The 56,343-nt window shown below is 67.0% G+C and carries 55 protein-coding genes and 3 tRNA genes (1 of these 58 only partly in view); 18 read left to right on the plus strand and 40 right to left on the minus strand.

Annotated features, from left to right (window positions below):
- The 3 genes from DIE03_RS38595 to DIE03_RS30805 all read left to right on the plus strand — a co-directional run.
- A partial coding sequence (locus DIE03_RS38595) for a hypothetical protein (RefSeq protein WP_221623704.1) occupies positions 1-308 on the plus strand: 308 nt, incomplete at its 5' end.
- A gap of 41 nt (positions 309-349) precedes the next feature.
- Positions 350-2,494: a phosphocholine-specific phospholipase C gene (locus DIE03_RS30800; protein WP_124455987.1), complete on the plus strand. Its 2,145-nt coding sequence runs from the start codon at positions 350-352 to the stop codon at positions 2,492-2,494.
- Between the two features lie 370 nt (positions 2,495-2,864).
- A complete protein-coding gene (locus DIE03_RS30805; protein ID WP_124455988.1) occupies positions 2,865-4,013 on the plus strand; it encodes a branched-chain amino acid ABC transporter substrate-binding protein in 1,149 nt (382 codons plus the stop codon).
- A gap of 137 nt (positions 4,014-4,150) precedes the next feature.
- Here DIE03_RS30805 and DIE03_RS30810 read toward each other — a convergent pair whose 3' ends face one another.
- The gene (locus DIE03_RS30810; protein WP_124455989.1) at positions 4,151-4,900 is read right to left on the minus strand and encodes a FadR/GntR family transcriptional regulator; all 750 of its coding nucleotides are present in this window, start codon (positions 4,898-4,900) and stop codon (positions 4,151-4,153) included.
- 359 nt (positions 4,901-5,259) lie between these two features.
- On the opposite strand from DIE03_RS30810, the gene gudD reads away from it, so the two are divergent.
- Positions 5,260-6,612 (plus strand): glucarate dehydratase, encoded by a 1,353-nt coding sequence (gene gudD / locus DIE03_RS30820; RefSeq protein WP_124455990.1) that lies wholly within the window; start codon positions 5,260-5,262, stop codon positions 6,610-6,612.
- An 84-nt stretch (positions 6,613-6,696) separates the two neighbouring features.
- Here the strand turns inward: gudD and DIE03_RS30825 are convergent, their stop codons facing one another.
- Both DIE03_RS30825 and DIE03_RS30830 read right to left on the minus strand, forming a co-directional pair.
- The gene (locus tag DIE03_RS30825) at positions 6,697-7,506 is read right to left on the minus strand and encodes a hypothetical protein (RefSeq protein ID WP_124455991.1); all 810 of its coding nucleotides are present in this window, start codon (positions 7,504-7,506) and stop codon (positions 6,697-6,699) included.
- Positions 7,507-7,744: 238 nt separating this feature from the next.
- On the minus strand, positions 7,745-8,809 hold the full coding sequence (locus tag DIE03_RS30830; protein ID WP_124455992.1) for a glycosyltransferase family 4 protein: 1,065 nt from the start codon (positions 8,807-8,809) through the stop codon (positions 7,745-7,747).
- 566 nt (positions 8,810-9,375) lie between these two features.
- Between DIE03_RS30830 and DIE03_RS30840 the strand changes: the two genes are divergently transcribed.
- The gene (locus DIE03_RS30840) at positions 9,376-11,208 is read left to right on the plus strand and encodes an ABC transporter ATP-binding protein (protein WP_124455994.1); all 1,833 of its coding nucleotides are present in this window, start codon (positions 9,376-9,378) and stop codon (positions 11,206-11,208) included.
- Between the two features lie 79 nt (positions 11,209-11,287).
- Here the strand turns inward: DIE03_RS30840 and otsA are convergent, their stop codons facing one another.
- Both otsA and otsB read right to left on the minus strand, forming a co-directional pair.
- Positions 11,288-12,676, minus strand: coding sequence for an alpha,alpha-trehalose-phosphate synthase (UDP-forming) (otsA, locus tag DIE03_RS30845; protein ID WP_124455995.1), 1,389 nt, complete (start codon positions 12,674-12,676; stop codon positions 11,288-11,290).
- Complete coding sequence (gene otsB, locus DIE03_RS30850) at positions 12,673-13,425, minus strand: trehalose-phosphatase (RefSeq protein WP_124455996.1); 753 nt, start codon at positions 13,423-13,425, stop codon at positions 12,673-12,675. Before otsB ends, otsA begins: the two co-directional genes overlap by 4 nt.
- 280 nt (positions 13,426-13,705) lie before the next feature.
- Here otsB and DIE03_RS30855 point away from each other — a divergent pair, with 280 nt between their 5' ends.
- The 3 genes from DIE03_RS30855 to DIE03_RS30865 are packed head-to-tail and all read left to right on the plus strand — an operon-like array spanning position 13,706 to position 15,676.
- Complete coding sequence (locus DIE03_RS30855) at positions 13,706-14,341, plus strand: SCO family protein (RefSeq protein WP_124455997.1); 636 nt, start codon at positions 13,706-13,708, stop codon at positions 14,339-14,341.
- Positions 14,342-14,349: 8 nt separating this feature from the next.
- Entirely contained in the window at positions 14,350-14,796 is a 447-nt protein-coding gene (locus tag DIE03_RS30860) for a copper chaperone PCu(A)C (protein WP_124455998.1), read from the plus strand.
- A gap of 10 nt (positions 14,797-14,806) precedes the next feature.
- On the plus strand, positions 14,807-15,676 hold the full coding sequence (locus tag DIE03_RS30865; RefSeq protein ID WP_124455999.1) for a cytochrome c oxidase assembly protein: 870 nt from the start codon (positions 14,807-14,809) through the stop codon (positions 15,674-15,676).
- Between the two features lie 27 nt (positions 15,677-15,703).
- On the opposite strand, the gene DIE03_RS30870 is transcribed toward DIE03_RS30865, so the two are convergent.
- Both DIE03_RS30870 and DIE03_RS30875 read right to left on the minus strand, forming a co-directional pair.
- Positions 15,704-16,189, minus strand: a complete 486-nt coding sequence (locus DIE03_RS30870; RefSeq protein WP_124456000.1) for a GNAT family N-acetyltransferase — start codon at positions 16,187-16,189, stop codon at positions 15,704-15,706.
- Between the two features lie 144 nt (positions 16,190-16,333).
- Complete coding sequence (locus DIE03_RS30875; RefSeq protein ID WP_124456001.1) at positions 16,334-17,200, minus strand: pirin family protein; 867 nt, start codon at positions 17,198-17,200, stop codon at positions 16,334-16,336.
- 110 nt (positions 17,201-17,310) lie between these two features.
- Here DIE03_RS30875 and DIE03_RS30880 point away from each other — a divergent pair, with 110 nt between their 5' ends.
- Both DIE03_RS30880 and DIE03_RS30885 read left to right on the plus strand, forming a co-directional pair.
- Complete coding sequence (locus DIE03_RS30880) at positions 17,311-18,228, plus strand: LysR family transcriptional regulator (protein ID WP_124456002.1); 918 nt, start codon at positions 17,311-17,313, stop codon at positions 18,226-18,228.
- 79 nt (positions 18,229-18,307) lie between these two features.
- Positions 18,308-18,811: a GAF domain-containing protein gene (locus DIE03_RS30885; protein ID WP_124456003.1), complete on the plus strand. Its 504-nt coding sequence runs from the start codon at positions 18,308-18,310 to the stop codon at positions 18,809-18,811.
- Between the two features lie 94 nt (positions 18,812-18,905).
- Here DIE03_RS30885 and map read toward each other — a convergent pair whose 3' ends face one another.
- Together map and DIE03_RS30895 are read right to left on the minus strand one after the other, a co-directional pair.
- Positions 18,906-19,712 carry a type I methionyl aminopeptidase gene (gene map / locus DIE03_RS30890; protein WP_124456004.1) on the minus strand — a complete coding sequence of 269 codons (807 nt, stop codon included), beginning with the start codon at positions 19,710-19,712 and terminating at the stop codon, positions 18,906-18,908.
- Positions 19,712-19,948 carry a ParD-like family protein gene (locus tag DIE03_RS30895; protein WP_027783949.1) on the minus strand — a complete coding sequence of 79 codons (237 nt, stop codon included), beginning with the start codon at positions 19,946-19,948 and terminating at the stop codon, positions 19,712-19,714. Before DIE03_RS30895 ends, map begins: the two co-directional genes overlap by 1 nt.
- A 150-nt stretch (positions 19,949-20,098) precedes the next feature.
- Between DIE03_RS30895 and DIE03_RS30900 the strand changes: the two genes are divergently transcribed.
- The gene (locus DIE03_RS30900; RefSeq protein ID WP_124456005.1) at positions 20,099-20,722 is read left to right on the plus strand and encodes a helix-turn-helix domain-containing protein; all 624 of its coding nucleotides are present in this window, start codon (positions 20,099-20,101) and stop codon (positions 20,720-20,722) included.
- Between the two features lie 46 nt (positions 20,723-20,768).
- Positions 20,769-21,317 (plus strand): GNAT family N-acetyltransferase, encoded by a 549-nt coding sequence (locus DIE03_RS30905; protein ID WP_124456006.1) that lies wholly within the window; start codon positions 20,769-20,771, stop codon positions 21,315-21,317.
- 87 nt (positions 21,318-21,404) lie between these two features.
- On the opposite strand, the gene DIE03_RS30910 is transcribed toward DIE03_RS30905, so the two are convergent.
- The 5 genes from DIE03_RS30910 to uvrC form a co-directional block, all read right to left on the minus strand.
- A tRNA-Cys gene (locus DIE03_RS30910) sits at positions 21,405-21,478 on the minus strand.
- A gap of 99 nt (positions 21,479-21,577) precedes the next feature.
- Positions 21,578-21,653: transfer RNA gene (locus DIE03_RS30915), tRNA-Gly, on the minus strand.
- Positions 21,654-21,705: 52 nt separating this feature from the next.
- Positions 21,706-21,781 (minus strand) — tRNA-Gly (locus DIE03_RS30920).
- Positions 21,782-21,926: 145 nt separating this feature from the next.
- Complete coding sequence (gene pgsA, locus DIE03_RS30925; protein WP_034186518.1) at positions 21,927-22,514, minus strand: CDP-diacylglycerol--glycerol-3-phosphate 3-phosphatidyltransferase; 588 nt, start codon at positions 22,512-22,514, stop codon at positions 21,927-21,929.
- A 108-nt stretch (positions 22,515-22,622) separates the two neighbouring features.
- Complete coding sequence (gene uvrC, locus DIE03_RS30930; RefSeq protein ID WP_124456007.1) at positions 22,623-24,665, minus strand: excinuclease ABC subunit UvrC; 2,043 nt, start codon at positions 24,663-24,665, stop codon at positions 22,623-22,625.
- Positions 24,666-24,741: 76 nt separating this feature from the next.
- On the opposite strand from uvrC, the gene earP reads away from it, so the two are divergent.
- The 3 genes from earP (at position 24,742) to DIE03_RS30945 (ending at position 28,276) form a co-directional block, all read left to right on the plus strand.
- Positions 24,742-25,935, plus strand: a complete 1,194-nt coding sequence (earP, locus tag DIE03_RS30935) for an elongation factor P maturation arginine rhamnosyltransferase EarP (protein WP_124456008.1) — start codon at positions 24,742-24,744, stop codon at positions 25,933-25,935.
- Positions 25,936-26,063: 128 nt separating this feature from the next.
- Positions 26,064-26,621 carry an elongation factor P gene (gene efp, locus DIE03_RS30940; protein ID WP_124456009.1) on the plus strand — a complete coding sequence of 186 codons (558 nt, stop codon included), beginning with the start codon at positions 26,064-26,066 and terminating at the stop codon, positions 26,619-26,621.
- Positions 26,622-26,890: 269 nt separating this feature from the next.
- A complete protein-coding gene (locus DIE03_RS30945; RefSeq protein WP_124456010.1) occupies positions 26,891-28,276 on the plus strand; it encodes a sigma-54 dependent transcriptional regulator in 1,386 nt (461 codons plus the stop codon).
- A gap of 171 nt (positions 28,277-28,447) precedes the next feature.
- On the opposite strand, the gene nagZ is transcribed toward DIE03_RS30945, so the two are convergent.
- The 22 genes from nagZ to DIE03_RS31055 form a co-directional block, all read right to left on the minus strand.
- Complete coding sequence (gene nagZ, locus DIE03_RS30950; protein WP_124456011.1) at positions 28,448-29,476, minus strand: beta-N-acetylhexosaminidase; 1,029 nt, start codon at positions 29,474-29,476, stop codon at positions 28,448-28,450.
- Between the two features lie 16 nt (positions 29,477-29,492).
- A complete protein-coding gene (gene acpS, locus DIE03_RS30955) occupies positions 29,493-29,921 on the minus strand; it encodes a holo-ACP synthase (RefSeq protein ID WP_021159685.1) in 429 nt (142 codons plus the stop codon).
- 10 nt (positions 29,922-29,931) lie between these two features.
- Positions 29,932-30,708: a pyridoxine 5'-phosphate synthase gene (pdxJ, locus tag DIE03_RS30960; RefSeq protein WP_124456012.1), complete on the minus strand. Its 777-nt coding sequence runs from the start codon at positions 30,706-30,708 to the stop codon at positions 29,932-29,934.
- On the minus strand, positions 30,705-31,541 hold the full coding sequence (recO, locus tag DIE03_RS30965; protein ID WP_124456013.1) for a DNA repair protein RecO: 837 nt from the start codon (positions 31,539-31,541) through the stop codon (positions 30,705-30,707). The genes pdxJ and recO overlap by 4 nt, the downstream gene beginning before the upstream one ends.
- Positions 31,528-32,427, minus strand: a complete 900-nt coding sequence (era, locus tag DIE03_RS30970; protein ID WP_124456014.1) for a GTPase Era — start codon at positions 32,425-32,427, stop codon at positions 31,528-31,530. The genes recO and era overlap by 14 nt, the downstream gene beginning before the upstream one ends.
- A gap of 60 nt (positions 32,428-32,487) precedes the next feature.
- A complete protein-coding gene (gene rnc / locus DIE03_RS30975; RefSeq protein ID WP_124456071.1) occupies positions 32,488-33,711 on the minus strand; it encodes a ribonuclease III in 1,224 nt (407 codons plus the stop codon).
- Positions 33,712-33,865: 154 nt separating this feature from the next.
- A complete protein-coding gene (gene lepB / locus DIE03_RS30980) occupies positions 33,866-34,759 on the minus strand; it encodes a signal peptidase I (protein WP_124456015.1) in 894 nt (297 codons plus the stop codon).
- Between the two features lie 16 nt (positions 34,760-34,775).
- Entirely contained in the window at positions 34,776-36,569 is a 1,794-nt protein-coding gene (gene lepA / locus DIE03_RS30985; protein WP_124456016.1) for a translation elongation factor 4, read from the minus strand.
- Between the two features lie 185 nt (positions 36,570-36,754).
- Complete coding sequence (locus tag DIE03_RS30990) at positions 36,755-36,991, minus strand: glutaredoxin family protein (protein ID WP_124456017.1); 237 nt, start codon at positions 36,989-36,991, stop codon at positions 36,755-36,757.
- 7 nt (positions 36,992-36,998) lie between these two features.
- Positions 36,999-38,501 (minus strand): DegQ family serine endoprotease, encoded by a 1,503-nt coding sequence (locus DIE03_RS30995; protein ID WP_124456018.1) that lies wholly within the window; start codon positions 38,499-38,501, stop codon positions 36,999-37,001.
- A gap of 16 nt (positions 38,502-38,517) precedes the next feature.
- On the minus strand, positions 38,518-39,570 hold the full coding sequence (locus tag DIE03_RS31000) for a MucB/RseB C-terminal domain-containing protein (protein WP_124456019.1): 1,053 nt from the start codon (positions 39,568-39,570) through the stop codon (positions 38,518-38,520).
- A gap of 5 nt (positions 39,571-39,575) precedes the next feature.
- Entirely contained in the window at positions 39,576-40,193 is a 618-nt protein-coding gene (locus DIE03_RS31005; protein ID WP_124456020.1) for a sigma-E factor negative regulatory protein, read from the minus strand.
- Between the two features lie 86 nt (positions 40,194-40,279).
- Positions 40,280-40,879 (minus strand): RNA polymerase sigma factor RpoE, encoded by a 600-nt coding sequence (gene rpoE / locus DIE03_RS31010; protein WP_006490873.1) that lies wholly within the window; start codon positions 40,877-40,879, stop codon positions 40,280-40,282.
- Positions 40,880-40,970: 91 nt separating this feature from the next.
- Positions 40,971-41,435 (minus strand): hypothetical protein, encoded by a 465-nt coding sequence (locus tag DIE03_RS31015; protein WP_124456021.1) that lies wholly within the window; start codon positions 41,433-41,435, stop codon positions 40,971-40,973.
- An 11-nt stretch (positions 41,436-41,446) separates the two neighbouring features.
- On the minus strand, positions 41,447-42,679 hold the full coding sequence (gene fabF, locus DIE03_RS31020; RefSeq protein WP_124456022.1) for a beta-ketoacyl-ACP synthase II: 1,233 nt from the start codon (positions 42,677-42,679) through the stop codon (positions 41,447-41,449).
- Between the two features lie 164 nt (positions 42,680-42,843).
- The gene (acpP, locus tag DIE03_RS31025) at positions 42,844-43,083 is read right to left on the minus strand and encodes an acyl carrier protein (RefSeq protein WP_004197638.1); all 240 of its coding nucleotides are present in this window, start codon (positions 43,081-43,083) and stop codon (positions 42,844-42,846) included.
- A 144-nt stretch (positions 43,084-43,227) separates the two neighbouring features.
- The gene (gene fabG, locus DIE03_RS31030) at positions 43,228-43,977 is read right to left on the minus strand and encodes a 3-oxoacyl-ACP reductase FabG (protein ID WP_124456023.1); all 750 of its coding nucleotides are present in this window, start codon (positions 43,975-43,977) and stop codon (positions 43,228-43,230) included.
- A gap of 36 nt (positions 43,978-44,013) precedes the next feature.
- Positions 44,014-44,946: an ACP S-malonyltransferase gene (fabD, locus tag DIE03_RS31035; RefSeq protein ID WP_124456024.1), complete on the minus strand. Its 933-nt coding sequence runs from the start codon at positions 44,944-44,946 to the stop codon at positions 44,014-44,016.
- An 83-nt stretch (positions 44,947-45,029) separates the two neighbouring features.
- A complete protein-coding gene (locus DIE03_RS31040; RefSeq protein ID WP_124456025.1) occupies positions 45,030-46,019 on the minus strand; it encodes a beta-ketoacyl-ACP synthase III in 990 nt (329 codons plus the stop codon).
- Positions 46,020-47,126 (minus strand): phosphate acyltransferase PlsX, encoded by a 1,107-nt coding sequence (plsX, locus tag DIE03_RS31045; RefSeq protein ID WP_124456026.1) that lies wholly within the window; start codon positions 47,124-47,126, stop codon positions 46,020-46,022.
- Between the two features lie 129 nt (positions 47,127-47,255).
- Positions 47,256-47,435 carry a 50S ribosomal protein L32 gene (gene rpmF, locus DIE03_RS31050; RefSeq protein WP_006051932.1) on the minus strand — a complete coding sequence of 60 codons (180 nt, stop codon included), beginning with the start codon at positions 47,433-47,435 and terminating at the stop codon, positions 47,256-47,258.
- 98 nt (positions 47,436-47,533) lie between these two features.
- Positions 47,534-48,169 carry a DUF177 domain-containing protein gene (locus DIE03_RS31055; RefSeq protein ID WP_069620558.1) on the minus strand — a complete coding sequence of 212 codons (636 nt, stop codon included), beginning with the start codon at positions 48,167-48,169 and terminating at the stop codon, positions 47,534-47,536.
- Between the two features lie 230 nt (positions 48,170-48,399).
- On the opposite strand from DIE03_RS31055, the gene DIE03_RS31060 reads away from it, so the two are divergent.
- Positions 48,400-49,032 (plus strand): Maf-like protein, encoded by a 633-nt coding sequence (locus DIE03_RS31060; RefSeq protein ID WP_124456027.1) that lies wholly within the window; start codon positions 48,400-48,402, stop codon positions 49,030-49,032.
- Positions 49,029-49,751, plus strand: coding sequence for an SAM-dependent methyltransferase (locus tag DIE03_RS31065; protein WP_043181959.1), 723 nt, complete (start codon positions 49,029-49,031; stop codon positions 49,749-49,751). The genes DIE03_RS31060 and DIE03_RS31065 overlap by 4 nt, the downstream gene beginning before the upstream one ends.
- A gap of 58 nt (positions 49,752-49,809) precedes the next feature.
- Here DIE03_RS31065 and DIE03_RS31070 read toward each other — a convergent pair whose 3' ends face one another.
- From DIE03_RS31070 to DIE03_RS31085, 4 genes are read right to left on the minus strand one after another with little or no spacing between them, the layout of a single operon-like run.
- Positions 49,810-50,802, minus strand: a complete 993-nt coding sequence (locus DIE03_RS31070; protein WP_124456028.1) for a S49 family peptidase — start codon at positions 50,800-50,802, stop codon at positions 49,810-49,812.
- A 12-nt stretch (positions 50,803-50,814) separates the two neighbouring features.
- Positions 50,815-51,216 (minus strand): Rieske 2Fe-2S domain-containing protein, encoded by a 402-nt coding sequence (locus DIE03_RS31075; protein WP_124456029.1) that lies wholly within the window; start codon positions 51,214-51,216, stop codon positions 50,815-50,817.
- The gene (locus DIE03_RS31080) at positions 51,213-51,872 is read right to left on the minus strand and encodes an HAD-IA family hydrolase (protein ID WP_124456030.1); all 660 of its coding nucleotides are present in this window, start codon (positions 51,870-51,872) and stop codon (positions 51,213-51,215) included. The genes DIE03_RS31075 and DIE03_RS31080 overlap by 4 nt, the downstream gene beginning before the upstream one ends.
- A gap of 5 nt (positions 51,873-51,877) precedes the next feature.
- Entirely contained in the window at positions 51,878-52,882 is a 1,005-nt protein-coding gene (locus DIE03_RS31085) for an RluA family pseudouridine synthase (protein ID WP_124456031.1), read from the minus strand.
- 722 nt (positions 52,883-53,604) lie between these two features.
- Between DIE03_RS31085 and DIE03_RS31095 the strand changes: the two genes are divergently transcribed.
- Positions 53,605-56,343: the 5' portion of an Rne/Rng family ribonuclease gene (locus DIE03_RS31095; protein ID WP_124456032.1), read on the plus strand. Its footprint extends 444 nt past the window's final position; only the first 2,739 of its 3,183 coding nucleotides appear in the window; it begins with the start codon at positions 53,605-53,607; its stop codon lies off the right edge, out of view.

The following is a 56,343-nucleotide window of genomic DNA, read 5'->3' on the forward strand; positions in this document are numbered from 1 at the left end:
TTCTTGCTTGTGTGCTCGCCTGCTGGCTGGTTGTTCTTGTTTTGCTGTTGTCGTTTGTGGTGGCTTGCTGGTTTCCTGCTTTCCTGCTTTCCCTGCTTTCCCTGCTTTCCCTGCTTTCCCTGCTTTCCCTGCTTTCCCTGCTTTCCCTGCTGCTCCATGACCGCAGGCGCCCTGCGTCCCGCTGCCGCTTCGCCGCACATGCAAACGTTTCCGGACTTCACATGAATGACACCGATTCCTCGCTATGCTCGCGGCGGCACGAACCGGCGCAGCCGCATCCTGCGACCCGGAGCGCGCCCTTCCCGTAGGTCCCGCCAATCGGCTCCCCCCTTACCGCACGATAACGACCATGACCCGATCGAACCGTCGTGACTTCCTGCGCGTCGCCGCCGGCACTGCCGGCGCCGCCGCGCTGAACCTGTTTCCGCCCGTGATCCGCGATGCGCTTGCGATTCCCGCGAACCGCCGCACCGGCACGATCCGTGACATCGAACACATCGTGATCCTGATGCAGGAAAACCGTTCGTTCGACCACTACTTCGGCACGATGCGCGGTGTCCGCGGTTTCGGTGACCCGCGCCCGCTGCGCCTCGCGAACGGCAAGTCGGTGTTCCACCAGCCGGTCGGCCCGGCCGAACTGCTGCCGTTCCATCCCGGCGCCGACAAGCTCGGCCTGCAGTTCCTGCAGGACCTGCCGCACGGCTGGCAGGACATGCACGCCGCGTGGAACAAGGGCCGCTACGACCAGTGGGTGCCGAACAAGGGCACCACGACGATGGCGTACCTGAAGCGCGACGACATCCCGTTCCACTACCAGCTCGCCGATGCGTTCACGATCTGCGACGCGTATCACTGCTCGATCCCGAGCTCGACCGACCCGAACCGCTACTACATGTGGACGGGCTATGTCGGCAACGACGGCACGGGCGGCGGCCCGGTGCTCGGCAACGAGGAAAAGGGCTACGGCTGGACGACCTATCCGGAAGTGCTCGAACAGGCCGGCGTGTCGTGGAAGATCTACCAGGACGTCGGCACGGGGCTCGACGCGAACGGCTCGTGGGGCTGGACGCAGAACCCGTACATCGGCAACTACGGCGACAACGCGCTGCTCTACTTCAACCAGTACCGCACCGCGCTGCCCGGCACGCCGCTGTACGACAAGGCGCGCACCGGCACCAACATCAGCACCGGCGGCACGCTGTTCGACGTGCTGCAGCAGGACGTGAAGAACGGCACGCTGCCGCAGGTGTCGTGGATCTGCGCGCCGGAAGCGTATTCCGAGCACCCGAACTGGCCCGCGAACTACGGCGCGTGGTACATCGAGCAGGTGCTGAAGGCGCTCGTGTCGAATCCGGAGGTCTGGAGCAAGACCGCGCTGTTCATCACGTACGACGAAAACGACGGCTTCTTCGATCACGTGCAGCCGCCGTTCGCGCCGCAGTCGCGCGACAACGGGCTGTCGACGGTCGCGACGACCAACGAGGTGTTCGCCGGCGACGCATCCCACATGGCCGGCCCGTACGGGCTCGGGCCGCGCGTGCCGATGCTCGTCGTGTCGCCATGGACCAAGGGCGGGTGGGTCTGCTCGCAGACCTTCGATCACACGTCGCTGCTGCAATTCATCGAGGCGCGGTTCGGCGCGCAATATCCGGTCGCGGCCGCCAACGTGTCGCCGTGGCGTCGCGCGGTGTGCGGCGACCTGACCGCCGCATTCGACTTCGCGACGTCCGATGCCGCGTGGCCGACGCTGCCCGACACGAGCAGCTACGCGCCGCCCGACCGCAACCGGCATCCCGACTACATCCCGGTGCCGCCGGCCCTGCAGAAGCTGCCGAAACAGGAAGCCGGGCTGCGTCCGGCGCGCGCGCTGCCGTACGAGCTGTTCGTGCACGGCCGCGTCGAATCCGTGAACGGCCAGTTCCGGCTGACCTTCGCGAACACGGGCCGCGCGGGCGCCGCGTTCCAGGTCCAGTCGCGCAACCGCCTCGACGGTCCGTGGACGTACACGGTCGAAGCCGGCAAGCGGATCGCCGATACATGGAGCGCGGCGGCATCGCTCGGCCTGTACGACCTCGACGTGTACGGCCCGAACGGCTTCTACTGCCATTTCCGCGGCCCGTTCGCGACCGGCGTCGGCAGCGCGAACGTGAACCCCGAGGTGATCTACGGCTATGACGTCGCGAACGGCAACATCACGCTGCGCCTGATGAACCGCGGCCACAAGGCCGTGCGGCTCAAGGTCACGAACGCGTACGGCCACGGCCGCTCGCGCACGTTCGACCTCGCGCCGGGCGCGCACGTCGACGACTACTGGGACCTGCGCGGCAGCCACGGCTGGTACGACCTGACCGTCAGCGACGGCCGGCTGCTCGGCTTCCTGCGCCGCTTCGCGGGCCACGTCGAAACGGGCCGCCCGAGCACCAGCGACCCGCTGATCCGCACGCACGCGTCGCACGACGACGCCGAAGCCGCATCGGACGCCCTGTCCGACTGACGTCGACCCACGCGCGGCGCGGCCCCTCGCGGGCCGCGCCGCGTTTTTGTCCCGCACCGCCTCCCATCTCTGCGCCCGTTCCGTTCGCGACGGGAAACTCCCGATACCGGCCGGACCCGCCCGCGCGGAAGCTATGCGCAAATCCGCATCGAATGCGCGACAAATTTCCAAGACCCGCGCATATCGGCGACCTATATATCGAAGCAATCGGGGCTCTTCGCGGAGCCTGACGGGAGATGTTTCCGAGGATCACGCTGCCGACCTCCCCGCCCGATTCCGAGAAGCGGTCGAACCGCCCGCCCGTCGCACGCGCCCGGCCCGCCCGGACGCGCGCGGTACCCACTCGCCGGTGTCGAACAAGAGGAACAACATGAAATTCCGTCATCCCCTGCTGTCGGTGTCCATTGCATCCGCGCTTGCCCTCCTCTCGCAACAGGCCGCCCAGGCTGCCGACGCAACCGACGTGAAGGTCGGCTTCGCCGCGCCGCTCACGGGCGTGAACGCCGGCTACGGCAAGGATCTGCAGAACGGCGTGCAGCTCGCGCTCGACGATGCGGCCGCGCAGAAGGTGCAGATCGCCGGCAAGCCGGCCCACTTCAATCTCGTCGTGCAGGACGACCAGGCCGACCCGCGCATCGGCGTGCAGGCCGCGCAGGCGCTGGTCGACCAGAACGTGTCGGTCGTGGTCGGTCACTTCAACTCGGGGACGACGATCCCGGCGTCGGTGGTCTACGACAAGGCCGGCATTCCGGTGATCGACCCGGCCGCGACCAACCCGACGCTCACGTCGCGCGGGCTCGCGAACATGTTCATGGTGATCGCGACCGACGGCCAGAACGCCGGCAACGCCGGCAAGTACGCGGTCGAGGTGACGAAGGCGAAGCGCATCGCGATCATCGACGACCGCACCGCGTTCGGCCAGGGCGAGGCCGACGAATTCGAGAAGGCCGTGAAGGCCGCGGGCGGCACGATCATCGGCCGCGAGTTCACCAACAACCAGGCGGTCGACTTCCGCGCGCAGATCACGAGCCTGAAGGGCAAGAATCCGGACCTGATCTTCTTCGGCGGCCTCGATTCGCTCGCCGCGAACTTCATCAAGCAGATGCGCCAGCTCGGGCTGAACGCGCAGTTCGTCGGCGGCGGCGGCGTGAAGGACAACGAGTTCATCAAGATCGCGGGCCCGGCCGCCGAAGGCGCGATGGCATGGGAATACGGCCAGCCGCTCGACGAGCTGCCGCAGGGGAAGGATTTCGAGGCGCGCTTCAAGAAGCGCTTCGGCGTCGACGTGCTGTCGTATGCGCAGTTCGGCTATGACGCGGCGTGGGCCGCGATCAAGGCGATGCAGGCGGCCGGCTCGACCGACCCGAAGGTCTATCGCCCGGCGCTGAAGAAGATCGACTTCGAAGGCGTGACCGGCCGCATCTCGTTCGCGAACGACGGTTCGCTGAAGAGCGGGATGTCGACGCTGTACCAGGTGAAGAGCGGCGCGTGGAAGACGATCGTGACGAAGGGAGGCTGATCGGCGGGTTCGGCGGCCGGCGGCGGATGCGCCGCCTGGCCGCGCAGATCGATGCGGTGACATCGATCTTGTATGACGACTGATGTTGAAGCGATTCGGCACGGACCCGCGGCAACGCGGGCCGCGCCGCACGGCGGTCAGCTGGCCTCGGCCTCGGCCGCTTCGTGCGCACGACGCAGCCGCTCGCGGCTGTTCGTGAGGTGCGTGCGCATCGCGGCGCGCGCCGCTTCAGGGTCATGGCGTGCGATCGCCTCGTAGATATCCTCGTGCTCGTGGTTCAGCCGGCCCACGTAGCGCTCGAGATCGTCGCCGGCAAAGCGCGCCGAATTCACGCGCGTGCGCGGGATGATCGACGTGCCGAGCTGCGTCATGATGTCGACGAAATAACGGTTGCCAGTCGACTGCGCGATCTGCAGGTGGAACTGGAAGTCGAGCTGCGCGGTGTCGCGGCCGCCGCCCGCCCCCGTCGCGATCGCGTCGAGCGCGCGCCGCAGCGCGGCGAGGTCGGTATCGTTCGCGCGCTGCGCGGCCAGGCTCGCGCACTCGCTCTCGAGGCTGATGCGCAGCTCCAGCACCGCGAGCACGTCGCGCAGCGTCGTGATCGTCGCGGGATCGATGCCGAGCGCCTGGCGGCGCGACGGTTCCAGCACGAAGCTGCCGATGCCGTGGCGCGTCTCGACGAGGCCGCTCGCCTGCATCCGCGAGATCGCCTCGCGCACGACCGTACGGCTGACGCCCTGCGCCGCCATGACTTCGGTTTCGGTCGGCAGCTTGTCGCCGGGACGCAGCGTGCCGTTTTCGATCTGCGCGGTCAGCGCGTCGACGACATCTTGTGCGAGGCTGCGTGCGCGACGGCGCGGCGCTGCGGGAAGCGTGGGCACGGACATGAGGCCGGTTCCTTTTTGAATGATCGTAATGTGAGCCGAGGGTTTACGCGGGGTTTGAGCGAAAGCCGATGATTCATTATACTGCGTCACAAGTCATCCGACGACTGATGATCGATGCACGGATCTCCTGTCGACTCGGGCCGGCATTCCAGCGCCGCCCGGTCCCATGCCTGACGATCAGCCAGCGTTCGCGTTCTGCGCGCTGCTGGTCTCGTTGTCGCGCCCACCCCGTTCCGGGTTGCTGTCGACCTGCGGGCCTTGCGCGCCGCGCACGTCGGTTGTCGAATGATCGCACCTCCCGCCGCGCGCGGCAAAGCTTTTGCCGCACGGCATTGCCCACTCTTCTGCCATCGCCGCCCATGAACGCCGTCACTGCCTCGCCTTCCCACGACACGCCGCGCATCGTCGACCTGCAAGCGATTCCGGTCGCCGGCCACGACAGCATGCTGCTCAACCTGAGCGGTGCGCACGGTCCGTTCTTCACCCGCAACCTCGTGATCCTGAAGGACAGCGCGGGCCGGACAGGCGTCGGCGAGGTGCCGGGCGGCGAAAGCATCCGCCGCACGCTCGACGACGCGCGCGCACTCGTCGTCGGCCAGCCGGTCGGCAACTACCATGCGGTGCTCAACGACGTGCGGCGCACCTTCGCCGACCGCGACGCGAGCGGCCGCGGGCTGCAGACCTTCGACCTGCGCACGACGATCCACGCGGTCACTGCGCTCGAGGCCGCGCTGCTCGACCTGCTTGGCCAGCACCTCGGCGTGCCGGTCGCCGCGCTGCTCGGCGAAGGCCAGCAACGCGACCGCGTCGAAATGCTCGGCTACCTGTTCTACATTGGCGACCGCACGAAAACCGCGCTCGCGTATCGCGACGGCAGCGGCGCGACCGACGACTGGACCCGCGTGCGCGACGAAGCCGCGCTGACGCCCGAGGCCGTCGTGCGGCTCGCCGAGGCGGCGCATGCGCGCTACGGCTTCAACGACTTCAAGCTGAAGGGTGGCGTGTTCGAAGGCGCAAGCGAGATCGAGGCCGTGACGGCGCTCGCCGAACGCTTCCCCGACGCACGCGTGACGCTCGACCCGAACGGCGCATGGTCGCTCGACGAAGCCGTGCGGCTGTGCCGCGATCAGCATCACGTGCTCGCGTATGCGGAAGATCCGTGCGGCGCGGAGAACGGTTACTCGGGCCGCGAGGTGATGGCCGAATTCCGCCGCGCGACGGGGCTGCCGACGGCGACCAACATGATCGCGACCGACTGGCGGCAGATGGGCCACGCGGTGCAATTGCAGGCCGTCGACATCCCGCTCGCCGACCCGCATTTCTGGACGATGCAGGGTTCGGTGCGCGTCGCGCAGATGTGCCGCGATTGGGGTCTCACGTGGGGTTCGCATTCGAACAACCACTTCGACGTATCGCTCGCGATGTTCACGCATGTCGCGGCCGCCGCGCCCGGCCAGGTCACCGCGATCGACACGCACTGGATCTGGCAGGACGGCGAACGGCTGACGCGCGAGCCGTTGACGATCGAGAACGGGCTGGTGGAAGTGCCGAAGCGGCCGGGTCTCGGCGTCGACATCGACATGGATGCGGTCGCGGTCGCGCACGAGCTGTACAAGCAGCACGGCCTCGGCGCCCGCGACGATGCGGCGGCCATGCAGTATCTGATTCCGGGGTGGACGTTCAACAACAAGCGCCCCTGCCTCGTGCGCTGAGCGCGGGACCGACCGGGCGGCCGGCTCGCCCGGTTGCCGGTGACCAGCCGGTCCTTGTCGCCCGCGCCGGGTGCGCGAGCCGTGTCAGACGATCTGCTTGAGCGCCGCGTCGAGCGCGAGCACCGCGACGCGGTCGCCTTCGGTCGCGAGCGGCGCGCGCATCACGATCTGCCGGTTATGGCCGACTGCCGCCGGCGAATCCCACAGCAGCTCGACCTTCGGCCGATTGAACAGGCTGCCGCGACGCGGCGGCACGATTGCCGGCTGCGCGTCCGCCGCACCCTGCTCGCTCGGCGCAGCAGCCTTGCGGCCAGGCCAGCGCACCGACAGCTCACGCGCGTCGTACTGGCCGACCTTGCGGCTTTCCATCCAGACGATCGCGGTGCGCGTCAGCACGTCGAGTGAAATTGCATACCGGCCGACCGCGAAGCGGCGAGCGGCCACGTTGGTGCGCCACAGCGGCCGCGGGCGGCAGATCCAGACGATCGCCGCGTAGAGCGCCGGCGCGGCGACGAGCCAGCCGTTGGTCGCCGTCACCGCATGCAGCGCGTGGCGCCAGCCGGCCACCCACGCGTACATGCCGATCGACCAGACCGCGAACAGGAAGCCGATCAGCGCGAAGACGCGCAGCGCCTGGCGCAGCCACTGCGGCAGCGGATGGAACGGCCGCTCGGCACGCGCGACGGCGCCCGGCAGCGCGAGCAGCAGGAAGATCAGCACGAGGTAGACGAACGCCCACGGCGACGACACCATCGCGGACAGCGACGAGCGATAGCCCATCTGCGACATCGAGAACAGCCAGCGCGCGAGCAGCACGAGACCGATCGCGCGCAACGCGAAGATCACACCGGCGCCGGGGGCCGGCGCTGCGCGCGTGGTTTTCGTTCTCGCCAAGACTGCTCTCCTCTTGATATTCGTACAGGGCCGGATTTCACGGCACGGCCATTATAGGGACATTACCGTCTGGACAGACGGCCGGATGGCGTGCCGGGCCGCTTCGGGGGCCGTTCGCGGCGCCGGGCGCGGCGAGAATACAACACATCCGCGCCGCGGATGTGACAACGCCCCGCCGGAAAACCCGGACGGGGCGTCGATGACGGCCGCGCGCCGCAGCGCGGCAGCGGCCGGCGAATCAGCCTGCGTTGACTTCGCGGAGCACCGTACGGTGCTTCTGGCGCAGCAGTTCCTCGTAGCCCTTCACGTAGTTCTGCGCCATCACCTTCGACGAGAAACGTGCTTCGAACGCGGCGCGGACCTTCTCGCGCGGCAGCGTATCGAGGCGCTTGAGCGCCGCGACGGCCGACAGTTCGTCTTCGACGACGAAGCCCGACACGCCGTTGTCGATCACTTCCGGCACCGAACCGCGCTTGAACGCGATCACCGGCGTGCCGCAGGCCATCGCCTCGATCATCACCAGGCCGAAGGGCTCCGGCCAGTCGATCGGGAACAGCAGCGCGTGCGCGTTGCCGAGGAATTCGGTCTTTTCCGACTCGCTGATTTCGCCGATGTACTCGACGTGCGGCAGCGCGAACAGCGGCTTGATCTTCTCTTCGTAGTACGCGCGGTCAGCCTTGTCGAGCTTCGCGGCGATCTTGATCGGCAGGCCGGCCTGTTCGGCGATGCGGATCGCCGTGTCGACGCGCTTCTCCGGCGAGATGCGGCCCAGGAACGCCAGGTAGCTCGGCTTCACGTTCGGGATCGGCGTCAGCAGGTTTTCCGGCAGGCCGTGGTACACGGTCGACAGCCAGTTCGCCTGCGGCAGCGGGATGCGCTGGTTGTCGGAGATCGACACGACCGGCACGTCGCTGAATGCATTGAAGATCGGCTGCAGTTCCGGCAGGTCGAGACGGCCGTGCATCGTCGTCAGATGCGGGACCGGCTGGCGCGAGAACAGCGAGAACGGGTAGTAGTCGATGTGGCAGTGCAGGACATCGAACTCTTCCGCGCGGCGGCGCACCTGCTCGAGGAGCAGCATGTGCGGGGCCATCACGTCGCGGATCGTCGGGTCGAGGCGCAGCGCCTGCGGCCAGCATGCTTCGAGCTTCGCGGAAGTTTGCGAATCGCCGCTCGCGAAGAGCGTCACGTCATGCCCCATCTCGACAAGCGCTTCGGTGAGATAGGACACCACTCGCTCGGTACCACCGTACAGTTTCGGGGGCACCGCTTCATGCAACGGAGCGATTTGGGCGATTCGCATGCGTAACTCCTAAAAAATCGGCTAAAAACCAGGTATGGGTCGGCAACCTGCCGGCGGTCCGGGCTGGATGCATTTCATCCGAAAATCGGACGAATCAGCCTGCCGGGGGCGTCGAACCCGCGCTGCTCAAGGAGCGTCGGCGACGCGACAGGCATAGAACGTTTGAAACGAAGACCCGTTGACAGGGGTTCGTAAAAAAACCTGGAATCGAACCCGGAGCCGATTATCTAGGGTTAATCCCGATACGGCGCACAACATTTCAAACACTTTACTTTGTTACAAAGGTGCAACACTTTGCAACCCGCGGACTTGGGTGTCCGTTCTAGAGTGGAAGGCCGTTTTGGCGATCCCTGTTAACCCGAGGCTGCCGGCAGCGTGATTCCGGCACACGAGGCAGGACGGGATGCCGGATTTTATCTCAAAATCGATCGCGAGCCCCTGGCCAAGGCAAGATTCGCGCAGCGCGACGCACGGCCTTGTTTACAATGCCGGATTATTCAGTCCGGGCGAACGTCGGCATGCGATCCAGCCGCCACGCTCAATCACCGAATCACCGCACGCATATTTTGGAATCTCTCACCCCTGCCCAGCGCAACGCCCACAACGCGAAGCTGTCGAGCTACGCGCACCGGCCGATCGCGTTCCTGTTCCGCTACATCCGCCTCCATCCCGCCGCGCACCTCATCGTGCTCTGCAGCGTGCTGGCCGCCGTCGGCTGCGCGCTCGGCTCGCAGTACGCGATCAAGCACCTGATCGACGTACTCGCGACCGGGCGCCATCACCCGGGCCCGCTGTGGAGCGCGTTCGCGCTGCTCGTCGGGCTGATCGCGGCCGACAACCTGCTGTGGCGCGTCGGCGGCTGGGTCGCCGCGCACACGTTCGTCGCAGTGACCGGCGACCTGCGGCGCGACCTGTTCCAGTACCTGATCGGCCATTCGCCGACGTATTACTCGGAGAAGCAGCCGGGCACGCTCGCGAGCCGCATCACGGCCACGTCGAACGCGGTCTACACGTCCGAGAACACGATGGCGTGGAACGTGCTGCCGCCGTGCATCGCGGTGATGGGCGCGATCCTGATGATCATCGTCGTCAATCCGCTGATGGCCGCCGGCCTGCTCGGCTGTTCGGCCGTGCTGTCCGTCATCCTGTTCAAGCTCGCCGGGCGCGGCTCGGCCCGTCACCATGCGTTCGCGGCGAAGGCCGCGGCGGTCGACGGCGAGCTCGTCGACGTGATCGGCAACATGGGGCTCGTGCGTGCGTTCGGCATGACGCTGCGCGAGCAGAAGCGCTTCGGCGCGACGGTCAAGGCCGAGATGGACGCGCGCCAGCAAAGCCTGCTCTATCTTGAAAAGCTGCGCCTGCTGCACGCGGTGATCACCGCGATGCTGTCGGCCGGCCTGCTCGGCTGGGCGCTGTGGCTGTGGGACCAGGGCCGCGCGACGTCGGGCGACATCGTGCTCGTCAGCTCGCTCGGCTTCACGATCCTGCACGGCACGCGCGACCTCGCGGTCGCGCTCGTCGACGTCACGCAGCACGTCGCGCGCCTGTCCGAGGCCGTGAAGACGCTGCTCGAGCCGCACGGGATGCCGGACCGCTCCGACGCGCAGCCGCTGACGGCCACCGGCGGCCGCGTCGACTTCGAGCGCGTGACGTTCGCGTACCCGCACCGCCGCGCGATCCTCGACCACTTCGATCTCCATATCGAACCGGGACAGCGCGTCGGCCTGATCGGCAAGTCGGGCGCCGGCAAGTCGACCGTGCTCGCGCTGCTGCAGCGCTTCTACGACACGCAGGACGGCGTCGTGAAGGTCGACGGCCAGGACGTGAAGACGATCACGCAGGACAGCCTGCGCCATGCGATCGCGCTCGTGCCGCAGGACATCTCGCTGCTGCACCGGACGATCTACGACAACATCGCGTACGGCCGCCCCGAGGCGACCCGCGACGAAGTGCTCGCCGCCGCGCGTGACGCACGCTGCGCGGAGTTCATCGAGGCGATGCCGGAAGGCTATGACACGATCGTCGGCGACCGCGGCGTCAAGCTGTCGGGCGGCCAGCGCCAGCGCATCGCGATTGCGCGCGCGATCCTGAAGGATGCGCCGATCCTGCTGCTCGACGAAGCGACGTCGGCACTCGACAGCGCGTCCGAGGAAGCCATCCAGAGCGCGCTCGACCGCCTGATGGTCGGTCGCACGGTGATCGCGATCGCGCACCGCCTGTCGACGCTGCGCAACTTCGACCGGATCATCGTGATGAGCAACGGCAAGGTGATCGACGACGGCCCGCCCGACGTGCTGCGCAACCGCCCCGGCCTGTACCGCGACCTGCTCGCGAAACAGCACGGCCGCCATCACGCGGCCCCCGACGGCAACACGCCGACCGGCGAGCGCGTGGCCTGACGCCGCCCGCATACGGCCGACAAAAAAAGCCGCAGTGCGTCACGCACTGCGGCTTTTTCATTGCGCCGGGAGCAGCCGGTCAGACGTGCTGCAAATCGCGCAGGAAGTTGTCGCGCCACACCGACACGTTGTTCTCGCGCAGTTGCGCGATCATGTCCGCGTAGCGCGCGCGCCGCTCGGCGAGCGGCATCGTCAGCGCCTGCGACAGCGCATCGGCCATCCCGTCGATGTCGATCGGATTGACGATCAGTGCGCCCGTCAGCTCGCGTGCAGCGCCCGCGAAACGCGACAGCACCAGCACGCCCGGATCGTCCGGGTTCTGCGCGGACACGTATTCCTTCGCGACGAGGTTCATCCCGTCGCGCAGCGGCGTCACGAAGCCCACGCGCGCAAGCCGGTACAGCGCGGCCAGCACCTGGCGGTCGTACTGGCGGTGAATGTAGAGGATCGGCGCCCAGTCGAGCTCCGCGTAGCGCCCGTTGATGCGCCCCGACTCCGCCTCCAGCTGCAGCCGGATGTCCTGGTACGCGCGCAGGTCCGCGCGCGTCGACGGTGCGATCTGCAGGAACGACACGCGGTTGCGGATCGACGCCTGGTGCTCGAGCAGCTTCTCGAATGCACGGAAACGCTCGACGAGCCCCTTCGAATAATCGAGCCGGTCGACGCTCATGATCAGCTGCCGCCCGCGCAGCGACGTCGCGAGCGTGCGCACGGCCTTGCCCTGCTCACCGGCCTGCGCGAGCGACGCGATCTCGTCCGGATACACGCCGATCGGATAGGCGGCCGCACGCAGCGTCTGGCCGAATGCGCGCACGCGCACCGTGTTGTACCCGTTGCGCTCGACCTCGCCGCCCGCTTCGAATTCGACGTAGTCGCAGAATGCGCGCAAGTCGGGTTCGGTCTGGAAGCCGAGCAGGTCGAACGCGCACAGCGACTCGACGAGCTCGCGGTGCGGCGGCACGTTGACGAGCACCTGAGCGGCCGGAAACGGGATGTGCAGGAAGAAGCCGATCCGGTTCTTCACGCCGGCATCGCGCAGCGCGCGCGCGAACGGGATCAGGTGATAGTCGTGCACCCAGATCACGTCGTCGTCCTGCAGCAGCGGCACGAGCTGCTGCGCGAGCCACACGTTGACGCGGCGGTAGCCGTCGAATTCGTGGCGGTCGTACTGGATCAGGTCCGCGCGGTAATGGAACGCGGGCCACAGCGTCGCGTTCGAGAAGCCACGGTAGTACTGGTCGTAATCGCGGCGCGCCAGCCCGACGGTCGCGAACGTCACGGGCCCGCGCTCCTCGACGTGGATCTGCGGCTGCGGCGCGCCGGACGCGACGACCTCGCCGCTCCAGCCGAACCACATGCCGCCCGTCTCCTTCAGTGCGTCATAGACGCCGATCGCCAGGCCGCCCGCCGCCGGTTCGCCTTCCGAAATCGGTGCGACGCGGTTTGAAACGATGATGAGCCGGCTCATGCGTGCGGCTGCCCCGCGCCGAGCCAGCGCGCGATCTGCTCATGCAGCGCGTCGACCGAGTCGAGCCGCATGCGGGCCGACGTCTCGCCCGCGCCGACCTTGATCGACAGGCCGCCGCGCGCATTGACCACCGCGAAGCCCTTCTCGTCGGTCAGGTCGTCGCCCGCGAACAACGGCACGCGCCCCGCGAACGGCGGTTCGTCGAGGAACGCGGCCAGTGCGCGCCCCTTGTCGACGCCCTTCGGCTTGATCTCGAACACCATCTTGCCGGGCTGCAGCACGTACGCATCGGCATAGTCGGCCACGAGACGCTCGGCCGCTTCGCGCGCCGCCGCCTCGCGCTCGGGCGCGTTGCGGAAGTGCAGCGCGACGGCCGCGCCCTTGATTTCGAGCAGCATGCCCGGATGGCGGTCGACGACGCCCGCCAGCTCGCGCTCGATGCGCAGCAGGCGTTCGTCGTTGAAGCCGATGCGCTGCGTGTCGCCGTTCGCATCGCGGCGCTCCGCGCCGTGCAGGCCCGCGATCGGCAGGTCGGGCATCTTCAGGAACGTGTCGAGGTTGTCGATGCCGCGCCCCGACACGACCGCGACCGCGCCGTGCGTGCGGCGGCGCAGCTCGTCGAGCAGCGTCAGCAGCGACGGCGGGACGTGAATGCTGTCGGGAGTCGGCGCGAGTTCGACGAGCGTGCCGTCGAAGTCGAAGAAGAACGCGGTATCGGTCAGGGACAGGGAAGCCGGAACGGATTGCATCGATTCGATAGTCTGAGGGCCGGCCGGCAAACGCAGGCCGCCACTGCGCGAATGGGTTTGTGCGCATCTTACCGCGCCTGCGCACCGAGATGGGCGAAACCGGTACGTCGCCGGCCTCGCGCTGCCGCCCGCGTCAACTGCGACATATTGCCCCGCTCGCCCGCCCCGTACGGGTTTCGAAAGGACGCGGGCGCGCGAATTGCGCTACAGTCGCAACCGCCTGCCGCGCGACGCATGGCATCGCGCCGGCCGGTATCTTTCCGACCGATCGAGCCCCAGGATGTCGTCTGCCCGTCCCGCGCCGCACCGGCGCTTCTCCCGCCTCATCCGCACGGCTGCGGCCCTCGCCGCCGCCGTGGCGCTCGCCGCGTGCACGCACGACGAGCCGCGCTGGAACCTGACCAACGTCACCGGCCACCTGCCCGACCTGTCGTTCACGCTCACGGGCGGCGACGGCCGCCCCGTCGGCGCCGATGCGTTCCACGGCCGCGTCGCGCTCGTCTACTTCGGCTACACGCACTGCCCCGATGTCTGCCCCGAAACGATGGCGCGGCTGATGGACGTGCTCGGCAAGCTCGGCCCGCAGGCCAACGACGTGCGCATCCTGTTCGTGTCGGTCGATCCCGCGCGCGACACGCCGCAGCTGATGCAGTCGTACGTCGCCGCGTTCGACGCCGCGCACGCGCGCGGCCTGACCGGCACCGACGGCCAGATCGAATCGCTCGCGAAACGCTATCGCGTCGCGTACCAGATGGAAAAACGCGATCCGTCCGGCGGCTACGAAGTCACGCACAGCTCGGCCGTCTACATCTTCGACGCAACCGGACGCGCGCGCCTGCTCGCGACCGATCGCGATTCGCCCGACGCCATCGCCGCCGATGTGCGCCGGATCATCGACACTGCCTCACCGACCTGAATTCCGACATGAAGACGAAGACGACCCTCAAGACGTTCGCCCTCCTCGCCGCGCTGTGCGCCGGCGCCCAAGCGTATGCCGCCGGTGCGATCACCGCGCAGGGCGCATGGGTGCGCTGGCTGCCGAACAAGCTGCCGGCGGGCGGCTACGTGACGCTCGTGAACACTGGCGACAAGCCCGTCGATCTCGTCGACGTCGACAGTCCCGACTACGGGATGGCGATGCTGCACCAGACCGTGTCGAACGGCTCGACGCAGAAGATGGAAATGGTCGACAAGCTGACGATCCCCGCACGCGGCAAGGTCGACATCGCGCCAGGCAGCTATCACTTCATGCTCGAGGAGCCGAAGCACGCGATCAAGCCGGGCGACACCGTGCACCTGCGCCTGAAATTCTCCGACGGCGAAACCGTCGACGCACCGTTCGCCGTGAAGTCGCCGGCCCAGACGAAGTAAGCCGCGCGCGATGAACCTCCTGTACTGGCTCGATCCGTGGGAACCGTCGCCGACCGTCGTCATCGCGGTACTGGCGGCGGCCGTGCTGTTCGCGCGCGGCGCGAAGAAGGCGAAGGTGACGCCGCTGCGGCAGTTCTCGTTCTGGTTCGGGCTGACGGCGCTCTATATCGCGCTGCATACGCGGCTCGACTATTTCTTCGAGCACGAGTTCTTCCTGCACCGCGCGCAGCACCTCGTGCTGCACCACCTCGGGCCGTTCTTCATCGCGCTGTCGTATCCGGGCGCCGCGATCCGCGCGGGCATCCCGTTCAGCTGGCGGCAGCGCTTCGTGCGCCCCGCGCTCGCGTGGGCGCCCGTGCGCGCGACGCTCGACGTGGTGTTTCATCCGGTCGTCGCGGTCGTGCTGTTCGTCGGGCTGATCTATTTCTGGCTGCTGTCGCCGATCCACTTCATCGCGATGCTCGACTGGCGCCTCTATCGCGTGATGAACTGGAGCATGGTGATCGACGGGCTGCTGTTCTGGTGGCTGGTGGTCGATCCGCGGCCCGCGCCGCCCGCGCGGCTGTCGCCGGGCCGCCGGATCCTGATCGTCGTCGCGGCGATTCCGCCGCAGATCGCGCTCGGCGCGCTGATCTTCTTCACGCCGCACGAGCTGTATCCGATCTACTCGATCTGCGGCCGCGCGTTCACGTGGCTGAGCCCGCTGCGCGATCAGCAGATCGGCGGGCTGCTGCTGTGGATTCCGGGCTCGATGATGAGCGTGATCGGCGCGCTGATCGCGCTGCGGCACTGGCTGCGGCTGTCCGCGCGCGGCCGCCTGATCGGCGAACGCGCGGTGCGGCACGCGGACAAGCCGCCGGTGCCGCGCGCCGCGCACTGACCGTTGCGCGGCGCGGCGCGTCGCGCATCACGCGCGCGCGCTGCTCATCCACACGTGCGGGATGCCGTCCTCGTCGTGCACGTCCGAACTCGGCGTGAAGCCGAACGCCCCGTAGAAACGCTGCAAGTGAGCCTGCGCATGCAGGCTCACCGGCGTATCCGGCCACTGCGCGCGGATATGCTCGAGCGCGCGCGACAGCAGCCCGTTGCCGAGGCCCGCGCCACGAAACGCGGCGGTCGTCAGCACGCGGCCGATCCGCACGTCGGTGTGTTGCGCATCGGGCAGCAGCACGCGCAGATAGCCGGCCAGGCGGCCGGCCGGATCGAATGCGGCGAGGTGCCACGCGACCTGGTCCGCGTCGTCGATGTCGCGATACACGCAGTTCTGCTCGACGACGAACACGGCGCTGCGCGCCTCGAGGATCGAATAGACCTCGCGCGCCGTCAGCGCGTCGAAGGATTTCCAGCGCCAGTCGAGATCGGCGGCGTTCGGGGATGCGGCGGATGCGTTCATGTACGGCCCTGATTCAGGCGCGCCGGCCGGCGCGCGACAATCAACGATTATGCCTCCAAGCGCACATCGTGCGCGACCGCTTGCTCGCGCACGAAAAAAAGGCCCCGCATGGCGCGGGGCCTGTTCGTCATGCCGTCATGACCGTCATGCCGGCATCTGGCCGAAGCGGCCGCCGTTGAAGTCCTCGATCGCGGTACGGATCTCCGCTTGCGAGTTCATCACGAACGGCCCGTAGCCGACGACCGGCTCGTCGATCGGCTCGCCGCTCAGGATCAGCAGCTTCGCGTCGCCGTTTGCCTCGATCTCGACATCGCTGCCGTCGCGACCGAGTTGCACGAACTGCGCTTCGCGAGCGACCGTCTCGCCGTTCACCTGCACGGTGCCGCTCAGCACGACCACCGCGAGCGTGCGCCCTTCGGCGACCGGGAACCGCGCATGACCGCCTGCCACGAGCCGCACGTCCCACACGTCGATCGGCGTGTGCGTGCGGGCCGGGCCGCGTCGCCCGTCGAGTTCACCGGCGATGATCCGCGCACGCCCTGCCCCCTCCGGCAGCTCGACCACGGGGATGTCCGCGTTCAGCAGCGTCTGATAGCCGGGCGCGCCCATCTTGTCGGCGGCGGGCAGGTTCACCCACAGCTGGACCATCTCGAGCGCACCACCGCGCTTCGTAAACGCTTCCGAGTGGAATTCCTCATGGAGGATCCCGCTCGCGGCCGTCATCCATTGCACGTCGCCCGGGCCGATCACGCCGCCTGCGCCGGTCGAGTCGCGGTGTGCGACTTCGCCGTCATAGACGATCGTCACCGTTTCGAACCCGCGGTGCGGATGCTGGCCGACGCCGCGCGGCGCCGTGGCCGGCTCGAACGTCGCGGGGCCTGCGTAGTCGAGCAGCAGGAACGGGCTCAGGTGCGTGCCGTGAGACTGGTAGCTGAACATCGAACGCACCGGGAAACCGTCGCCGACCCAATGGCCGCGCGGCGCACTGTACACACCCTGGATCTTCTTCATTGCCTTCTCCGAATTGCGGCGAAACACGTGTTTCGCATCCATGAGTAGCAATATAGAGGTGGAACGATCGATCCGGTAGACTGCCGAAATCGCACTCAGCGTTCTATTTCATGAACGATAAAGCACGGGATCTGAACGATCTCTACTACTTCGTGCAGGTCGTCGAACACGGCGGCTTCGCGCCGGCGGGGCGTGCGCTGGACATGCCGAAATCGAAGCTCAGCCGCCGCATCGCGCTGCTCGAGGCGCGGCTCGGCATGCGGCTGATCCAGCGTTCGACGCGCCGTTTCACGGTCACCGACGTCGGCCAGACCTACTACGCGCACTGCCGCGCGATGCTCGTCGAGGCCGATGCGGCCGACGAGGCGATCGCGCTGCTGCACGAGGAGCCGCGCGGCATCGTGCGCGTCAGCTGCCCGATCGTGCTGCTCGATTCGCTGGTCGGTGCGATGATTGCCGCGTTCATGGCCGCGTGCCCGCGTGTCGAGATTCATCTGGAAGCGACCAACCGGCGTGTCGACGTGGTCGGCGAAGGCATCGACGTCGCGATCCGCGTGCGCCCGCCGCCGCTCGAAGACAGCGATCTCGCGCTGCGCGTGCTGGCCGAGCGCGGCCAGTGCCTCGTCGCGAGCCCTGCACTGCTGCGCGAGCACGGCGCGCCGGCCGTTCCCGCCGATCTCACGCGCCTGCCGAGCCTCGATCACGGCGTGCCGCAGTCCACCCACGTGTGGCGGCTGCGCGGGCCCGATGGCGCGCACGCGGAAATCCATCACCAGCCGCGCTTCGTGACGGGCGGCATGCTCGCGCTGCGCGCGGCGGCCGTCGCCGGTGTCGGCGTCGTGCAGTTGCCGACGATGATGGTGCGCGACGAGGTCGCGCGCGGCGAACTGGTCACCGTGCTGCCGGACTGGGCGCCGCGCCGCGAGATCGTGCACGCGGTGTTCGCGTCGCGCCGGGGGTTGCTGCCTGCGGTGCGCGCGCTGCTCGACTTCCTCGCGGAACGGTTTGCCGAACTCGAACCCGACTGAGCACTGCAGACCGCGCGCGCGTGCCGTAGACTGCGGTACGCGCCACGCGCATTTTCACAACCCTTATCGCTTTCCCGCCATGTTCACGCTGTCCAACGACCCCAACGCCTCCAAGGCCGATCAATACGCGACGCTCGTCGAGCAGGCGCGCGCGCTCGTCGAGTCGGAACGCGACCTGACGGCAAACGCGGCGAATTTCTCCGCGCTCGTCTATCACTCGCTCGATCGCCTCAACTGGGCCGGTTTCTACTTCTTCGACGGCACCGAGCTCGTCGTCGGCCCGTTCCAGGGCAAGCCCGCCTGCGTGCGCATCGCGCTCGGCAAGGGCGTGTGCGGCACGGCCGCGCGGACGCGCGAGACGCAGGTCGTGCGCGACGTGCATGAATTTCCCGGCCATATCGCGTGCGACGCGGCCTCGGAATCGGAGATCGTCGTCCCGCTGGTGGCCGGCGACGGCACGCTGATCGGCGTGTGGGACGTCGATAGCCCGGTCGCCGCGCGCTTCGACGACGAGGACCGCAAAGGCATGGAAGCGCTGTGCCGCGTATTCGTCGAACACGCGTGGCAGAAGGCGCGCGGCTGAGCCTCCCCGCACCGTTCGCCGCACACGACACGGGCCCCGCGAAGGGGCCCGTTTCATTGCAGCGCTGCGCCGCCGCGTGCGGCGGCTGCCGGCGTCAGGCCGCGTGCGTGCCCGACAGCGCCGCAAACGCCTGCGGCTTCGCGTCCTCGGTCAGCACCTCGAAGCCCGTTTCCGTCACCACGACCATGTGCTCCCATTGCGCGGACAGCGAATGGTCCTTCGTGACGACCGTCCAGCCGTCGGCCAGCACGCGCGTGTCGCGCTTGCCCGCGTTGAGCATCGGCTCGATCGTAAAGATCATCCCCGGCCGCAGCGGCACGCCGGTGCCCGGGCGGCCGTAGTGCAGCACCTGCGGCTCGTCGTGATAGACGTCGCCGATGCCGTGCCCGCAATACTCGCGCACCACGCTGAACCCTTCTCGATGCGCGACCTGCTGGATCGCATAGCCGACGTCGCCGAGCGTCGCACCCGGACGCACCGCGCGGATGCCCGCGTGCATCGCCTCGTAGGTCGCCGCGACGAGGCGCCGCGCGAGTTCGTTCGGTTCGCCGACGAAATACATGCGGCTCGTGTCGCCGAACCAGCCGTCCTTGATCACCGCGATGTCGAGGTTCACGATGTCGCCGTCGCGCATCGGCCGCGACGTCGGAATGCCGTGACAGACCACGTGGTTGACCGACGTGCACAGCGTCTTCGGATAGCCGTGGTAACCGATGTTCGCGGGAATCGCGCCGAGTTCGTCGACGATGTATTCGCGGCAGCGCGCATCCAGCTCGTCGGTGGTCACGCCCGGCTTCACGTGCTCGGTGATCATCGTCAGCACCTGCGACGCGAGCTTCGCGGCTTCGCGCGACTTGGCGATTTCCGCGGCGCCGCGGATCGGGATGTCTCGCCTCGCCATTACGCCACCTGCTCGATATGCTGCGCGACCGGCTCCGCCGGCCCCACGTCACCGCCCCGCGCTTCTGCCTCGATCAACATCTTGCAGATGTCGCCGTAGGACAGCGCCGGGTTGAGTTCCGCCAGCATCCCGACGCGCAGCCAGTGTTCGGCCTGCGCGTTGATCGAACGGCTCAGCGCCGTGCTCGTCGAGCGCAGCCGTTCATGCATGTGCTCGGAAATCTTGATGATACCCATATATCCCCAATTAAACGAAACGTAGCTATTTCGTATATTACGCCGCGTGCGCCGGTCGGGCAAGCCGTCCGCGTCCCGCCTCCCCCCTTCGGCCAGCCGCCTCGAATGCCGTTGACATCGAATTCCAGTTTGCTGGAAAATAAATCCATCATGAAAGAATCAACGATCACCGCGGCCGACGACACCGGTATCAACGAGCGCATCGCGCGGCGCGTGCGCGACCTGCGCACCGTTCGAGGCTACACGCTCGATGCGCTGGCCGCGCGCTCCGGCGTCAGCCGTTCGATGATCTCGCTCATCGAACGTGCATCGGCCAGCCCGACGGCCGTCGTGCTCGACAAGCTCGCGGCCGGCCTTGGCGTGTCGCTGGCCGGACTGTTCGGCGGCGACCAGGCCGACACGCCCGTGCAGCCGCTGTCCCGGCGTGCGCAGCAGGCCGAGTGGCGCGATCCGGCGTCCGGCTATGTGCGGCGCAACCTCTCCCCGGCCGGCTGGCCGTCGCCGATCCAGCTCGTCGAAGTCGATTTCCCGCCCGGCGCGCGCGTCGCGTACGACAGCGGTGGGCGCGAAAGCGCGCTGCATCAGCAGGTGTGGGTCGTCAGCGGCCGCGTCGACGTCACGTTCGGCGATGCGCTTCACGAACTTCACGAAGGCGACTGCCTGGCCATGCGGCTCGACCAGCCGCTGATCTTCAGCAATCCGTCACCGCATCCCGCACGCTATGTCGTCGTGATCTGCGATGCGTCCGCCGCTGCCGGCGTGCGGAGCGCGTAATGCACGCGTCGTGCGCATGCCCCGTTCAACATCACCAGGAACCCGTATGAATTCCCCGAAACAGCACGACGACGTGCGCCTGATCGATTGCAGCGAGGCCGAGCACGCGGCGGCCATCCTCGCGATCCTGAACGACGCGATCGCGAACTCGACCGCGCTGTACGACTACCGGCCGCGTCCGCCGGAAGCGATGGTCACGTGGTTCGCGACGAAGCGCGCGGGCGGGTTTCCGGTCGTCGGCGCCGTCGACGAAGCGGGCACGCTGCTCGGTTTCGCGAGCTGGGGCACGTTCCGCGCGTTCCCCGCGTTCAAGTACACGGTCGAACACAGCGTCTATGTGCGCAGCGACCAGCGCGGTCGCGGGCTCGGCGAGCTGCTGCTGCGCGAAGTCGTCCGGCGTGCGCGCGACGCGCAGGTGCACGTGCTGGTCGGCTGCATCGACGCGACCAATGCCGGGAGCATCGCACTGCATACGAAACTGGGATTCGTGCACGCGGGCACGATCACGGAGGCGGGATTCAAGTTCGGCCGCTGGCTCGATGCGGCGTTCTATCAGTTGAAGCTCGAGACGCCGGCGCAGCCGGTGGATGGCTGATCGACCGGAGGCCGTCGCATGCGCGATGCACGGCGGCCGCAAAGCAACGCTGAAAAAAGAAAAGCCCCGCCGAAGCGGGGCTTTTTCTGGAGGCGCGAGCCGGAGTCGAACCGGCCTAAACGGCTTTGCAGGCCGCTGCATAACCGCTTTGCTATCGCGCCAAAAGCGGACTGTCCGGATGCCGTGAGGCAAGCGACAGATTCTTATTCGAGGACCGGGGGTCCATCAAATAAAAAGGGAAGCTTGGCTTCCCCATTACTTGGAGCGGGAGACGAGTCTCGAACTCGCGACCTCAACCTTGGCAAGGTTGCGCTCTACCAACTGAGCTACTCCCGCATTGTCCTGCATCTGCAGCGCTTCGCCGACCAACACGCTGCCAGAAAAAATCTGGAGCGGGAGACGAGTCTCGAACTCGCGACCTCAACCTTGGCAAGGTTGCGCTCTACCAACTGAGCTACTCCCGCGTATTGCTGCGCTACTGCTTCCCCGTCACACACTTACTTCGTCGTGCAGCGGAGAAGCGAGATTATGTCGAAGGCACATTCGTGTGTCAAGGGCTTTTCCAGCCCTTTTTACAAAAACTGCGTCGACCGATCGCGAGACGCCCCCTCACGCACCACCGCGCTCACGAATCTGCGGCCATGCGAGCTTCATGTAGTACAGCATCGACCAGATCGTCAGCACCGCCGCGAGATACATCAGCCACTCGCCCCACACGCGCGTGTCGATCGTCACGACGCCGAGCGGCAGCGGCCCGTAGAACAGCAACATCGGGATCGCGACCATCTGGCACGCGGTCTTGAACTTGCCGAGCTGGTTCACCGCGACGCTCTTCGACGCGCCGATCTGCGCCATCCACTCACGCAGCGCCGAAATCGCGATCTCGCGACCGACGATCACGAGCGCGATTGCCGCGTCGACCCGCGAAATCTGCACGAGGATCAGCAGCGCGGCCGTCACCATCAGCTTGTCCGCCACCGGATCGAGAAAGGCGCCGAACGACGACGTCTGGTTCCACTTGCGTGCGAGATAGCCGTCGAACCAGTCGGTCAGCGCCGCGAGGATGAAGATCGCCGCCGCCGCGAGATTGCGGTGCGCGCCGCCCATCACCGTGTCCGGCAGATAGAACACGCCGACGACGAGCGGAATCAGCACGATCCGTACCCACGTCAGGAAAATCGGGAAATTGAACGGCATGGCATGCGGGACAGTAAAGGATTCGCAATTGTGCCGTGTCGACCGGCCTGCCACAAGAACGCGACAAAGCGCTCACGGCAGCCGGCCGCACGGCCATGTCAGTGAAGCTCAGTGAAGCTGCCTGTAGATCTGTTCGGCGAGTGCGTGCGAGATGCCTTCGACGCTCGCGAGCTCCTCGACGCTCGCGGCCACCACGCCGCGCAATCCGCCGAACCGCGCGAGCAGCCGCTGCCGGCGCTTCGCGCCGACGCCTTCGAGCTCCTCGAGCCGCGACGTCTGGCGCGCCTTCGCCCGCTTCGCCCGCATGCCGGTGATCGCGAAGCGGTGCGCCTCGTCGCGGATCTGCGCGACGAGCATCAGCGCGGCGCTCTCCTTGCCGAGTTCGAGCGGCGCGCGGCCGTCCGCGAACACGAGCGTCTCGAGGCCGACCTTGCGCCCCTCGCCTTTCGCGACGCCGACCAGCATCGACGTGTCGAGCCCCAGCTCGGTGAAGACCTGGCGCGCGATTTCGACCTGACCCTTGCCGCCGTCGATCAGCACGATGTTCGGCAGCAGGCTCGACGCCTCGGCCTGGCGCGTCGACTCGCCGTCGATACCGGCCGCTTCGTCCACCGCGGCCGCCTGTGCGGCCTGCTCGACCATCTTCTCGTAGCGGCGCGTGAGCACCTGCCGCATCGCCGCGTAGTCGTCGCCCGGCGTGATGCCCGTGATGTTGTAGCGGCGGTACTCGCCCGACTGCATCTTGTGATGGTGGTAGACGACGCACGACGCCTGCGTCGCCTCGCCCATCGTGTGGCTGATGTCGAAGCACTCGATCCGCAGCGTCGCGAGGTCGTCGCAGTCGTAGCCGAGCGTTTCCGCCAGCGCGCGCGTACGCGCCTGCTGCGAGCCCTGTTCGGACAGCAGCCGCATGAGCGCGATCTGCGCATTCTGTTCGGCCATCGACAGCCACGCACGCCGCTGCCCCTGCGGCTGCCGCACCAGCGACACCTTGTGGCCGGCCTGTTCCGACAGCAGTTCGAGCAGGTCGCGGCTCGCGGGCGCATGGCTGACGACGAGCACCGGCGGCACGCGGTTGCCGAGATAGTGCTGCGCGATGAACGCGTCGAGCACCTCGGCCTCGACCGACGCCGCCGCGCCGCCGCGCGCGCTGCCGGCTTCTTCCGCGGGCTGGTCGGGCACCGCCGCGACAGTCGCGCCGGTTGCATCGGCCGCTTCCGACGCTTCGGCCTCGTCGCCCAGACCGCCTTCGGCCAGCGTCAGTGCACTTTCGACGTGCGTCGGGAAATACGCCTTGTCGCCGAGATGCCGGCCGCCGCGCACCATCGCGAGATTCACGCACACGCGCCCGCCCTGCGCGACGACGGCGAGAATGTCGACGTCGCTGTCGCTGCCGACCTCGATCGCCTGCTGGTGCAGCACCGTCGCGAGCGAACTCATCTGGTTGCGCACGGCCGCCGCCTGCTCGAATTTCAGCTCGGCCGCGAACGCGTGCATCTTCTGCTCGAGCTCCTTCATCACTTCGGACTGCCGGCCGAGCAGGAACCGCGCGGCGTTCGACACGTCGACCGCGTAATCCTCGCCGGAGATCGCGCCGACGCACGGCGCCGTGCAGCGCCCGATCTGGTGCAGCAGGCACGGCCGCGTGCGGTTGTTGAAGACCGAATCCTCGCAGGTCCGCAACTGGAACACGCGCTGCAGGATCTGGATGCTCTCGCGCACGGCCCACGCGCTCGGGAACGGCCCGAAATACTGGTTCTGCTTGTCGACCGACCCGCGGTAGTAGGCCATCCGCGGAAAGCGGTGCGCGGTGAGCTTCAGGTACGGGTACGACTTGTCGTCGCGAAACAGGATGTTGTAGCGCGGCGCGAGCGCCTTGATCAGGTTGTTCTCGAGCAGCAGCGCCTCAGCTTCCGAGCGCGTGACGGTCGTCTCGATGCGCGCGATGCGCGTGACCATCATCGCGATGCGCGGCGACAGCTGGGTCTTCGTGAAATAGCTCGATACGCGCTTCTTCAGGTCGCGCGCCTTGCCGACATACAGCACGGCGCCCGCCGCATCGTAATAACGATAGACACCGGGCATGTGCGGCAACTGCGCGAGGATCTTCTTCGGTTCGAACGGGGTATCGGAGGCTTCTGGGGCTGTCATGCGTGATCCGGGCGCCTTGTAACGCGGAACGGGTCCATTAGAATCGCCAGTTTAGAGCATTCACCGGCCCGCTTCGATGCCACGCACCACCGCTGCCCCACTCCCCGCCGCGCCGCTCGCGCCGGGCGAACCGATCGCCTGCGACCTCTTCTGCACCGTCATCGACAATTTCGGCGACATCGGCGTGTGCTGGCGCGTCGCGCGCCAGCTCGCACACGAGCACGGCTGGCAGGTTCGGCTGTTCGTCGACGACCTGCGCACGTTCGCACGCCTGCTGCCGGCGGTCGACCCCGACGCCGGGCGGCAGACGGTCGACACGATCGTGATCGAGCACTGGCATGCGGAAGTCGGCGACGCGCTGGAGATCGCCGATGTCGTGATCGAGGCGTTCGCGTGCGAGCTGCCCGGCGCGTATCTCGCGGCGATGGCGCGCCGCGAGCGCCGCCCCGTGTGGATCAACCTCGAATACCTGAGCGCCGAGGACTGGGTCGCCGATTTCCATCTGCGGCCGTCGCCCCATCCGCGCTACCCGCTGCTGAAGACGTTCTTTTTCCCGGGCCTGTCGGCCGGCACGGGCGGCGTGCCGAAGGAGCACGACCTCGACGCGCGCCGGACGGCCTTCGATACCGACACCGCGGCGCGCGCCGCGTGGTGGCAGCGCGCGACCGGCGGCGCGCCGCCGGCGCCCGGCACGACGGTCGTCAGCCTGTTCGCGTACGAGAACCCGGCCGTCGACGCGCTGCTCGCGCAATGGCGCGACGGCCCGTCGCCGGTCGTCGCGCTCGTGCCGGCCGGCCGCCTGTCGCCGGCCGTCGCGCGCTTTTTCGGGGTCGAGTCGTTCGCGGCGGGCACCCACGCGCGCGCCGGCAATCTGGTCGCCCACGGGCTCGCATTCGTCCCGCAGGCCGACTACGATCCACTGCTGTGGGCGGCCGACATCAATTTCGTGCGCGGCGAGGATTCGTTCGTCCGCGCGCAGTGGGCGCGCAAGCCGTTCGTATGGCACATCTACCCGCAGGCCGACGACGTGCACCTGCCGAAGCTCGACGCCGCGCTCGCACACCTGTCGGCCGGCCTCGCCGACGCGCCGCGCGCCGCGCTCGAGCGGTTCTGGCATGCGTGGAACGGCGCCGGCACGCCCGACTGGGCCGATTTCTGGCAACACCGCGCCGCACTGGACGCGAATGCGGCCCGCTGGGCCGATGCGCTCGCGGCCGTCGGCGATCTCGCCGGAAAGCTGGCGGAATACGCAAAATCTCAGTTAAAATAAGCGGTTATCCGACGGCCGACCACGCAAGCGCTCGCTTTTGGCGCCCAACGGAACGCGTCTGCTTGCGCCGTCAGCCGTTGTGCAACGCTCAGGCACCTATTTATTTGATTTGATCAGGACAGTTTTTTATGAAAACCGCACAGGAACTCCGCGTAGGCAACGTCGTGCAGATCGGCAACGATGCCTGGGTCATCGCCAAGGCCGAATACAACAAGTCGGGCCGTAACTCCGCCGTCGTCAAGATGAAGATGAAGAACCTGCTGACGAACGCAGGTCAGGAATCGGTCTACAAGGCCGACGACAAGTTCGACGTCGTCGTGCTCGACCGCAAGGAAGTGACGTACTCGTACTTCGCCGATCCGATGTACGTGTTCATGGACGCCGACTACAACCAGTTCGAAGTCGAAGCCGAAATGATGGGCGAAGCGCTGAACTACCTCGAAGACGGCATGGCTTGCGAAGTCGTGTTCTACAACGAGAAGGCGATCTCGGTCGAACTGCCGACGGTCCTCGTTCGCGAAATCACCTATACGGAACCGGCCGTCAAGGGCGACACGTCGTCGGGCAAGGTGCTGAAGAACGCCAAGCTCGCAACGGGCTTCGAACTGCAAGTGCCGCTGTTCTGCAACACCGGCGACAAGATCGAAATCGATACGCGTACGAACGAATACCGCAGCCGCGCGTAATCGTCAGCGATACCCGCATCGAACAAAGCGCCCTTCGGGGCGCTTTTTGTTTGTCTGGCGCCAACAGCGGGCTGGGATCGAGCCGCATAAGAAGCACAAAATCCACCGGTAAAGATATTCAATTTGTATCATCGGTAACTGTTTTATAGCGCCAGAGAAATAATGAGCGTTCCGCGTTCGGCGGGGCATAAAATCAGTTTTTAATCTGACATGCGGCTGCGGCTCCGAAGGCCGACAGCCCGCCTCTCTTGACTCGACTCGCGTCCACCATGCCACACGCCCTGATTGTCGAAGACGATCCCAACAGTCTCTCCGGCCTCACCGCGCTGCTTGCCGCAGACGGCTTCTCGGTCGACACGGCCACGTCGCTCGCCGAAGCGCGCACGGCGCTTGGCCGCTCGATTCCCGATGTCGTCCTCGTCGACCTGAACCTGCCGGACGGCAGCGGCTTCGACCTGCTCCAGCACCTGCCGCAGCAACAGCCGAACGGCTCGTTGCCCGTCATCGTGCTGACGGGCAACGCAACGGTCGAGAGCGCCATCGAGGGCCTGCGTCACGGCATCTGGGACTACCTGCTGAAGCCGATCAACATCCCGCGCCTGCGCAGCCTGCTCGCGCGGATCCCGCGCCCGTACGAACTGATCGACGAAGTGCAGTCGCTGCGCGCGTCGCTGCGCCATCTCGGCCGCTTCGGCGCACTGGTCGGCCGCAGCGACGCGATGCAGCACGTGTACGACATGATCGAGCACAACGCGCGCACCGAAACCGCCGTGCTGTTCTCCGGCGAAGCCGGGACCGGCAAGAAGCTGGCTGCGCGCACGCTGCACGACCTGAGCCGGCGCCGCAAGGGGCCGTTCGTGTCGTTCGACTGCCGGACAATCGCGCAGGCCGGCCGGCACGGCGCGTCGCTCGACAGCGTGCTGTTCGGCCACGAGCGCGGCGCATTCGACGGCGCCGAGCGCCGCGAATCGGGCCTGTTCGAACAGGCCGGCGGCGGCACGCTGTTCCTCGACGAGATCACCGCGCTGCCGCTCGTGCTGCAGGAAGCACTGCTGCACGCGCTCGATTCACAGAACTTCATGCGGATCGGCGGCACGAGCTCGATCACGAGCGATTTCCGGCTGATCGCAACGACGCGCCGCCCGGCGCGCGAAGCGGTCGCGAACGGCACGCTGCGCGAGGATCTGTGGTTGCGCCTCGATGCGGCGTCTATCACGATGCCGCCGCTGCGCGAGCGCGACGGCGACGCGCTCGCGATCGCGGACGCGCAGATCGACGAACTGAACCGCGAAGCGCGCGCCACCGGCCGCAGCACGACCGACAAGCGCGCGGCGCCGGGCTTCGTGCGCGAATGCCTGTCCTACGAATGGCCCGGCAACGTGCGCGAACTGCAGGAGCGCGTGCGCTTCGCGTACGACGCGTCCGGCGATTTCATCGAGACGCTGCGCGCAGGCGAGCCGAGCTTCTCCGCCGGCGCTGCGCTGAACGGCAGCAGCGTGCAGATCAAGGTCGGCACGCCGCTGTCCGACGTCGAGGACCTGCTGATCCGTGCAACGCTCGACGCGGTCGGCGGCACGCGTCACCGTGCGGCCACGCTGCTCGGCATCAGCCCGAAGACGCTGTACAACAAGCTGCAGCGGATGAAGGTGAACTGAGCGGGCGCCCGTGAATGCGGGCGTTGGCCGGCTTTGACCGTTAGTTGCGCAATGACCCACCGCGCCGACTGCCCGCTTCGCCCTTGTCGCAACCCATGAAAAAGCCGCGCGATTGCGCGGCTTCTTGTTTTGGTGCGCGGTACGACGCGCACCGCGCCATGCCCTTCCCGCTTATGCCAGTGCGCTTTTCAGCAGCGCCTGCGCCTGCAGATACTCGGGCTGCGCGATCAGCTTGTCCCACTTGAGCGCCTTGCCGCGTGCACGCATCCGCTTGATGCGCCGCGCCGACTCGGCCGACGGCTGCGCCTTCAGCCCGTTCAGCACGACCTCGGCCGCCTCCGGCTGGTTGCAGACGAGCACCATGTCGCAACCGGCGGCGAGTGCCGCATCGGCTGCCTGCGTGAGCGTGCCGCCTTCGCGGGCGGCCTCCATCGACAGGTCATCGCTGAAGATCGCGCCCGCGAAGCCGAGCTTGCCGCGCAGGATGTCCTGCAGCCACACGCGCGAGAATCCGGCCGGCCGCTTGTCGACCTGCGTATAGATCACGTGCGCGGGAATCACCGCGGACAGCGACAGGCCGAGCCAGTCGTACGGCGCGACGTCCTGCTTGAGGATCGCGTCGAGCGTGCGGTCGTCGGTCGGCAGCGCGACGTGCGAATCGGCTTCCGCGAAACCATGCCCCGGGAAATGCTTGCCGCAGTTCGCCATGCCGGCGAGCGACAGCCCGTGGTTCAGGCTCTTCGCGAGCAGCGTGACGACGCGCGCATCGCGATGGAACGCGCGATCGCCGATCACCTTCGAGTGCCCGTAGTCGAGGTCGAGCACGGGCGTGAAGCTCATGTCGATCCCGCAGGCGCGCAATTCGGCCGCCAGGATATAGCCGACGGCGGTCGCGACTTTCGTCGCGAGCAGCACGTCGCGATCCCACAGCTCGCCGAGGCGGCGCATCGCGGGCAGCACCGTGAAGCCGTCCGTGCGGAACCGCTGCACGCGCCCGCCTTCATGATCGACGGCGATCAGGATGTCTTCGCGCACCGCGCGGATCGAGTCGGTCAGCGCGGTCAGCTGCGCGCGATTCTGGAAGTGCCGCGCGAACAGGATCACGCCGCCGGTATTCGGATGCGCAAGGCGCCGCGCATCGTCGCGCGACAGGGCCGTGCCGACGACGTCGAGCATGACCGGGCCGGGGGTCGTTTTCATCGAATCGGAAAATCCGTCAGGAGGAGGTTCGGGAAACAGGTGCAGGTGCGGCGTCCGTCTCGGCGATCACGAACGACACCGCGTAGTCGCGTTCGTCGCTGACCGTCACGCGCGCCGTGATGCCGCGCGCGGCCAGCCAGTCGGCCAGCTCGCCCGACGCGACCACATACGGCTCGCCGCTCGGGTGGTTGAGCGTCTGCAGTGCGCGCCACGTCATCGGCCAGTGCATGCCGAGCCCGATCGCCTTCGAGAACGCTTCCTTCGCGGAAAAGCGCGTCGCGAGAAACGCGATGCCGCGCGCCTCGGAGCGGGCGCGGCGCGCATGGAACACGCGCAGTTCGTCGGGGCCCAGCACTTTCTCGGCAAACCGGCCGCCCGTGCGTTCGAGCACGGCCGCGACGCGGCTCACCTGGGCGATGTCGGTGCCGATGCCGTAGATCGCCATGCCGGTACCTTCAGCGCGCGGCGCCGTGCAGCGCGGCGACGCGGGCGGCGACCATGATCGCCTTCATCTCGCGCACCGCGTTGTCCCAGCCCGCGAAGATCGCGTGCGCGACGATCGCGTGGCCGATGTTCAGCTCGACGATGCCGTCGATCGCGGCGATCTGCTGCACGTTCGTGTAATGCAGCCCGTGCCCCGCATTGACCTTCAGGCCAAGCTGCGCACCGGCCTGCACGCCCGCGACGATGCGCTCGTACTCGCGCTGCTGTTCGGCTTCGTCGTGCGCTTCGGCGTAGCGGCCCGTGTGCAGCTCGATCACCGGCGCGCCTGCTTCGTGCGCGGCGCGGATCTGCGTCTCGTCCGGATCGATGAACAGCGACACGCGCACGCCGACGTCGGCCAGCTGCTTGCACGCCGCACGCACGGACTCGAAGTGGCCGGCGACGTCGAGACCGCCTTCGGTCGTCAGTTCCTCGCGCTTCTCCGGCACGAGGCACGCGTCGTGCGGACGCACCTCGCATGCGATGTCGAGCATCTCGGCCGTCACCGCGCATTCGAGGTTCATGCGCGTCTTCAGCAGCGGGCGCAGCTTGCGCACGTCCGCGTCGACGATGTGGCGACGATCCTCGCGCAGGTGCAGCGTGATCGCATCCGCGCCGGCCTCTTCGGCGGCGAGCGCCGCACGGATCGGATCGGGATAGGTCGTGCCGCGCACATTGCGCAGCGTCGCGACGTGGTCGATGTTCACGCCGAGGTCGATGGCGGTGGGCGTTGTCAGGAAGAAGCTCATAGGTTTTGCAGGTCGATCAGGATCTGACGCGTGGCAAGCGGCGTACCGCCGAGATAGGTGTTCAGCAGGAAGCGCATCAGCGTCTTGCTTTGCGCGACCGTCTGGGCTCGATGGTAATCGTCCTGCTCCATGTCGAGCAACGTCTGTCCGGCGATCACCGGCCAGTGCGACGGCACGTCGTCGTCCGCATTGCGCACGCCGCGCTCGGGATCGAACACGTAGCGGCGGTCGGGCTCGACCGCGCGGCGCGCGACCGTGCGGTTCAGCGCCATCGCATAGCCGGTCTCGCGCAACAGCACGCGCTCGAACGAGCGCAGCACCTGCACCGCCGGTTCGCCGTGCGCGAGGCGCGTGAGCGTCAGCACATAGTGATTGAACAGCGGTGGCTGGGGATCCTCGCGCGCGCAGAATTTCACGAGCAGCTCGTTCGCGTAGAAACCGCACAGCAACCCGTCGCCGCCGAGCGGCAGCATGCCGCCGACCCACTCGGCGCCCGTGAGCGTGCGCACTTCGGATTTGCCGGACCACGACAGCAGCAACGGCTGGAACGTCTGCAGCACGCCGCGCAGCGCGGAGTGCGGGCGCTTCGCACCCTTCGCGACGAGCGCGAGCCGGCCGTGATCGCGCGTCAGCACGTCGACGATCAGGCTCGTTTCGCGATACGGATAGCTGTGCAGCACGAACGCCGGCTGCTCGGCGACGCGGAAATCGGACGTGCGAGACGTCGCGCGCCGCGCCTTGCGCGGCGGTTCGGGCGGCGCCGGCAGCGGCGCGTCGTTCGCGCCGGCCGTCACCGCGTCTTCAGTCGACGTCAGCGCGTCATTCGTACCCATAGGCGCGCAGTCCGGCCTCGTTGTCGGCCCAGCCGCTCCTCACCTTCACGAAGGTCTCGAGGTACACGGGGCCGTCGAACAGCTTCTCCATGTCCATCCGCGCCTCGGTGCTGATCTGCTTGAGCTTCTCGCCCTTCTTGCCGATCACCATCGCCTTGTGCGAATCGCGTTCGACGAGGATCGTCGCGAAGATGCGCTTCAGCCGCCCTTCCTCCTCGAACTTGTCGATCACGACGGTGCTCGTGTACGGCAGCTCGTCGCCGGTCCAGCGGAACACTTTCTCGCGCAGGATTTCAGCCGCGAGGAAGCGCGAGCTGCGGTCGGTCAGCTCGTCCTCGCCGTAGATCGGCGCGCCTTCCGGCAGGTACGGCTTGATCGTCTCGAGCAGGCGCTTGATGTCGTCCGGCTGCTGCGCCGACAGCGGCACGAGCTCGGCGAATTCGCGCAGCGCGTTCATTTTCTGCATGAACGGATACAGCGTGGCCTTGTCGGCCACACGGTCGATCTTGTTCGTGATCAGCAGCGTCGGCATGCCGGGCGGGATCAGGTCGAGCACCTTCTGGTCGTCGGGCCCGAAGCGGCCGGCCTCGATCACGAACAGGATCACGTCGACCGACGTCAGCGTCGACGTGACCGCGCGGTTCAGCGAACGGTTCAGCGCGGTGCTGTGACGGGTCTGGAAGCCCGGCGTGTCGACGAACACGAATTGCGCGTCGTCGAACGTGTTGATGCCAGTGATGCGGTGGCGCGTCGTCTGCGCCTTGCGCGACGTGATGCTGATCTTCTGGCCGACGAGTGCGTTCATCAACGTCGACTTGCCGACGTTCGGGCGGCCCACGATCGCGATCATGCCGCAACGGAAACCGGTAGGAGCGGGAGTGTTCATATCGTTTGGGAGACAGGTTCGGAAACGGCCGCGCGGCGCGCGGCACGATCGCTGGGCAATTCAGTGGTCGGCATCGGCCACGCGCGCCTGCGCGGCAGCGAGGCTCGCGCCGCCCGGCGGCGTCTCGGCGTCCGGTGCCGCGGCGTCGCGCGCCCGCGCGGTCGGGCGCGCAGCGGGGTCGGATCCGGCGGAAGACTTGTCGGCGGACGAGGATGCCGGATCGGCGGCCTGGCCGGCCGGCTTGTCGGTTACACGCGGCGTGGCCTCGACGGGCTTTTCCGCGGCCTTGTCGGACCGCTCGGCCGGCTTGTCAGCCGCCTTGTCGGTCGCCGGCTTCGCCGCCCGTTCGCCCTTGTCGGCAGCCGTCTCGACATGCGCCGCGCGAATCGCGGCCATCGGCGCGACGGCCGGCTCGGCGCCGGTCGCAGCGGTTGCCGCGGGCGCCGCACCGGCGGCCGCCCTGGCCTCGCGTGCAGCCGCGCGTTCCTTCCGCTCGGGCGAGCGCAGATCGAGCGCTTCCTGCACGCCCTTCACGCCCGGCACGATTTCAGGTTCGACATGCTTCGACCCGCGCGCGTTTTTCGATCGTTTCGGCTTCGCGGCCAGCATCGGCGCGGCGGCCATCACCTCGTCGAGCGCCTTCTTCGCGGCGGCCTGCTCGGCCGCGCGCCGGCTCGCGCCGGAACCCGAGACCTTCACGTCCAGCTTCGGCACCGTGCATTCGACCTCGAACTGCTGATTGTGCGCTGCACCATGCGTCGCGACGACCGTGTAGGTCGGCAGGGCGATCTTGTGCCCCTGCAGGTACTCCTGCAGCAGCGTCTTCGCATCCTTGCCGAGCGTGCGCGGATCGATGTGGTCGAGAATCGGGATATAGAGGCGCTTGATGACCCCTTGGGCGGCTTCGAAGCCGCCATCGAGGAACACGGCCCCGATGATGGCTTCGAACGCGTCCGCGAGGATCGACGGGCGACGGAACCCACCGCTACGCAACTCGCCCTCGCCCAGCCGCAGGCCGTCCGAGATATTCAGGGCCTGAGCAATTTCGTACAGCGACTGCTGTTTGACGAGGTTGGCGCGTACACGCGACAGGTCACCTTCGTCCAGCTTGCCGAAACGCTGGAACAAAAGGGCGGCCACCGCGCAATTCAGAACGGAATCGCCGAGAAACTCGAGCCGTTCGTTGTGCGTGGCACTGTGACTGCGATGGGTCAAAGCCTGGCGCAACAATTCCGCATTGCGAAATTCGTAGCGCAGCCGGCTTTCCAACTGGGATGAGGGCATGTGCAGGAGTATAACGCGGGCGCCCGGTCGGGCCGAAACGGCACGGCCGGACACGAAAAGGCGTGACGAGGCGGTGTTACCGCCGGTTCTTAAAGTAGTTCGGCAATACACGACGCGGCCCGTGCGTCGCGTATTGCGTGCGAATCGACTGCGATCAGTTGAAGGAACCGATGCGCTTCAGGTCGCCGAAGTTCATCCAGATGAAGAACGCGCGGCCGACGATGTTCTGGTCCGGCACGAAGCCCCAGTAGCGGCTGTCCGCACTGTTGTCGCGGTTGTCGCCCATCATGAAGTAGTGACCGGGCGGCACCTTGCAGATCACGCCGCGGCTGTTGTACGTGCAATTGTCGCGATACGGATAGTCGTAGGCACCCATCACGAACGGCGGCACGGCCGGGTTGTTGAGGATCGCGTTCTTCTTGTTGCCGATCGTTTCTTCGAACTGCTTCGCGTAATTCTGGCGCTCGTCGTCGAAGAAATCCGGCAGCGGCGTTTCGGGTACCGGCTGGCCGTTGATCGTGAGCTGCTTGTCCTGGTATGCAACCGTGTCGCCCGGCAGGCCGATCACGCGCTTGATGTAGTCGACCGACTCGTCCTTCGGATAACGGAACACGACGACGTCGCCGCGCGACAGCGGGCTGCCCTGCGTGATCTTCGTGTTCGTGACCGGCAGGCGCAGCCCGTATTCGAACTTGTTGACGAGGATGAAGTCGCCGACGAGCAGCGTCGGCACCATCGAGCCCGACGGAATCTTGAACGGCTCGACGACGAACGAGCGCACGACGAACACCGCGAGAATCACCGGGAAGAAGCTCGCGGTGTACTCGAGCCACCACGGCTGGCGCAGCTTTTCGTCACGCAGCTTCGAGCGCGTCTGCACCGCGTTTTCATCCGCGAAACGCTTGTCGATGCGCGACTGCTGGCGATCGAACTCCTCGATCGCCGAGTCGGCCGCCTTGCGTCGCCGCGGCAGGAACACCAGTTTGTCCAGCACCCACGCTACGCCCGTCACGATGACGAGCACAAAAAGAATCAGCGCAAAATTCATGAAAGGAACAGTCCTGTTATTTGTCTTCGACGCGCAAGATCGCAAGGAACGCTTCCTGCGGGATCTCGACCGAACCCACCTGCTTCATCCGTTTCTTGCCTTCTTTCTGCTTCTCGAGCAGTTTCTTCTTCCGCGTGATGTCACCGCCGTAGCACTTCGCGAGCACGTTCTTGCGCAGCGCCTTGATGTTCTCGCGTGCGACGATGTGCGCGCCGATCGCGGCCTGGATCGCCACGTCGTACATCTGGCGCGGGATGATCTCGCGCATCTTCGCGGCCACCTCGCGGCCGCGGTATTGCGACTGCGACCGGTGCACGATGATCGACAGCGCATCGACCTTGTCGCCGTTGATCAGCATGTCGACCTTCACGACGTCCGACGAACGGTATTCCTTGAACTCGTAGTCCATCGACGCATAGCCGCGCGACACCGACTTCAGGCGATCGAAGAAGTCGAGCACGATCTCGGCCATCGGGATCTCGTACGTGAGCTGCACCTGGCGGCCGTGATACTGCATGTTGATCTGCGAGCCGCGCTTCTGCTCGCACAGCGTGATCACCGAGCCGACGTAGTCCTGCGGCATGTACAGGTTCACGGTGACGATCGGCTCGCGGACTTCGCCGATGCGGCCGGGTTCCGGCATCTTCGCCGGGTTCTCGACCATGATCGTCGTGCCGTCGCTCTGCACGACCTCGTAGACGACCGTCGGCGCGGTCGTGATGAGGTCCATGTCGAACTCGCGCTCGAGCCGCTCCTGCACGATTTCCATGTGCAGCAGCCCGAGGAAGCCGCAGCGGAAACCGAAGCCGAGTGCCTGCGACACTTCCGGCTCGTACTGCAGCGACGCGTCGTTCAGCTTCAGCTTCTCGAGCGACTCGCGCAGCGCGTCGTACTGGTTCGCCTCGACCGGATACAGGCCCGCGAACACCTGCGGCTTCACTTCCTTGAAGCCCGGCAGCGGTTCGGCCGCGGCCTTGGTCGCGTGCGTGACGGTGTCGCCGACCTTCGCGGCCGTCAGTTCCTTGATGCCGGCGATGATGAAGCCCACCTGCCCGGCCGACAGCGAGTCGAGATTGCGCGACTTCGGCGTGAACACGCCGACGTGCTCGACCGGATACTGCGCGCCGGTCGCCATCATCTTGATCTTGTCCTTCGGACGCAGCGTGCCGTTGACGATACGCACGAGCATCACGACGCCGACGTAGTTGTCGAACCACGAATCGATGATCAGCGCCTGCAGCGGCGCGGCCGGATCGCCCTTCGGCGGCGGCACCTTCGCGATCAGCGACTCGAGCACGTCTTCGACGCCGAGCCCCGTCTTCGCGCTGCAGCGCGTCGCGTCGGTCGCGTCGATGCCGATCACGTCCTCGATCTCCTCGATCGCGTTCTCGGGGTTCGCGGCCGGCAGGTCGATCTTGTTCAGCACGGGCACGACCTCGACGCCGAGCTCGATCGCCGTGTAGCAGTTCGCGACCGTCTGCGCCTCGACGCCCTGGCTGGCATCGACGACCAGCAGCGCGCCTTCGCACGCGGACAGCGAACGGCTGACTTCGTACGAGAAGTCGACGTGCCCCGGCGTGTCGATCAGGTTCAGGTTGTAGACCTTGCCGTCGCGCGCGCGATAGGACAATGCCGCCGTCTGCGCCTTGATCGTGATGCCGCGCTCGCGCTCGATATCCATCGAGTCGAGCACCTGCGCTTCCATTTCACGGTCGGCGAGGCCGCCGCATACCTGGATGATGCGATCCGCGAGTGTCGACTTGCCGTGGTCGATGTGCGCGATGATCGAGAAATTGCGAATATGATCCATTCAGTGCCGATCAAGCGAAAAAGGCGCGCTCGACGACTGCGGAGCACGCCTTGTGTAAGTCGGTGAAAAAACGGCTTATTTTAGCCGAAAAGGCTTACGACGGGCGGTATTTCGGACGCCGGGCCGCGCCACGGCCCGCCGGGCCGGCCCCGCGCAAGGCGACGCCGGCCGGCAGCTGGCCGGGCTCAGCGCCGCGCCGCCAGCGCGTCGCGCACCCGCGCGTCGTCGAACCGGTGGCGGCACACTTCCGCGCCGTCCAGCATCAGCACGGGCACGTCCTCGTCGTAACGGGCGACCAGCGCCGCATCGGTATCGATGTCGACGTAATCGACCGCGACGCCGAATTCGGCCGCCACCGGCGCCAGTGCGTCGCGCATGTCGTCGCACAGGTGGCACCAGCCGCGGCCGTAGAGCGTGAACATCGGCGCGTTACTTCTGCTGGCGCGGCCGCACGGGCACGAACTGCGTGTTGTCGCCACGCCGCACGAGCACCGCGACCGCCTTCTGCGGATCGAGCTGTGCCGTCACGTCGGCGAACTGCTTCGCGCTCGTGATGTCGGTGTCGCCGACGCGCAGCACGATGTCGCCGCGCTGCAGGCCCGCACGGGCGGCCGGACCGTCGACGCCGTCGACCTGCACGCCGCCCTTCAGCTTCAGCGTCTTCAGCTGGTCGGCCGTCAGGTCGCTGACCGTCAGGCCGAGCGAATTGGTCTGGCGCGGCTTCTGCGGCGTGTTCTTGCGCTGCTCGGCCTTCACCGTCGATTCGGCCGGCGTTTCCGCGATCGTGATCGGCAGATCGCGTGCCTGACCCTTGCGCCACACGCTGACCGTCGCCTTCGTGCCGGGCTTCGTGTCGCCGACCATGCGCGGCAGGTCCGACGCCGCGTCGACCGAACGGCCGTTGAACTTCAGGATAATGTCGCCCGGCTGGATGCCCGCCTTGTCGGCCGGCCCGCCCGGCTCGACACTGCTGACGAGCGCGCCTTCGGCCTTCGGCAGCCCGATCGAATCGGCCACGTCCTTCGTCACCTCGCCGATCGCGACCGCGATCCGGCCGCGCGTGACCTTGCCGGTCGCCTTCAGCTGGTCGGCCACGCGCATCGCCTCGTCGATCGGAATCGCGAACGAGATGCCCATGAAGCCGCCGGTACGGCTGTAGATCTGCGAGTTGATGCCGATCACCTCGCCCTGCATGTTGATCAGCGGGCCGCCCGAGTTGCCGGGGTTCACGGCGACGTCGGTCTGGATGAACGGCAGGTAGTCGCCCGTGTTGCGGCTCTTCGAGCTGACGATGCCGGCCGTCACCGTGTTGTCGAGGCCGAACGGCGAACCGATCGCGACGACCCACTCGCCGACGCGCACCTTGTTCGAATCGCCGACCGCGACGACCGGCAGGTTCGATGCCTGGATCTTGACGACCGCGACGTCCGTGCGATCGTCGACGCCGATCAGCTTCGCCTTGAATTCGCGCTTGTCGGTCAGCGTCACGTAGATGGTGTCCGCATCGTCGACGACGTGCGCATTGGTCATCACGTAGCCGTCGGCCGACACGATGAAGCCCGAGCCCACGCCGCGGTTCTGCTCGGTGTCGGGCGGATTGTCCGGCGCCGGCGCGTTCTTCGGGTTGCTGCCGTTGCCGCCGCCGTTGCCGGGCGCCTGCGGCAGCGGAATGCCGAAGAAGCGCCGGAAGAATTCCGACATGTCGCCGTTGTCGAACCCGGGCGGAAGCATGCCGCGCGGGCCGCTGCTCGTCGGCACGTTGGCGGTGGTCCGGATGTTCACGACGGCCGGTCCGACCTTTTCGACGAGGTCGGCGAAGTCGGGCAGGCTGGCGGCGGGAGCCGTCACTGCGAACGCGGTATGCGGCACGAGCGGCAGGCAGGCAGACAACGCCGCCGCCGCGAGCCATTTGCGCAGCGTGAGTTTCATCATGTCGGAAGCCGTAGCGTTACTTGGAAGCCTTGTATTCTATGGCAGACGCAAACTGCTGCAACGTCGCCGGCGGCACTTCGCCGAGCACGGTGATCCAGTAGTCGCCGCGGCGCTTCACGAGAACGTTCGTTGCACCGGTGCTGCCCGCGCCTTCCTTGCGCGTATTCTTTTCGGCCGGCTCGATGAAAACCGAGATCGTCGCGAGGCCGTCGGTGAAGACGGCCTGATCGACCGCGATCGGCGGCTCGCCCGCGTCGCGCGCAGCCATCGGCCGGCGCACTTCACGAATCTTCTGGAAGCCGGCCACACTCGGTGCGAGCTGCCAGCCCTGCGCTTCCATGTCGACCGTCGCGACCGGCGGGCGCACGACCGTCCAGCCGCTCAGGTTGCGCATGCCGGCCGCGATCGCGGCCTTGTCGCCGCTCGCGCCGCCCGCCTGCAGCTGGGAGAACGCAATCTGCTCGAGCACGTGATCGTTCGCATCGAGCGTCTGCGAACGCAGCAGCAGCCCGGTGCGCGCGTCGGCCCACAGCTTGTACGTGAAGCGGTATGCATCCTTCGGCACGAGCTCGACGACCTGCGCGTCGATCCCGGCCACGCGGTCCTTGCCGAGCGACTTCGCGTCGTAGACGGACATCACGTGCTCGCCGCTCGCACCGAGCAGCGCGGGGAACGAGTCGCGCGTCTGACGGCGCTCGACCACGCACAGCTTGCGCTCGGGCACGAACGTGTACAGCTCGTCGTTGTGCCGCAGCAGCTTGCGCGGCTTGCCGTCGAGCGTCTCGATCCGCTCGAATTCACCGTCGCGGGACGCGACGTGCGCGATGCGCGACGACTGGACATACCCGCCGCGCTGGTAGACGAACGTGCCTTCGTAGCTCTGCTGCTGCGCCGCCTGCTGGACGCGGTCGAGCCAGTCTGCCGCGCCCTTGCGGGTCGCGACGGGATCGTCCGGTTGCTGGGCGCTGGCAGGAAGGGATTGAACGGACAACAGGGCGGCTGCGCAAAGCAGGAGGGCCGGCAGCCGCTTCCATCCGGAGATGGCGTGATTCAACTGCAATGTCCGCATCGGGTTTATTGGCCTGGCGTGGTGGTCACGGCTGCGCGGATCAGCGGCATCGAACCCGTGACGACGGGCTGCTGCGCGAATTGCTGGTGCGCTTCAAGATATTGGTCGAGGCTCGCGTCGCGAATGATGTTGACGTCCTGCAGACCCGGCTGGGCCGATGCCTGCGCCACCGTCACGCGCTGCAGGTTGCCGCCCTGCTGCGCACCGGCCGACGCGACCTGGACGGCGCCCGGGGCACCGGCCGTCTGCATCTGCGGGACGACGATCCACGTCAGCGTGGCCGCCGCGGCCGCGACCGCGAATGCAGGCACGACGCGCCGGCGCAGCGACAGCAGCTTGCGCGCGACCGGCGCGGCCGCTGGCGCGAGCAGGTGCGGCTCGCTTTCGAGCGCAGCCGACATGCGTGCGGTGAACGCGACGCTCAGCGCGGGCGACAGCGCGAGCTCGTCCGAGCGCAGCGCATCGCCGATCAGGTGGTAATGGGCCCACGCAGCGCGATCCGCGCGGTCGAGCTCAGCCAGAAACTGCCCGTGTTCCGGGCCATCGAACATTTCGCCGTCGACCAGCGCGGAAAGGCGCTCGCCGCGCGAGCACGCTTGCGATTGCGTATTGACCGACCCCATGATGCTCCCCATCTTGCACACCCCGTCGTGACTTCACGACTCTAACCGTAACTAGACCCCGACCCGCGTCGTTCCACCCTTGGCGCTTACCAGCGCTTGCCTTCGGGCGTATCGAGCAGCGGACGCAATTTGGCAGCGATTGCTTCGCGCGCACGGAAGATCCGCGACCGGACCGTCCCGATCGGACAGCCCATCATTTCCGCGATCTCTTCGTAGCTCAGGCCCTCGATCTCGCGCAGCGTGATTGCCTGGCGCAGTTCTTCGGGCAGCAGAGCCATTGCAGCGTTGACCGTCTCGGCAATCTGCTTGCTCATCAACATCGACTCAGGCGTGTTGATATCCCTTAGTTGGTCTGCATCGGAGAAAGTTTCCGCTTCCTCCGCATCGGCCTCGGTCGAAGTCGGCGCCCGGCGGCCTTGCGTCGCAAGGTAGTTCTTCGCCGTGTTGACGGCAATTCGGTACAACCACGTATAGAACGCCGATTCGCCGCGAAATTGCGGCAGCGCACGATACGCCTTGATGAACGCGTCCTGGGCCACATCCTCGACCTCGGCGGGATCCCGCACGAGGCGCGAGATCAGCCGAATGATCTTCCGGTGGTATTTGGAGACCAGGAGTTCGAACGCCGCCTTGTCGCCCTTCTGTACGCGCTCGACCAGAGCCTGATCGATTTCTTTTTCACTCACCTGACAAATCCGTTAACTAGGGATGCAACGCGGAGCGTTATTGTAGCGTTCCGGCGCCGGCCGCTGGTTACGGTCGGTAACCATGCCGCCGTCATGCCCGCCCCGCCGCGCCCGCGGTTCTCGCCAGCACGGACAGCGCGCTGAACGATGCCGCGTCGAGCGCATCGGCCGGAATCAGCAGCGGCCGGGCCCGCCGGGCGCCCTGCCCGACCGACAGCACCAGCAGCAGGCTGCTCCAGTGCGCATGGCCCGTCACGCGGCCGCGGGCCAGCAACCGCCCGGTGCGGCCAAACGCCGCAATCTCCCCGAACGCATCGATCCGCAGCTCGGCCGGCAACCGGCGGGCACAAGCCCGCGCCGCGCATACGGCCAGCAGGGCGGCCGTCACGGCCGACACGCCTGCGCCGGCGGCAGCGCCCGCGCGCGGCGCCCAGAACAGGTATGCCGACGCGGCAGCCGACGCGACGAATGCGGCCAGCAGGAGATACGACACGGCCGAGGCCCGCAACGCAAAGCGCTGCGGACGCCCGGCCGGAGCATCGAATGGACTCGTCAAGCGATTCGACGTCAGACGCGCTTGAACACCAGCGTGCCGTTGGTCCCGCCGAAGCCGAAGTTGTTCTTCACGGCGACGTCGATCTTCATGTCACGCGCGGTGTTCGCGCAGTAATCGAGATCGCACTCGGGGTCCTGGTTGAAGATGTTGATGGTCGGCGGCGACACGTTGTTGTGCAGCGCCAGCACCGTGAACACCGATTCGAGGCCGCCCGCGCCACCCAGCAGGTGGCCCGTCATCGACTTCGTGGAGTTGACCACCATCTTGTACGCGTGCTCGCCGAAGGCCGCCTTCACCGCGTCGGACTCGTTCTTGTCGCCCAGCGGCGTCGACGTGCCATGCGCGTTCAGGTACTGGACCTCGTCGGGGTTCACGCCGGCGTCGCGCAGTGCCGCGACCATGCAGCGGCGCGGGCCGTCCATGTTCGGCGCGGTCATGTGGTACGCGTCGCCCGTCATGCCGAAGCCCGAGACTTCCGCGTAGATCTTCGCGCCGCGCGCCTTCGCCGCCTCGTACTCCTCGAGCACCATCACGCCGGAACCCTCGCCCAGCACGAAGCCGTCGCGGTCCTTGTCCCACGGACGCGACGCGGTAGCCGGATCGTCGTTGCGGGTCGACAGCGCGCGTGCTGCCGCGAAACCGCCGATGCCGAGCGGCGACACCGTCGATTCGGCGCCGCCCGCGACCATCACGTCGGCGTCGCCGGCCTGGATCAGGCGCGCGGCGAGGCCGATGCTGTGCAGGCCGGTCGTGCAGGCCGTCACGGCCGCGAGGTTCGGGCCCTTCAGGCCGAACATGATGCTCAGGTGGCCCGAGATCATGTTGATGATCGAACCCGGCACGAAGAACGGCGAAATCCGGCGCGCGCCGCGATCGACGTAGGTCTGGTGCGTATCTTCGATCATCGGCAGGCCGCCGATGCCGGAACCGACCAGCACGCCGATGCGTTCCGCATTGGCTTCAGTCACTTCCAGCCCGCTGTCCCGGAAGGCCTGGACGCCGGCGGCGATGCCGTAATGGATGAACGTATCCATGTTCCGGGCTTCCTTCGCCGGGATGTACTCCTCGGCGCTGAAACCCTTCACTTCGCCCGCGAAATGGCAGGCGAGGTTCGACGCATCGAACTTCGTGACGGTGGCGATGCCGGACTTGCCGGCGACGAGATTGGCCCAGCCGTCGGCAACACTATTGCCAACAGGCGAAATCAGCCCCAGGCCTGTAACGACAACACGACGGCGGCTCACGGTAACCTCTTTTCCATTATTGGATGACAAAAACAAAAGCCACAGTGGCCACAGGAACCAGCCCTGCGAGCCCTGTGGCTGTTAGTCCGTCCGGCGCGAAGCCGGCAGGATGGCGCGTCAATCGCGAAGATCGCGGCGACGTGGCGGACAAGCGCGAAAGGCGCTTACGCCTTGACGTTTGCGCGAGCGTAGTCGATCGCTTGCTGAACGGTCGTGATCTTCTCTGCTTCTTCGTCCGGGATTTCCATGCCGAACTCGTCTTCCAGAGCCATCACCAGCTCGACCGTATCGAGCGAGTCGGCGCCCAGATCGTTCACGAACGAAGCTTCGTTCTTGATCTCGGCTTCCGCGACGCCCAGTTGTTCAGCGACGATCTTCTTGACACGTTGTTCGATGTTGTCCATTACCCCTCCGAGGGAAAGTTCAGATTTACAAGTGCGCGCATTTTATCAGGTTTGCTGACGCCAAAACGCGCGTTGGCTTGATGGTCGATCAAGCGCCGATCCGCCTGAAAATCGGGATACGGCGCGGATGGTAAACGAAAACCGTTACGACATGTACATGCCGCCGTTCACGTGCAGCGTCGTGCCGGTGATATAACCGGCCTGCGGCGATGCGAGGAACGCGACGGCATGGGCGATGTCTTCCGGGCTGCCGAGGCGGCCGAGCGGAATCTGGGTCTTGAGCGCGGCCTGCTGTTCTTCCGGCAGCGTCTTCGTCATGTCGGTATCGATGAAGCCCGGCGCGACGCAGTTCACGGTGATGCCGCGGCTGCCGATCTCGCGCGCGAGCGCACGCGTCATGCCCGCCACGCCGGCCTTCGCGGCCGCGTAGTTGACCTGACCCGGGTTGCCGGCCGAACCGACCACCGACGTGATGTTGATGATACGGCCGCCGCGCGCCTTCATCATCGGGCGCAGCACCGCGCGCGACAGGCGGAACACCGACTTCAGGTTGGTGTCGATCACCGCGTCCCAGTCCTCGTCCTTCATCCGCATCGCGAGCTGGTCCTGCGTGATGCCCGCGTTGTTGACGAGCACGTTCAGCGCGCCGAATTCCTTCACGGTCGCATCGATCAGCGCCTCGGCGGCGGCTGCGTCGTTGACGTTCAGCACCGCGCCGCGGCCCGTGACGCCCGCTTCCGCGAATGCCGCGGTGATCGCGGCGGCGCCCGCTTCGCTCGTCGCCGTGCCGATCACCGTCGCGCCCAGGCGCGCGAGTTCGAGCGCGATCGAACGGCCGATGCCGCGCGACGCGCCGGTCACGATCGCGACCTGTTTATCGAGAGTCTTGTCCATGAATCGAATATCCGTTTCTTGGGAAAAGGCGCCGCGTCAGGCGGTCACCAGCTTGAGCGCTTCGTCGAGCGACGCCGGATCGAACACCGACGCACCCGTCAGGTTGCCGTCGATGCGCTTCGTCAGGCCGGTGAGCACCTTGCCCGGACCGCATTCGATCACGTGCGTGACGCCGGTACCGGCGATGTGCTGCACGCACTCGACCCAGCGCACCGGGCCGGCGGCCTGGCGCACCAGCGCGTCCTTGATCGCGGCCGGATCGCTGATCACGGCCACGTCGATGTTGTTCACGACCGGAATCTGCGGCGCCTTCACGTCGACGTTCGCGAGATAGTCGCGCAGCTGGTCCGACGCCGGCTTGAGCAGCGACGAATGGAACGGCGCCGACACCGGCAGCGGCAGCGCGCGCTTCGCGCCCTTCGCCTTCGCGATCTCGCATGCCTTTTCGACCGCGGCCTTGCTGCCTGCGATCACGACCTGCGCGGGCGCATTGAAGTTCACCGCTTCGACGACGCCCGCTTCCGCAGCCTCGGCGCACACCGCGCGCACCGTATCGTCGTCGAGGCCCAGGATCGCGGCCATGCCGCCCTGGCCGACCGGCACGGCCGTCTGCATCGCCTGCGCACGGAAGCGCACGAGCGGCACGGCGTCCTTGAACGCGAGCGCACCCGCGGCGACGAGCGCCGTATATTCGCCGAGGCTGTGGCCGGCGACGATCGACGGCGCCGGACCGCCTGCCTGCTGCCACGCGCGGTAGCACGCATAGGCGGCCGTCAGCATCACGGGCTGCGTATTGGTGGTCAGGTTCAGCTCTTCGGCCGGGCCTTCGGCGATCAGCTTGCCGAGATCCTGATTGAGTGCATCGGACGCTTCCTGAAGCGTCTCGCGCACGACGGCCAGATCGGCGAATGCGTTGAGCATGCCGATTGCCTGCGAGCCCTGCCCCGGAAAAACGAATGCAAATTTCATATCGTCCCCAATTGAATCGATTCGGACGGCGCGCACGAACGGCGCGCCGATGGGATCCGCGCGCAGCGGTCGCGCGCCGCGGATCAGAAGCGGAAGACCGACGCGCCCCAGGTGAAGCCGCCGCCGACGCCTTCGATCAGCACGTGCTGGCCACGCTGGATGCGACCGTCGCGCACCGCGGTATCGAGCGCCAGCGGGATCGACGCGGCCGACGTGTTGCCGTGCTGGTCGACCGTCACGACCATGCGCTCCTGCGGCAGGCCGAGCTTGCGGCAGGTACTGGTCATGATGCGGATGTTGGCCTGGTGCGGAATCAGCCAGTCGATCTGCTCGGGCGCGAGATTCGCCTTCGCGAGCGCCTCGATCGCGACCTTTTCGAGCACGTTGACCGCGAGCTTGAACACGGCCTGCCCGTCCATGTACAGGAACGCGCTGCCCTCGATCACGCCGCGGTTGACGTTACCCGGCGTGCAGAGGATGTGCGAATAGCTGCCGTCCGCATGCAGCGCGCTGCCGAGCACGCCCGGCTCTTCCGATGCGGACAGGATCACCGCGCCCGCGCCGTCGCCGAACAGCACGCAGGTCGTGCGGTCCTTGAAGTCGAGAATGCGCGAGAACGTCTCCGCACCGACCACGAGCGCCGTACGGTGCTGGCCGCTGCGGATGAAGCTGTCGGCCGTCGCCATGGCATATGCGAAGCCCGAACACACGGCCTGCACGTCGAATGCCGCGCCGCCGTTCTTGATGCCGAGCTTGTTCTGCAGCAGGCACGCGGTGCTCGGGAACACGAAATCGGGGGTCGAAGTCGCGACGATGATCAGGTCGATCGACTGCGGATCGACACCGGCCGCCTCGATCGCACGACGCGACGCCTCGAGCGCGAGATCGCTCGTCGTGACGTCCGGTGCGGCGAAATGGCGCGCATGGATGCCCGTGCGCGCAACGATCCACTCATCGCTCGTCTCGATGCCTTCCTTCGCAAGACGATCGGCCAGCTGCTGGTTCGTGACGCGGTCGGGCGGCAGGTAGCTGCCCGTGCCGAGCACGCGGGAATAGAGAGTCGATTGGGCCATTTATGCTTTAGAGGATTGCGCAGCGGAAGGTTCGGCGTGATGGCCTGCGGCCGGGCTTGCCTGGCCCGCGCCGCCCGCGTCGTGTTCGCCGTCGCCGAGCGACACCGAATTATCCGCCATCGCGCGCGCGAGGCGCTCCAGCACGCCGTTTTTGACGGCATCATACCCGCGTTTGATCGCCCACTCAAACGCGTAGGCGTCGGCCGAACCGTGGCTCTTGATCACGAGGCTCTTCAGCCCCAGCAGCGCCGCGCCGTTGTACTGGCGATGGTCGACGCGCTTCTTGAAACGCATCAGCACCGGCAGCGCGAGCAGCGCCATCAGCTTCGACATCAGCGAACGGCCGAACTCCTCGCGGATGATGTCGGACAGCATCTGCGCGAGCCCTTCCGACGTCTTCAGCGCGACGTTGCCGACGAAGCCGTCGCACACGATCACGTCGACGGTGCCCTTGTAGATGTCGTTGCCTTCCACGTTGCCGCGGAAATTGAGCGTACTGGCGCGCAGCAGTTCGCCTGCGCGCTTGATCGTCTCGTTGCCCTTGATGACCTCTTCGCCGATGTTCAGCAGGCCGATCGTCGGGCGATCCTTGCCTTCGAGCGCGGCCACCAGCGCGTGCCCCATCTCCGCGAACTGCAGCAGGTGCTGCGGCTCGCAGTCGACGTTCGCGCCGAGGTCCAGCATCATCGTATAGCCGGTCGGGTTCGGCAGCGCGAACGCGATCGCAGGCCGCTCGATGCCGGGCAGCGTCTTGAGTACGTAACGGGAAACCGCCATCAGCGCGCCGGTATTGCCGGCGGAGATACAGGCCTGCGCCGCGCCATCCTTGACGTGGTTGAGCGCGACACGCATCGAAGAATCCTTCTTCTTGCGCAGCGCCACTTCGACAGGGTCGTCCATCGCCACGACTTCGGTGGCGGGAACGATGGTCAGCGCGGGATCGTCGAGGGCTTTCAGCTTCTTCAACTGAGCGCGGATCGCGCTTTCGATGCCGACGAGCATCAGGTGCGCATCGGGATGCGCGCGGACGAACTTGACTGCCGCGGGAACGGTCACGGACGGGCCGTGGTCGCCTCCCATGCAATCGATAGTGAGCTTTACGGTCATGGAATGCGACGAATTTCAGGCACAAAAAAGCGGCAGTTGAATGCCGCCTTTTTGTTGCGCCAGGAAAGTGTCAAGCGAACCAGTTGTCACGCGAACGGCGAGCGTAGCGCGCAACGCGTGACTTGACGCTTAGTCGTTCTTCGTCTTGACGACTTTCTTGCCGCGATAGTAGCCGTTCGGGCTGACGTGGTGACGCAGATGCACTTCACCCGTGCTCGGCTCGACTGCCAGCGGCGCTGCCGTCAGGAAATCGTGCGAACGATGCATGCCGCGCTTCGACGGCGACTTCTTGTTTTGCTGGACTGCCATGACTAACTCCTAAATAATTTTCCGGATTCTAACACAGCCCGATCCGGCGCTTAACTACCCTGGCCCAAAGCCCTTACGCCTTCCCGCGCCACAACTGCTTAGTGTTTCTTGGTGCCGTCACCGTCCTTCTTCAACGCTTGCAGCGCTGCGAACGGATTCGGCCGTTTGCCTTCGTCCCCGGCTTCGTCGGACTCCTCGTCCGTCTCTTCCGCGGGACCGCTCGCACCCGACACGAGGCTTTCGTGGACTGCCGGGCAAACCTCGTGCTTGGGCACGAGCGGCAACGAAAGCAGCAATTCCTCTTCGATCAAGTCGACGAGATCGAACTGGCGTGAGCCCACGATCACATCGGCTTCATCGTCGTCGAGCGGAAATTCTTCAGCTTCTTCTTCGGTCGCGACGACCCGGTACGTCATGTCGACGTCGAACGTCTGGTCGTACGGGGTCATGCAGCGCTGGCACGTGAGCCAAGCATGGCCATGCACCGCGAGGCGCAGGTACGGCTGCTGCCCATCGGCGCCGTCGTCCTGCAATTCCTTCTGCGTGAACCCTTCCGCCTGCCAGGTGAAGACCGTGTCGCGATCTGGCGCGTCCGCCGGCACTTCGTTTAACATGCGCGGCAGTTGCGAGAGGCGCACCGCTCCTGCTGCCTGCCGCCCGCTGCGGGCGAACTCGAACAGGTCGACCGCGTGCGGGTCAAGCGCCGCCGCAGGTTTGCCAGAAGAAGTGTTCATGTGCGCTCCTGCCTACAGGCTGACTTGCGAATCCGGCTTGCTACCGCTCGCGTACGGCTCATCCGCGGATGACGTACTTTACTTCCGAAGACCCGGCAGGCGCCATCACAACGAAAGCCTGCCGACGAAAAGCGGGAAAGCATACCTGTTTTACCTTTTGCGGTCAATCACTTAAGCTTGCGTCCGCGCAACGCCGCGCCACACCTGAAGACTCACCGATCCAACCGACCATGCCGGATACCGTTTGCCGCCCGCCGCGGCTGATTCTCGCCTCCAGTTCCCGTTACCGCCGCGCGCTCCTCGAGCGCCTCGGCGTGCCGTTCGACGTCGTGTCGCCCGATCTCGACGAAACCCCGCTCGACGGCGAAACGCCGGCCGCGACCGCGCTACGCCTCGCCGGCGCGAAAGCGCGCGCCGTCGCCGCGACGATCGACGCGCCGGACGGCGTGCTCGTGATCGGGTCAGACCAGGTCGCGACTTTCGACGGCCTGCAGATCGGCAAGCCCGGCACGCACGAGCGCGCCCTCGCGCAACTCGTGTCGATGCAGGGTCGCGCCGTCGAATTCCACAGCGCGCTTTGCCTGTACGACAGCCGCACGGGCGAAGCGCAGGTCGAGGACGTCGTCACGCACGTGCGCTTCCGTTCGCTGCCCGAAGCCGAACTCGACGCGTACCTGCGCGCGGAAACGCCGTACGACGTCGCCGGCAGCGCGAAATCCGAAGGGCTCGGCATCGCGCTGCTCGACGCGATCGACTCCGACGACCCGACCGCGCTTGTCGGCCTGCCGCTGATCGCGCTCACGCGGATGCTGCGCGCCGCCGAATACCCGCTGTTTGCAACCACCCGTGGAGACCGCGCATGACCGCCGGCACGCTTTACCTCGTCCCGAACACGCTCGGCGAAGGCGACGAATCGATGCTCGCCGCCGTGCTGCCCGCTGCCGTCCAGGCACGCGCCGGCACGCTCGGCTATTACATCGGCGAGAACGCGAAAACGACGCGCGCGTTCCTGAAGAAGATCGGCACGACGCGCCCGATCCAGGAAATCGAGATCAGCGAACTGAACGTCAATACGCCGGCCGGCGCCATCGACCGGCTGCTCGCGCCCATCCTGGCCGGCGCGGACGCCGGCCTCGTGTCGGAGGCCGGCTGCCCCGCCGTCGCCGATCCCGGTGCGCTGCTGGTGCGCCGCGCGCACGAGCGCGGCGTGAAGGTCGTGCCGCTCGTCGGGCCGAGTTCGATCCTGCTCGCATTGATGGCGTCGGGCCTGAACGGCCAGAGCTTCGCGTTCAACGGCTACCTGCCGGTCGATGCGGCCGCGCGTGCGAAGCGCCTGCGCGAACTTGAACAACTGTCACGCAAAGCGCGCCAGACGCAGATCTTCATCGAAACGCCGTACCGGAATCACGCGATGCTCGACACGCTGGTCGCGACCTGCGCGCCGTCGACGCAGATCTGCGTCGCGGCCGACCTGACCCTCGCGACCGAGACGATCGCGAGCCGCACCGTGGCCGACTGGAAAAAGGCGCCTGCGCCGAATCTGCACAAGCGCCCGGCGATCTTCCTGCTGCTCGCCAACTGACGCCGCGCCCGGCGATCGGTCAACTGGAAGGCGGGCCATCGCGGCCCGCCGCCAGCGGTCAGCGCAGGCTGACCGATGCACCGCCGGCCGTCAGCGCCTTCATCGCGGCACCACCGACGGCCGCGCCGAACTTGCGCGCGACACGGTTCGTCAGGCTTTCCTTCACCGTGTAATCGACGAGATCAGGTGCCTTCAGCACGTCGCGCGCGACCGTGTCGGTCGTGCCGTAGCCGTCGGCGAGCCCGAGCTCGACGCTCTTCTCGCCCGTCCAGAACAGGCCCGAGAACATGTCGGGGGTTTCGTGCAGCCGCTTGCCGCGGCCGTCCTTCACGGCCTTGATGAACTGCGCGTGCACCTGGTCGAGCAGCGCCTGCGCGTGCGTGTCCATCTTCGGCGTCTCCGGCGAGAACGGATCGTAGAAGCCCTTGTTTTCACCTGACGTATGCAGGCGGCGCTCGACGCCGAGCTTGCCCATCAGCCCGGTGAAACCGAAACCGTCCATCAGCACGCCGATCGACCCGACGATGCTCGCCTTGTCGACGAAGATCTTGTCGGCCGCGGCCGCGATGTAATAGCCGCCCGAGGCACACATGTCGGTCACGACGACGTACAGCGGCTTGTCCGGATGCTTCGCGCGCAGCCGCCGGATCTCGTCGTAAACCATGCCGGCCTGCACGGGGCTGCCGCCCGGGCTGTTGATCCGCAGCACGACGCCGACCGTGCCGTCGTCGTCGAACGCGGCGTCGAGCGCCGTGTTGATGTCGTCGGCGTTCGCGTTGACGCCGGCCGCGATCTCGCCGTCGATCGTCACGAGCGCCGTATGCCGCCCGCTCGACGAAAACTTCGAATCGCTCGAGAAATCGATCAGCGCGAACGCGAACAGCACGAACACGCCGAGGAACGCGAAGCGGAAGAAGATTTTCCAGCGCCGCGCCGCACGCTGCTCCTTGACGGCCGCGAGCGCGATCCGCTCGAGCGCCGCGCGCTCCCAGCTCGGTTCACGGTTGTCGGGACGGGAGGAGGAATCCGGGGAATTCGGTTGGTCGGCCATGCAGTAGTGTCGTCAGTCGGTCGTGGCGGGAGTGGCCGGATACAGGTCGGCATCCGGTACCCAGAATACCGCACGGCCGTCGGGCGTGTCGCGTTCGTCGACCTCGACCGGCCGCAGGCGGCCGCCGCGGCACGGCCCGCCGACGCACTTGCCGGTGTCCGGCGCGTAGATCGCGCCGTGCGTCGCGCACATCAGGTAAAGGCCCGACGACTCGAAGAACTGCCCTTCGGCCCAGTCGAGCTCCATCGGCACGTGCGCGCAGCGGTTCAGGTAGCCGTAGGCGCGCCCTTCGTAGCGCACGAAGAACACGACGGCCTGCTCGCCGCGCAGCGTCGCGTCGACGCGCACGCCGGCACCGCCGTCGCTCAGCGCGTCCGATGCGCATACGCGCACGGCGTCCGGTGCCGTGCTCATGCGTACTCCCTCAGCCATTCGGCCAGCGCGCTGACATCAGGCGCCACGAAGCGCGGCGCCAGCGCCGCCAGCGCATCGGCCGGGTGCGCGCCGTACGCGACACCGACGCCGGCCGCACCGGCGCTCGCGGCCATCTGCAGGTCGTGCGTCGTGTCGCCGATCATCACGGTGCGTGCGAGGTCCTGCCCCAATTCCCGCGACAACTCGTGCAGCATCGCCGGGTGCGGCTTCGAGAACGTCTCGTCCGCGCAGCGCGTCGCGTCGAACACGCTCGTCAGCTTCGACTGGTCGAGGACGCGATTCAGCCCCACCCGACCCTTGCCGGTCGCCACCGCGAGCAGGTAGCCCGTGTCGCGCAGTTCGGCGAGCAGCTCGCGCACGCCGGCGAACAGCTCGATGCGCTGGTCGTCGAGCAGATAGTGATAGCGGTAGCGCTCGGCCAGCCGCGCATAGTCGGACGGATCGAGGGTCGGAGCGGTAATCTGCAGCGCATCGCGCAGGCCGAGGCCGATCACGTAGCGCGACGCCTCGTCGGACGGCGTGGGCAGGCCGAGATCACGGCATGCGGCCTGGATGCTGTGCGCGATGTGCGCAGTCGAATCCATCAGCGTGCCGTCCCAGTCGAAGACGATCAGGTCAAATTGCTGTCGAGCCATGCGGTTCAGGCGGTATCGCGCAATGCGCTGAGTTGATCGAGGAAACGCCGGCAGTCGTCCGGCAGCGGCGCGTCGAACTGCAGCGCCTCGCCGGTGATCGGATGGGCAAGCCGCAGCCGGTGTGCATGCAGGAACATCCGCTTCAGCGACGGTTGCGCGTTCGCGCGCGCCAGCGCCTTGTTCAGTGCGAAATCGCCATACTTGGCGTCGCCGGCGATCGGCAGGCCGAGATGCGCGAGGTGCACGCGGATCTGATGGGTCCGACCCGTTTTGAGTTCCGCTTCGACAAGCACATAGTCGGACCAGCGGTCGACGAGGTTGAACACCGTATGCGACGGCAGCCCGTCGTCCTGCACGCGCACGCGGCGCTCGCCTTCCGGGGTCGAATACTTGAACAGCGGCGCCTTCACCGCGCGGCGACGGCCCCAATCGGGCTGCCATTCGCCGTGCGCGCACGCGAAGTAGCGCTTGTCCATCCGGTTCTCGCGGATCTGTTCGTGCAGGCCGACCAGCGCCGTGCGCTTCTTCGCGAGCATCAGGATCCCGGACGTCTCGCGGTCGAGCCGGTGTACGAGCTCGAGGAATTTCGCGCGCGGGCGCGCCTGGCGCATCTGCTCGATCACGCCGAACGCGACGCCGCTGCCGCCGTGGACCGCGACGCCGGCCGGCTTGTCGATGACGAGCATCGCGTCGTCCTCGTACAGCACGGGGAAATTGGCGGGCGGCACGACCGGCGTGTCGGCGCGCGCGAGGTCTGCGGCCGCCACGCGCACCGGCGGCACGCGGACGAGGTCGCCAAGCTCGAGGCGGTACTGCGCGTCGATCCGGCCCTTGTTGACGCGCACTTCGCCGCTGCGGAGGATCCGGTAGATATGGCTTTTCGGCACGCCTTTACAGACGCGCAACAGGAAGTTGTCGATCCGCTGACCGGCCGAGTTTTCGTCGATCTCGATCATCGATACCTGGCCGCTTGCGACCGAATTCTGGGATATTTTGCCTAACTCATTCATACTGAATATAATTTTGCCCAGCCTGACGTTGAGGGTGGCCTGACCGGCCGGCCCCGGCTGAATCGGGCAAGGCGCAAGCGCAAACCGCTATTTTACTTGCGCCGGGGGTCCGCTGCTCACCCCTAATCAAAGAGATGCAGCAAGTTGCACGCACGGCGCCGCCCGTCGGCAAGGATCGCGCCCACAGGCGGATTCGGTCGGCAAGGCGCCGCGGTAACGGAAAGTTGGTTGAAAAGAATTTGATCGGCAGCCCGACGGCGCGAGGTGCGTCCGCAGGCTGCCGGTTGCGAAAATTACGGCGTTGCGCCCGATTTGGTCCCGCGAAGCGTGCGGGGCTTGGCGACGTCAAACCAGGGAAGTACACCCCAAGCGGGAAAGTCGGGCTGGATTCGATACTCCCCGCTGCGGCCCAAGCCGCAGCATCTGCCGCCCGTCGGCGCGCGCGACGCATTGCGCGCGCCCGTGGCAATGCCCGGACTCAGGCTTAGCGCGCTTTTGCAGCGTGCGGTGTGTGAACGCCGTGCTTTGAAGCCGTATTCGCAGGTGCCCTATGGCCGCCGGCCCCGTCTTTCGGGCCCAAGCGCCTCTTCAGGCAATTCTCCCCGCCATCGTTCCCGCTCCAGCGTGCTCGTGACAACACAACAAGGTGCGGCCTGCCGTCGTTCCCGCTCTCGCGACTGACAACCGCGAGGCGCCGGTAGCGGAGCCGCCTGGAGTCGTTCATGAAACGCATGCTGTTCAATGCGACGCAGCAGGAGGAGCTGCGCGTCGCCATCGTCGATGGGCAAAAGCTCATCGACATCGACATCGAAACCGCCGGGCGCGAACAGCGCAAGGGCAATATCTACAAAGGTGTCATCACCCGCATCGAGCCGTCGCTCGAAGCGTGCTTCGTCAACTACGGCGAAGACCGCCACGGCTTCCTGCCGTTCAAGGAAGTCGCCCGCCAGTACTTCAAGGAAGGCATCGACATGCGCTCCGCGCGCATCCAGGATGCCCTGCGCGAAGGCCAGGAGCTGATCGTTCAGGTCGAGAAGGAAGAGCGTGGCAACAAGGGCGCCGCCCTCACCACCTTCATCTCGCTCGCCGGCCGTTACCTCGTGCTGATGCCGAACAACCCGCGCGGCGGCGGCGTGTCGCGCCGGATCGAAGGCGACGAGCGCCAGGAACTGCGCGAAACGATGGCGCAGCTGCAGATTCCGGACGGCATGAGCATGATCGCCCGTACCGCGGGCATCGGCCGCAGCGCCGAGGAACTGCAGTGGGACCTGAACTACCTGCTGCAACTGTGGCGCGCGATCGAGGCTGCCTCGCAAAGCGGCAACGCGGGCCAGCCGATGCTGATCTATCTGGAATCGAGCCTCGTGATTCGCGCGATCCGGGACTATTTCCAGCCCGATATCGGCGAAATCCTGATCGACACGAACGAAATCCACGATCAGGCCCGTGCGTTCATGGACATCGTGATGCCGGACAACGTCGCGAAGGTGAAGCGCTACCACGACGACGTGCCGCTGTTCTCGCGGTTCCAGATCGAGCACCAGATCGAAACCGCATACTCGCGCACGGTGCCGCTGCCGTCGGGCGGTGCGATCGTGATCGACCACACCGAAGCGCTCGTCGCGATCGACGTGAACTCGGCGCGCGCGACCAAGGGCGCGGACATCGAGGAAACGGCGACCCGCACGAACCTCGAAGCGGCCGACGAAGTCGCCCGCCAGCTGCGCCTGCGCGACCTCGGCGGCCTGATCGTGATCGATTTCATCGACATGGAATCGGCCAAGAGCCAGCGTGAAGTCGAGCAGCGCCTGAAGGACGCGCTCAAGCACGACCGTGCGCGCGTGCAGATGGGCAAGATCTCCCGCTTCGGCCTGATGGAGCTGTCGCGCCAGCGCCTGCGTCCGGCCCTGTCGGAAGGCAGCCACGTGACGTGCCCGCGCTGTAACGGCACCGGCCACATCCGCGACACCGAATCGTCCGCGCTGCAGGTCCTGCGGATCATTCAGGAAGAAGCGATGAAGGAAAACACCGCGGCGATCCACTGCCAGGTGCCGGTCGAGGTGACCGCCTTCCTGCTGAACGAGAAGCGTCAGGAAATCAACAAGATCGAGTCGCGCTTCAAGGTCGGCATTGTGCTGATCCCGAACAAGCACCTCGATACGCCGCACTACAAGCTCGAGCGCCTGCGTCACGACGATGCGCGCCTCGACGATCCGCGCGCGTCGTGGAAGATGGCCGAGGAAGCGGCCCGCGAACTCGAGTCGGAAACCGGCTACAGCAAGCGCGCGGCAGAAGTGAAGCCGAAGCAGGAAGCCGCAGTCAAGGGCATCACGCCCGAGCGTCCGGCCCCGAGCCCGGCACCGCAGCGTCCGGTCGAACCGGTTGCCGCACCCGCCCCTGTCGCCGCGGCAAGCGGCGGCTTCATCGGCTGGCTGAAGGGCCTGTTCGGCGTGTCGCCGGCGCCGGCGCCCGCACCGGTTGCTCCGGCACCGGTGAAGGAGCAGGCAGCCCGTCCGGCCCGCGAGCGGACCGAGAAGACCGAGCAGCGCGGCGGCGATCGCAATCGCAACCGTCGTGGCGGCACGCAGCAGGCGCAAGGCGGCCGCGACCAGGCAGCGGCAGGCCGTGGCCAGTCGCAACGCCAGGAGCGCGAAGGCAAGGAAGTGCGCGAACCGCGTGAAGGCCGCGAGCCGCGCGAAGGTCGCGAGCCGCGTGAAGGTCGCGAAAGCCGCGAAGGTCGTGAAGGCCGCGAAGGTCGTGAGGGGCGCGAAGGTCGTGAGGGCCGTGGCCCGCGCGAAGGCCGCGAACCGCGCGAGCCGCGTGAAAGCCGTGAGCCGCGCGAACCGCGTGAAAGCCGTGAGCCGCGCGAACCGCGTGAGAACCGCGAGCCGCGCGAACGCGCCGAGCAGCCGGAAGCCGTCGAGGCAGCCGGCCGTGGCGAACGCCAGGAACGCGGCGAGCGTCGCGAGCGCGGTGAGCGCCGCAAGCCGACCCAGCATGCGGCCACGCTCGAGACCGTCAACCGCGGTGAAAACCACCCGGAACCGGAAGACGACAAGGCCGTCGCAGAGGCGCTGCCCGGCGCCGACCTGGCAGCCGATGCGGAAGCCGGCGCGCGTGATGGCGAAGAACGTCGTCGTCGCCGTCGCGGCCGCCGCGGCGGTCGTCGCGAACGCGACGAAGACGGCGCAGTCGTCGACCAGGCCGAGCAAGGCGCGGACGGCGAAGCAGCCGTGCACGCCGTGACGCCGGAAGCACCGGCTGCTGTCGAACCGGCCCACACGGCCGCACCGGCAGTCGTCGCGGCCGTGGCGAGCGCCGTCGCCGTGGAAGCAGTCGTCGAGCAGCATGCTGCACCGGCCGCCGTCGAAACCCAGCCGGCACCGGCACCCGTCGAAGCTGCTCCGGTCGAGCCGGCCGTCGCCGCCCAGGCAGTGGAACCGGCGCCGGTTGCACCGGCC

The sequence above is a fragment of the Burkholderia sp. Bp8992 genome (genome assembly GCF_003853705.1).
Classification (GTDB): domain Bacteria; phylum Pseudomonadota; class Gammaproteobacteria; order Burkholderiales; family Burkholderiaceae; genus Burkholderia.

Coding starts and splice junctions, on each gene's coding strand:
- DIE03_RS31075 (WP_124456029.1), bottom strand. CDS start 51,216: ATGAGCACGGCACCGGACGCCGTGCGCGTATGCGCATCGGACGCGCTG.
- DIE03_RS30900 (WP_124456005.1), top strand. CDS start 20,099: ATGAAAGAATCAACGATCACCGCGGCCGACGACACCGGTATCAACGAG.
- DIE03_RS31040 (WP_124456025.1), bottom strand. CDS start 46,019: ATGGCCCAATCGACTCTCTATTCCCGCGTGCTCGGCACGGGCAGCTAC.
- DIE03_RS30805 (WP_124455988.1), top strand. CDS start 2,865: ATGAAATTCCGTCATCCCCTGCTGTCGGTGTCCATTGCATCCGCGCTT.
- DIE03_RS30800 (WP_124455987.1), top strand. CDS start 350: ATGACCCGATCGAACCGTCGTGACTTCCTGCGCGTCGCCGCCGGCACT.
- DIE03_RS30995 (WP_124456018.1), bottom strand. CDS start 38,501: ATGATGAAACTCACGCTGCGCAAATGGCTCGCGGCGGCGGCGTTGTCT.
- nagZ (WP_124456011.1), bottom strand. CDS start 29,476: ATGAAAACGACCCCCGGCCCGGTCATGCTCGACGTCGTCGGCACGGCC.
- DIE03_RS30855 (WP_124455997.1), top strand. CDS start 13,706: ATGTCGTCTGCCCGTCCCGCGCCGCACCGGCGCTTCTCCCGCCTCATC.
- era (WP_124456014.1), bottom strand. CDS start 32,427: ATGAACACTCCCGCTCCTACCGGTTTCCGTTGCGGCATGATCGCGATC.
- lepB (WP_124456015.1), bottom strand. CDS start 34,759: ATGAATTTTGCGCTGATTCTTTTTGTGCTCGTCATCGTGACGGGCGTA.
- earP (WP_124456008.1), top strand. CDS start 24,742: ATGCCACGCACCACCGCTGCCCCACTCCCCGCCGCGCCGCTCGCGCCG.
- map (WP_124456004.1), bottom strand. CDS start 19,712: ATGGCGAGGCGAGACATCCCGATCCGCGGCGCCGCGGAAATCGCCAAG.
- pdxJ (WP_124456012.1), bottom strand. CDS start 30,708: ATGAGCTTCTTCCTGACAACGCCCACCGCCATCGACCTCGGCGTGAAC.
- DIE03_RS31085 (WP_124456031.1), bottom strand. CDS start 52,882: ATGAATGAGTTAGGCAAAATATCCCAGAATTCGGTCGCAAGCGGCCAG.
- rpmF (WP_006051932.1), bottom strand. CDS start 47,435: ATGGCAGTCCAGCAAAACAAGAAGTCGCCGTCGAAGCGCGGCATGCAT.
- DIE03_RS30875 (WP_124456001.1), bottom strand. CDS start 17,200: ATGAAGAAGATCCAGGGTGTGTACAGTGCGCCGCGCGGCCATTGGGTC.
- gudD (WP_124455990.1), top strand. CDS start 5,260: ATGAACGCCGTCACTGCCTCGCCTTCCCACGACACGCCGCGCATCGTC.
- fabD (WP_124456024.1), bottom strand. CDS start 44,946: ATGAAATTTGCATTCGTTTTTCCGGGGCAGGGCTCGCAGGCAATCGGC.
- DIE03_RS30945 (WP_124456010.1), top strand. CDS start 26,891: ATGCCACACGCCCTGATTGTCGAAGACGATCCCAACAGTCTCTCCGGC.
- acpP (WP_004197638.1), bottom strand. CDS start 43,083: ATGGACAACATCGAACAACGTGTCAAGAAGATCGTCGCTGAACAACTG.
- DIE03_RS30870 (WP_124456000.1), bottom strand. CDS start 16,189: ATGAACGCATCCGCCGCATCCCCGAACGCCGCCGATCTCGACTGGCGC.
- plsX (WP_124456026.1), bottom strand. CDS start 47,126: ATGACCGTAAAGCTCACTATCGATTGCATGGGAGGCGACCACGGCCCG.
- DIE03_RS30880 (WP_124456002.1), top strand. CDS start 17,311: ATGAACGATAAAGCACGGGATCTGAACGATCTCTACTACTTCGTGCAG.
- acpS (WP_021159685.1), bottom strand. CDS start 29,921: ATGGCGATCTACGGCATCGGCACCGACATCGCCCAGGTGAGCCGCGTC.
- DIE03_RS31070 (WP_124456028.1), bottom strand. CDS start 50,802: ATGGCCGACCAACCGAATTCCCCGGATTCCTCCTCCCGTCCCGACAAC.
- lepA (WP_124456016.1), bottom strand. CDS start 36,569: ATGGATCATATTCGCAATTTCTCGATCATCGCGCACATCGACCACGGC.
- pgsA (WP_034186518.1), bottom strand. CDS start 22,514: ATGCCGTTCAATTTCCCGATTTTCCTGACGTGGGTACGGATCGTGCTG.
- DIE03_RS31005 (WP_124456020.1), bottom strand. CDS start 40,193: ATGGGGTCGGTCAATACGCAATCGCAAGCGTGCTCGCGCGGCGAGCGC.
- efp (WP_124456009.1), top strand. CDS start 26,064: ATGAAAACCGCACAGGAACTCCGCGTAGGCAACGTCGTGCAGATCGGC.
- DIE03_RS30860 (WP_124455998.1), top strand. CDS start 14,350: ATGAAGACGAAGACGACCCTCAAGACGTTCGCCCTCCTCGCCGCGCTG.
- DIE03_RS31055 (WP_069620558.1), bottom strand. CDS start 48,169: ATGAACACTTCTTCTGGCAAACCTGCGGCGGCGCTTGACCCGCACGCG.
- DIE03_RS30895 (WP_027783949.1), bottom strand. CDS start 19,948: ATGGGTATCATCAAGATTTCCGAGCACATGCATGAACGGCTGCGCTCG.
- DIE03_RS30830 (WP_124455992.1), bottom strand. CDS start 8,809: ATGCGAATCGCCCAAATCGCTCCGTTGCATGAAGCGGTGCCCCCGAAA.
- DIE03_RS31080 (WP_124456030.1), bottom strand. CDS start 51,872: ATGGCTCGACAGCAATTTGACCTGATCGTCTTCGACTGGGACGGCACG.
- rnc (WP_124456071.1), bottom strand. CDS start 33,711: ATGCCCTCATCCCAGTTGGAAAGCCGGCTGCGCTACGAATTTCGCAAT.
- recO (WP_124456013.1), bottom strand. CDS start 31,541: ATGGGTACGAATGACGCGCTGACGTCGACTGAAGACGCGGTGACGGCC.
- DIE03_RS31060 (WP_124456027.1), top strand. CDS start 48,400: ATGCCGGATACCGTTTGCCGCCCGCCGCGGCTGATTCTCGCCTCCAGT.
- DIE03_RS30905 (WP_124456006.1), top strand. CDS start 20,769: ATGAATTCCCCGAAACAGCACGACGACGTGCGCCTGATCGATTGCAGC.
- uvrC (WP_124456007.1), bottom strand. CDS start 24,665: ATGACAGCCCCAGAAGCCTCCGATACCCCGTTCGAACCGAAGAAGATC.
- otsB (WP_124455996.1), bottom strand. CDS start 13,425: ATGCAATCCGTTCCGGCTTCCCTGTCCCTGACCGATACCGCGTTCTTC.
- DIE03_RS31000 (WP_124456019.1), bottom strand. CDS start 39,570: ATGCGGACATTGCAGTTGAATCACGCCATCTCCGGATGGAAGCGGCTG.
- fabG (WP_124456023.1), bottom strand. CDS start 43,977: ATGGACAAGACTCTCGATAAACAGGTCGCGATCGTGACCGGCGCGTCG.
- otsA (WP_124455995.1), bottom strand. CDS start 12,676: ATGAGCCGGCTCATCATCGTTTCAAACCGCGTCGCACCGATTTCGGAA.
- DIE03_RS31065 (WP_043181959.1), top strand. CDS start 49,029: ATGACCGCCGGCACGCTTTACCTCGTCCCGAACACGCTCGGCGAAGGC.
- DIE03_RS30885 (WP_124456003.1), top strand. CDS start 18,308: ATGTTCACGCTGTCCAACGACCCCAACGCCTCCAAGGCCGATCAATAC.
- DIE03_RS30990 (WP_124456017.1), bottom strand. CDS start 36,991: ATGTTCACGCTCTACGGCCGCGGCTGGTGCCACCTGTGCGACGACATG.
- DIE03_RS30865 (WP_124455999.1), top strand. CDS start 14,807: ATGAACCTCCTGTACTGGCTCGATCCGTGGGAACCGTCGCCGACCGTC.
- DIE03_RS30810 (WP_124455989.1), bottom strand. CDS start 4,900: ATGTCCGTGCCCACGCTTCCCGCAGCGCCGCGCCGTCGCGCACGCAGC.